39 protein-coding genes and 2 tRNA genes are annotated in these 44,345 nt (G+C 49.0%); 17 read left to right on the top strand and 24 right to left on the bottom strand.

What is annotated here, in order from left to right:
- From VNK96_04285 to VNK96_04270, 4 genes are all read right to left on the bottom strand, one after another.
- Positions 1 to 254 (bottom strand): hypothetical protein (locus VNK96_04285; protein ID HWP30932.1); only part of this gene is annotated, 254 nt, incomplete at its 3' end.
- 5 nt (positions 255 to 259) lie between these two features.
- Positions 260 to 706 carry a hypothetical protein gene (locus VNK96_04280; protein ID HWP30931.1) on the bottom strand — a complete coding sequence of 149 codons (447 nt, stop codon included), beginning with the start codon at positions 704 to 706 and terminating at the stop codon, positions 260 to 262.
- A gap of 59 nt (positions 707 to 765) precedes the next feature.
- Positions 766 to 1,020 carry a hypothetical protein gene (locus VNK96_04275; GenBank protein HWP30930.1) on the bottom strand — a complete coding sequence of 85 codons (255 nt, stop codon included), beginning with the start codon at positions 1,018 to 1,020 and terminating at the stop codon, positions 766 to 768.
- Positions 1,021 to 1,305: 285 nt separating this feature from the next.
- The gene (locus VNK96_04270) at positions 1,306 to 2,277 is read right to left on the bottom strand and encodes an RHS repeat-associated core domain-containing protein (GenBank protein ID HWP30929.1); all 972 of its coding nucleotides are present in this window, start codon (positions 2,275 to 2,277) and stop codon (positions 1,306 to 1,308) included.
- A 232-nt stretch (positions 2,278 to 2,509) separates the two neighbouring features.
- Between VNK96_04270 and VNK96_04265 the strand changes: the two genes are divergently transcribed.
- The 11 genes from VNK96_04265 to VNK96_04215 all read left to right on the top strand — a co-directional run bounded on the left by VNK96_04265 (position 2,510) and on the right by VNK96_04215 (position 13,900).
- On the top strand, positions 2,510 to 3,784 hold the full coding sequence (locus tag VNK96_04265) for a hypothetical protein (GenBank protein ID HWP30928.1): 1,275 nt from the start codon (positions 2,510 to 2,512) through the stop codon (positions 3,782 to 3,784).
- A 104-nt stretch (positions 3,785 to 3,888) separates the two neighbouring features.
- On the top strand, positions 3,889 to 5,256 hold the full coding sequence (gene glmU, locus VNK96_04260; GenBank protein HWP30927.1) for a bifunctional UDP-N-acetylglucosamine diphosphorylase/glucosamine-1-phosphate N-acetyltransferase GlmU: 1,368 nt from the start codon (positions 3,889 to 3,891) through the stop codon (positions 5,254 to 5,256).
- Positions 5,217 to 6,233, top strand: a complete 1,017-nt coding sequence (locus VNK96_04255; protein ID HWP30926.1) for a ribose-phosphate pyrophosphokinase — start codon at positions 5,217 to 5,219, stop codon at positions 6,231 to 6,233. Before glmU ends, VNK96_04255 begins: the two co-directional genes overlap by 40 nt.
- A gap of 28 nt (positions 6,234 to 6,261) precedes the next feature.
- Positions 6,262 to 6,705 (top strand): hypothetical protein, encoded by a 444-nt coding sequence (locus VNK96_04250; GenBank protein ID HWP30925.1) that lies wholly within the window; start codon positions 6,262 to 6,264, stop codon positions 6,703 to 6,705.
- Positions 6,686 to 6,991 carry a hypothetical protein gene (locus tag VNK96_04245; GenBank protein ID HWP30924.1) on the top strand — a complete coding sequence of 102 codons (306 nt, stop codon included), beginning with the start codon at positions 6,686 to 6,688 and terminating at the stop codon, positions 6,989 to 6,991. The genes VNK96_04250 and VNK96_04245 overlap by 20 nt, the downstream gene beginning before the upstream one ends.
- Complete coding sequence (locus VNK96_04240; protein ID HWP30923.1) at positions 6,991 to 8,652, top strand: DUF6754 domain-containing protein; 1,662 nt, start codon at positions 6,991 to 6,993, stop codon at positions 8,650 to 8,652. The genes VNK96_04245 and VNK96_04240 overlap by 1 nt, the downstream gene beginning before the upstream one ends.
- The gene (locus tag VNK96_04235) at positions 8,653 to 9,852 is read left to right on the top strand and encodes a hypothetical protein (protein ID HWP30922.1); all 1,200 of its coding nucleotides are present in this window, start codon (positions 8,653 to 8,655) and stop codon (positions 9,850 to 9,852) included. It abuts the gene before it with no gap.
- Positions 9,853 to 10,716: a hypothetical protein gene (locus VNK96_04230; protein HWP30921.1), complete on the top strand. Its 864-nt coding sequence runs from the start codon at positions 9,853 to 9,855 to the stop codon at positions 10,714 to 10,716.
- A complete protein-coding gene (locus VNK96_04225; GenBank protein HWP30920.1) occupies positions 10,713 to 11,495 on the top strand; it encodes a hypothetical protein in 783 nt (260 codons plus the stop codon). The genes VNK96_04230 and VNK96_04225 overlap by 4 nt, the downstream gene beginning before the upstream one ends.
- 3 nt (positions 11,496 to 11,498) lie before the next feature.
- Positions 11,499 to 12,242: a DNA repair protein RecO gene (gene recO / locus VNK96_04220; GenBank protein ID HWP30919.1), complete on the top strand. Its 744-nt coding sequence runs from the start codon at positions 11,499 to 11,501 to the stop codon at positions 12,240 to 12,242.
- Between the two features lie 329 nt (positions 12,243 to 12,571).
- The gene (locus VNK96_04215) at positions 12,572 to 13,900 is read left to right on the top strand and encodes a hypothetical protein (GenBank protein ID HWP30918.1); all 1,329 of its coding nucleotides are present in this window, start codon (positions 12,572 to 12,574) and stop codon (positions 13,898 to 13,900) included.
- Positions 13,901 to 14,069: 169 nt separating this feature from the next.
- Here VNK96_04215 and VNK96_04210 read toward each other — a convergent pair whose 3' ends face one another.
- The 4 genes from VNK96_04210 to VNK96_04195 all read right to left on the bottom strand — a co-directional run bounded on the left by VNK96_04210 (position 14,070) and on the right by VNK96_04195 (position 19,007).
- Positions 14,070 to 15,512 carry a DUF4139 domain-containing protein gene (locus VNK96_04210; GenBank protein HWP30917.1) on the bottom strand — a complete coding sequence of 481 codons (1,443 nt, stop codon included), beginning with the start codon at positions 15,510 to 15,512 and terminating at the stop codon, positions 14,070 to 14,072.
- Between the two features lie 67 nt (positions 15,513 to 15,579).
- Positions 15,580 to 16,719: a molybdopterin-synthase adenylyltransferase MoeB gene (moeB, locus tag VNK96_04205; GenBank protein ID HWP30916.1), complete on the bottom strand. Its 1,140-nt coding sequence runs from the start codon at positions 16,717 to 16,719 to the stop codon at positions 15,580 to 15,582.
- A gap of 157 nt (positions 16,720 to 16,876) precedes the next feature.
- Entirely contained in the window at positions 16,877 to 17,311 is a 435-nt protein-coding gene (locus VNK96_04200) for a M67 family metallopeptidase (protein HWP30915.1), read from the bottom strand.
- Positions 17,312 to 17,771: 460 nt separating this feature from the next.
- On the bottom strand, positions 17,772 to 19,007 hold the full coding sequence (locus VNK96_04195) for a 2-oxo acid dehydrogenase subunit E2 (GenBank protein HWP30914.1): 1,236 nt from the start codon (positions 19,005 to 19,007) through the stop codon (positions 17,772 to 17,774).
- Between the two features lie 174 nt (positions 19,008 to 19,181).
- Here VNK96_04195 and VNK96_04190 point away from each other — a divergent pair, with 174 nt between their 5' ends.
- Positions 19,182 to 19,817 carry a PEP-CTERM sorting domain-containing protein gene (locus VNK96_04190; protein ID HWP30913.1) on the top strand — a complete coding sequence of 212 codons (636 nt, stop codon included), beginning with the start codon at positions 19,182 to 19,184 and terminating at the stop codon, positions 19,815 to 19,817.
- Between the two features lie 132 nt (positions 19,818 to 19,949).
- Entirely contained in the window at positions 19,950 to 20,588 is a 639-nt protein-coding gene (locus tag VNK96_04185) for a PEP-CTERM sorting domain-containing protein (GenBank protein ID HWP30912.1), read from the top strand.
- A 113-nt stretch (positions 20,589 to 20,701) separates the two neighbouring features.
- On the opposite strand, the gene VNK96_04180 is transcribed toward VNK96_04185, so the two are convergent.
- The 3 genes from VNK96_04180 to VNK96_04170 form a co-directional block, all read right to left on the bottom strand.
- A complete protein-coding gene (locus tag VNK96_04180; protein ID HWP30911.1) occupies positions 20,702 to 22,669 on the bottom strand; it encodes a thiamine pyrophosphate-dependent enzyme in 1,968 nt (655 codons plus the stop codon).
- Between the two features lie 76 nt (positions 22,670 to 22,745).
- Positions 22,746 to 22,820 (bottom strand) — tRNA-Thr (locus VNK96_04175).
- Between the two features lie 87 nt (positions 22,821 to 22,907).
- Positions 22,908 to 22,993, bottom strand: a tRNA-Tyr gene (locus VNK96_04170).
- A 118-nt stretch (positions 22,994 to 23,111) separates the two neighbouring features.
- On the opposite strand from VNK96_04170, the gene VNK96_04165 reads away from it, so the two are divergent.
- The 4 genes from VNK96_04165 (at position 23,112) to VNK96_04150 (ending at position 26,911) form a co-directional block, all read left to right on the top strand.
- Positions 23,112 to 23,723, top strand: coding sequence for a helix-hairpin-helix domain-containing protein (locus tag VNK96_04165; protein ID HWP30910.1), 612 nt, complete (start codon positions 23,112 to 23,114; stop codon positions 23,721 to 23,723).
- 5 nt (positions 23,724 to 23,728) lie between these two features.
- Positions 23,729 to 24,481 (top strand): ABC transporter permease, encoded by a 753-nt coding sequence (locus VNK96_04160; protein ID HWP30909.1) that lies wholly within the window; start codon positions 23,729 to 23,731, stop codon positions 24,479 to 24,481.
- A gap of 435 nt (positions 24,482 to 24,916) precedes the next feature.
- Positions 24,917 to 25,984, top strand: coding sequence for a ribonuclease E inhibitor RraB (locus VNK96_04155; protein ID HWP30908.1), 1,068 nt, complete (start codon positions 24,917 to 24,919; stop codon positions 25,982 to 25,984).
- 201 nt (positions 25,985 to 26,185) lie between these two features.
- Positions 26,186 to 26,911 (top strand): DUF4304 domain-containing protein, encoded by a 726-nt coding sequence (locus VNK96_04150; GenBank protein ID HWP30907.1) that lies wholly within the window; start codon positions 26,186 to 26,188, stop codon positions 26,909 to 26,911.
- 139 nt (positions 26,912 to 27,050) lie between these two features.
- Here VNK96_04150 and VNK96_04145 read toward each other — a convergent pair whose 3' ends face one another.
- From VNK96_04145 to VNK96_04085, 13 genes are all read right to left on the bottom strand, one after another.
- Complete coding sequence (locus tag VNK96_04145) at positions 27,051 to 28,586, bottom strand: NADH-quinone oxidoreductase subunit N (GenBank protein ID HWP30906.1); 1,536 nt, start codon at positions 28,584 to 28,586, stop codon at positions 27,051 to 27,053.
- Positions 28,579 to 29,349 carry a hypothetical protein gene (locus VNK96_04140; protein ID HWP30905.1) on the bottom strand — a complete coding sequence of 257 codons (771 nt, stop codon included), beginning with the start codon at positions 29,347 to 29,349 and terminating at the stop codon, positions 28,579 to 28,581. Before VNK96_04140 ends, VNK96_04145 begins: the two co-directional genes overlap by 8 nt.
- The gene (locus tag VNK96_04135) at positions 29,346 to 31,076 is read right to left on the bottom strand and encodes an NADH-quinone oxidoreductase subunit M (protein HWP30904.1); all 1,731 of its coding nucleotides are present in this window, start codon (positions 31,074 to 31,076) and stop codon (positions 29,346 to 29,348) included. Before VNK96_04135 ends, VNK96_04140 begins: the two co-directional genes overlap by 4 nt.
- Positions 31,077 to 33,341: an NADH-quinone oxidoreductase subunit L gene (gene nuoL / locus VNK96_04130; GenBank protein ID HWP30903.1), complete on the bottom strand. Its 2,265-nt coding sequence runs from the start codon at positions 33,339 to 33,341 to the stop codon at positions 31,077 to 31,079.
- A 9-nt stretch (positions 33,342 to 33,350) separates the two neighbouring features.
- Positions 33,351 to 33,695, bottom strand: a complete 345-nt coding sequence (nuoK, locus tag VNK96_04125; GenBank protein HWP30902.1) for an NADH-quinone oxidoreductase subunit NuoK — start codon at positions 33,693 to 33,695, stop codon at positions 33,351 to 33,353.
- A 4-nt stretch (positions 33,696 to 33,699) separates the two neighbouring features.
- Positions 33,700 to 34,200, bottom strand: a complete 501-nt coding sequence (locus tag VNK96_04120) for an NADH-quinone oxidoreductase subunit J (GenBank protein ID HWP30901.1) — start codon at positions 34,198 to 34,200, stop codon at positions 33,700 to 33,702.
- A complete protein-coding gene (nuoH, locus tag VNK96_04115) occupies positions 34,197 to 35,444 on the bottom strand; it encodes an NADH-quinone oxidoreductase subunit NuoH (GenBank protein ID HWP30900.1) in 1,248 nt (415 codons plus the stop codon). Before nuoH ends, VNK96_04120 begins: the two co-directional genes overlap by 4 nt.
- Positions 35,441 to 37,624 carry an NADH-quinone oxidoreductase subunit NuoG gene (gene nuoG, locus VNK96_04110; GenBank protein HWP30899.1) on the bottom strand — a complete coding sequence of 728 codons (2,184 nt, stop codon included), beginning with the start codon at positions 37,622 to 37,624 and terminating at the stop codon, positions 35,441 to 35,443. The genes nuoH and nuoG overlap by 4 nt, the downstream gene beginning before the upstream one ends.
- A 361-nt stretch (positions 37,625 to 37,985) precedes the next feature.
- Positions 37,986 to 41,117 (bottom strand): type I restriction endonuclease subunit R, encoded by a 3,132-nt coding sequence (locus VNK96_04105; GenBank protein ID HWP30898.1) that lies wholly within the window; start codon positions 41,115 to 41,117, stop codon positions 37,986 to 37,988.
- Entirely contained in the window at positions 41,105 to 41,770 is a 666-nt protein-coding gene (locus tag VNK96_04100; GenBank protein ID HWP30897.1) for a transposase, read from the bottom strand. The genes VNK96_04105 and VNK96_04100 overlap by 13 nt, the downstream gene beginning before the upstream one ends.
- A 139-nt stretch (positions 41,771 to 41,909) precedes the next feature.
- Positions 41,910 to 42,770 (bottom strand): GIY-YIG nuclease family protein, encoded by an 861-nt coding sequence (locus VNK96_04095; protein ID HWP30896.1) that lies wholly within the window; start codon positions 42,768 to 42,770, stop codon positions 41,910 to 41,912.
- On the bottom strand, positions 42,767 to 44,032 hold the full coding sequence (locus VNK96_04090) for a restriction endonuclease subunit S (protein ID HWP30895.1): 1,266 nt from the start codon (positions 44,030 to 44,032) through the stop codon (positions 42,767 to 42,769). The genes VNK96_04095 and VNK96_04090 overlap by 4 nt, the downstream gene beginning before the upstream one ends.
- The coding region (locus VNK96_04085; GenBank protein ID HWP30894.1) for an N-6 DNA methylase at positions 44,022 to 44,345 on the bottom strand (324 nt) is incomplete at its 5' end. The genes VNK96_04085 and VNK96_04090, both read right to left, overlap by 11 nt.

The raw sequence follows: 44,345 nt of genomic DNA, 5'->3' as shown, positions 1-44,345 counted from the left end.
AATGTACTCATCAATGTAGTGCTTATAATTAGTGCACCACCTAGTGGAACTCCCAAAGGCGCATAAGGCATTCCCCACCAGAATAACGAACTCAAAACAAATAAAAATAAACTACAAACTACGAAGACTAAAAACCATTTCTTGAAACCAGCGGAACGTATTAGTTGAGTATGTGCACATAAAGCATATAAACCAACTGCGAAAAAAACAATGTTTATAGCCGCATGCAGCAAGATAACTATGACCTCTTTCACCTAATTCACCGCACTTCGAGTGGTGGCACTCGGGAATCTAATAGCTTTTTGAGTAGATTGAAATCCTTCTCGGGCAATTTTCTTTTTTCACTCGAATCCGATTTGATGATGCACCCCTTTTTATCCATTGCGATAAAACCATTACTATGGAATTTTATTAGGAATCTCACTCTTAATTCGTCAAATTTTTGTTTCGTTAATGTTGCCTTTTCGATTATTTGCATAATCGTTCGAATCTCTTTGCGGAGATAACGTGTAACATTATATTCTTGACGCTGTATTCCTTCTACCGTTACAGGAAGATAAGTTTCTACTTGAAAAGGTAAATAATATATCTCAACCTTCTCAATCTCACGATGTGAATTGCTTATATGATTGCTCACACAAGAGGGTATAACTGCTGAAAGAATTATTAGAAGAATGTAATGGAAATAGTCATTTTTTATACCCATGGTCTTCCTCAATATAGCTATTCCCTTGTATCATATTTTACGACATCACCCCACCTTTTCTATACATCCGCTCTTAAAAATCTGATGGATATTACGATGACGACTATACACAGTATAAGGCCAAATAAAGCCTTGAGACCTGTTATCACAGCCTCGCCACCTTTTGCAGGGCCAGCAAAAATAATAATACCATCTGTCAACAGTGGTACATCCCTAAGGACCAGTCCTCGGTAGGCGACCTCTGCGCACATAAGCCCTATAACTATAGCAACGAAAATGACAGCATAAACACTATTCTTTGCATTTTCATCCATCGGATTATGCATTCACTCCTTATTTTCGATGTCTTGCTCGCATACTCCATTGATTACCGAAGTTAGGGAAGAGGGTACCTCATTGCTGTAAACAGCAAATGCTAACTTAATTTTTTCCCATACGACGAATAATCAAATGATACGGAATGGGGATGACATGCGACCTAAAGAAATTGTTTTTGTTTTGTTTGTAACTTTCTTCCTTCCCACCACATCCTTTTAGCACAAGAAAATACAATAGTATTGGAAGTAATCTCATAGACGAGTTACATGATCGCAAAAAAATCATAAATAGATTTCTCCCTTACATGGATTAATCAAAGGTATCCAATAACGAATTTTCCATTGGTCTTCCCAAGATTTGCCTGCTTGCTCGAAATCTTCACGATAACCTGCTCGAACCCGTTTGACCCAACCACCGACTGCACCAATACCCTTCCCCAAAACAAGTCCTGCGTCCAGTAAAGTCATACCTGTGCCGAGAACTGCTGAAACCCCCTTCGGTAAAAGCTTAAGTGATTCTTTTAAGAATCTCTTTCCCATAAATTGTTGAGGAGTCGGGAAATAATCTTTTGATGGTTGACCATTTTCAATTCGAAGTTCAAAATCAAGAAAAGGAAACAAATCCAAGAGCCAACGAATAAAAGCGTATAGATCAGGATACGTTTCAGGATAAGGACGCGCAACAAGCAAACCAGCAGGATCAGCACTTACGATAGGATTATTCCGACAATACACATACCAATTTCTTCCATCTTTTGCGATGTCACGGCTTATAAAACGCCCGATGCTCGGGTCGTAATAGCGATGACCTAAAAGCAACAACCCGGAATCCGAATCCGTCTGATAACCAAAATGCCCCCCGTATCCAAAAGGCCCGCTCCAACTTCCAGTATATGCAATACAGTTGCCGAAAGCGTCGTAACGCTGGGTTGCCGCGATGAATTGAATGGAATCCGTCTGCATATTTGCGTTTTTGATTCCCGAATGCATGAACTTCGATACACCACCCCTGCTCTCGGAAATCCCAGGCAGATACTGCGCCGCGCTGTCGGAAAGAACAGGAGCCGTTACCCCGATGCCTGAGCGTTTGAAATTGTAAGTTCCTGTATTATCCTGTTTATAAATCCTTGCATTGACACCGTTATAAGCAAAGTTATTCGTCGCCCCCCCGTTGTAAACGATAGAATTGAGCCTGTCTTTTTTATTCCAGTTATACGTCCTCAATACCTGCCCATTCTGCTCTACCGTTTTCATCCTGCCCGCCAAGTCATACGTGAAGGTCTTCGCCGGCGTACCGTCCGAATACGTAATCTGCGTAAGTTATCTCCTCGCGGTAGTGCTTTCTGCTTACTTCTTACTTCTTCCCCTCCCGGAGACCTCTCCGGACGAGGCTTAATCTCCATTCTACATCGCTTTTACAGAAGTTAGAAAAGATTTTTTTGAAAAAAACCTTTTCCCACGATGCGCCTTCCCAAGTAGTTGACATTTGTCTACTATCTGCGGAATACTCCATGTGGACATGTCTTATAAGCCAGGGCAGAAGGCGCCGTTTCGGTACCTGTTCCTCGATCTGAATGCCTATTTCGCCTCAGTAGAACAGCAGGAGCGGAAGGAATTGCGCGGGCGTCCCGTAGGCGTGGTGCAGGTCCTCGCAGACGGAGCGTGCATCATCGCAGCCAGTTACGAGGCGAAGCGTTACGGGGTCGTGACGGGCACCCTCGTTCGAGAAGCGAAGGAAATCTGCCCTGAAATCGCACTGGTCGAAGCGAATCACCCCCTCTACGTGAAATATCACGAGCGAATCATCGAAGCGATTGAAACGGTCGTTCCCGTAGAAGCGGAATGCTCTATCGATGAGGTGCGCGTGCATTTGCTCAAGAGCGAGGCTACGAGAGAAGCCGCCCTCGAAATCGCCCTGCGCATCAAAAAAGCGATTCGAGAGAGGGTCGGAGAGTGCCTCACCTGTTCCATAGGTCTTGCTCCGAACGCATTCTTGGCGAAAGTAGGCACGAAACTCCAAAAACCGGATGGCTTGGTGATGCTTCTGCCAGAGGAACTGGAGGAGCGCCTGAAAGGGATGCTTTTGACGGATTTGCCCGGCGTCAATCGGCGAATGGTCGTTCGGCTTAATTTGGCAGGGATTTATACGACGACAGACTTACTGCGCGCCTCCCAGCAGGAGTTGCGCCGCGCTTTCGGCAGTGTGATCGGTGCGCGATGGTGGCATCTTCTCAAAGGGCACGACATCGGGGAATTGGAAACCAAGCGACAGTCGTTCGGTCATGAACACGTTTTGCCTCCGGAGTATCGTTCGCGTCAGCGAAGTTATGAAGTTCTTCTGCGATTAATCGAAAAAGGTTCAGCGCGTTTGCGCAAAGAGGGCTATTCGGCGCGCGCTGTATCGTTTCGGGTGCGAGGAAAAGACGGTCGTTGGGAAACGGAATCTCGTTTTCCGCCTTCGTGCGACACACTGCGATTTATCGAAGTTTTGCAAAAGGATTGGAAGAAAAATCCGGTGAATCAGCCGACGATGGTGTCGGTCGCATTTTATAATCTAACGCCATCGGGACAGTTGTCATTGTTCGAGTCAGAGAACCGTTACGAGAGTTTGGCGAGAGCGGCGGACAAGGTGAATCAAAAATTCGGCAAGCACAAAGTTTTTCCGGCTGCGATTATGGAGGCGAAAGAAACCGCACCCGAACGAATCGGTTTCCTCAAAACCTCGCTGTTCAGTGAAGGCTTCGGCGATAACGCGGCATAACAACCTTCAAAGGATCTTCTTTGCATTCATAAACATCTCTCTATGCGTCACAATCTTTAGCAATCTTTTTTTGAGGCTTTAAGTTGCCCAGTCTTGCTGGAATCGTGCTCGCCGCGGGTAAAGGCACCCGAATGAAGTCGGAAACGCCGAAAGCGCTTTTTCCGATTTGTGGGGTGCCGATGGCGGAATTGGTCGGGCGCGCTATGAGGGAAGCGGGAGTGAAAAAGCCGGTTATGGTCGTCGGGCAGTTCGTAGAACAAGCTCGCGAAGCCTTAGGGAAAAACTACATTTATGCCATTCAAAAAAAACAACTGGGCACAGCGGATGCATGCAGAACGGGTTTGGAGGCATTAGGCGATTACAATGGATATGTCTTAGTCGCATCCGCCGACACTCCGCTCGTCACGAAAGAGGTTTTCTCGACGCTTTTTTCTAAAGCGAAAGAATCGAAGGCAATCTGTGCGCTCGCCACATGTGAAATGAGCGACCCTACCGGCTATGGCCGCATCGTTCGCGACGATAGTGGGTATCTAAAACGAATCGTCGAGGAAGCAGACGCCGCACGCGAAGAAAAAAAGATTTCGGAAGTCTGCACCTCCGTGTATGTGTTCGATGCCAAAAGTCTTCGTAATGCTCTTTCGAAACTTCGCCCGAGTAAAAAAGGCGAATTTTATCTAACGGATGTCATCGAGCTTTTCTCAGAAAGAGGAAATTGTATCGTTGTGAAATTCGCAGACAGCAAAACTTTTCTCGGAGTGAACACGCGTTGGCACTTGGCAGAGGCGGAAAAAATCTTGAGAATGCAAATTTTGCAAAGACACGCTCAAGAAGGCGTAACGATTCGAGACCCGCATACTACTTATATACATTTCGACGTTCGAATCGGTAAAGACACGAACATCGAGCCGATGACTTTTCTCGAGGGAAAAACCAGAATCGGAGAGCGTTGCCAAATCGGACCATGCACGAAAATCAAAGATTGCTCCATTGCAGACGAATGCAGTGTGCTTTTAAGCCATTTGCAAGAGGCGGTTATCGGAAAGGGTACGAGGGTGGGTCCTTTTGCTAACGTCCGCACGGGTACGAAAATTGGCGAAAACGCGCGAATCGGAAACTTCGTGGAGGTGAAAAACTCGGAAATCGGGAAAAACGCGTCCATCGCTCATTTAAGTTATATCGGTGACAGCACGGTCGGGGAATCGGCGAACGTAGGGGCAGGTACTATCACGTGCAATTTCGATGGATTTCAAAAAAATCGAACCGTGATTGGCGCAGGAGCGTTCATCGGCTCCAACACGACGCTCATCGCACCAGTTACAATAGGAGACCGAGCGATTACCGGAGCGGGAAGCGTGATCAACGAAGACGTTCCACCTGACGCGCTGGCAATCGGAAGAGCAAAACAAATCAATAAGGAAAACTGGGCTAAAGAATGGAGACAAAAGCGTACCAAGCGAGCGAAGAAATCGTGACGAAAGAAATCACTCATCCTGAGGATTTATCTCTTTTGAAATTGTTCACGGGAAATGCGAACCCAGAATTAGCGAGAAAAATCGCAGAGTATCTGGGCATTCAAATGGGAAAGATATCCTGTTCTCGTTTCAGCGACGGGGAAATCAAGGTGCAGGTAAACGAAAGCGCGAGAGGATGCGATGTTTTTATCATTCAGCCCACTTGCGCTCCTGCGAACGATAACATCATGGAACTCCTGATCATGCTCGATGCTTTTCGAAGGGCATCGGCAAAAAGAGTTACCGTCGTTCTTTCCTATTACGGATATGCGCGACAGGATAAGAAAATCAAGCCGCGCGAGCCGGTCACTGCGCGATTGATTGCCGATTTGATTACACTCGCCGGTGCACATCGCGTATTGACTTGTGATTTGCATGCAGAACAAATTCAAGGATTCTTTTCCGTACCCGTAGACCACCTTTATATGGGTCCTACGATTGGGCGTTATTTGATAAGTCAAGGATTTGCGGAGCAAGACACCGTTGTGGTTTCACCGGACGTAGGGGGGGTTCCCCGCGCGAGGATGTTAGCGAACCAACTTGCGAAACCGCTCGCGATTATCGCAAAACGAAGACCCGAGCCCGGGAAAGTGGATGTCATGGAAATCATCGGCGAGGTCAAAGGCAAAATCGCAGTGATGATAGACGACATCATCGATACGGGGGGGTCGGTTATACGCGGCACAGAAGCGCTCTTAACGAGAGGAGCGAAAGAGGTAGTCGCTACGTGTACACACGCTGTATTCAGCGGAGAATGTCCGCATCTTTTAGAAAAGGCGCCTATCTCGCAAGTAATTTGCTCCGATACCGTGCCTATTCCCGAAGAGAAGCGATTTTCAAAACTCACGGTTCTCTCTGCTGCTCCGCTTTTGGCGGAGGCGATTCGCAGAATCCATCTCGACCAATCCGTGAGTAGCATGTTCGATGATTGGCGGTAGTCTTATTCGTCTTCTACAATAGAATCATATGAAAGTGCTTTCCGAAACATTAGGCAACGCACTTCAATGGAAAGTTCATCTTGCTCGGAAGAACCCGGGAAAAGCCATGATTGTTCTAATGGCAGCCATTACCGGAGGTCTTTTAGGGTTGTTCCTTTCGGGGACGATTTGGATGGCGATAATCGGCTTCGTCGTTATCGTCGCGAGTCTTGCGGATTTTCTCCTTCCTATTTACTATAGGTTAGATGAACAAAGCGCAAAAAGCCGCTGTGGGTTCATCGTCTCCGAAATACGTTGGGAAAACGTCAAACGAGTAATAGAGGGCGATGATGGGATAAAACTCTCCCCTCTCGAAAAACCGAGTCGCCTGTCGCCTTTTCGCGGAGTATTCCTGAGAACGAATGGCAATAAAGAGGAAATATTAGAACGCATAGCGTACTATAGGGAGAAACATGCTTCGACTATGGGATAAGCCTCTTTCGGAAGAGGAGCGAAAGGAAATCGCCGAAAAAATCGCAAAGGAAATCAAAAAACGCAAACTCGAAGCGGCGGCTATCCTTGCGCTGGAAATGCACAAGCCGCTCGCAAACGTCGCCGGGCATGCAGCACTCGCCTTTTCCCCATTCCTCATTCCTGTTTTAGGCTTCGAATTCGTAGACCGCTATTCACAATTTTTCTCGGAGCGTGAAAATATCGAGATGCTCATCCGTCTTTTAGAAGAGCCATCTCGCGAGGACGAAGGCGGAGAAAAAACGTAATGCGCTCCTTTTTCGGATTCACGGCACTCATAGCCATGTTTTTTATGCATGGCTGTGTTGCTAAAAGTTTCCCTGACGAATCCGCTTATCTCCAACAGCGTCCCATCGAACTCGTAGCAGACGCAGAAAAGGGGCATACAATCGAAGAGGTGGATGGGGCGAGGTGGGTGAAATGGACATTGGAATCCGGTCAAATCGTTCTCGATTTGCTCACGACTCGGGATGGGCGAGTTTTTATCGAACGAACCATTCCCTTCGACAGCGATGCGGAGGCGATGGACTTTATCAAAACGGAAAGGGATAAGACAAAGCCTTCGGAAAATCCCATTTCGGAATATCGAAAGAAACGTTCGGAAGAACTCAACGGAGCGCAAGGGACTTTCATCGCGCCGACACCGGGGGGGCATTTGTATGGCTGGACTCTTCCTGACGGTAGCGGAGTGCTCGACACCTTAGTCTCCGATGGACGGGGGGGCGTTACCATCGCACAAAGCCAAAGCTTCACTGACGCAAGGCAAATGATGCAACAACTGCCAGAGGAAAGTCCGAACTGGATCGATTGGAAGCAAAAACGCGCGCAAAGTTTGAATGCTCAATTAGATTGGGGAGAACTTATCGGACCCTGGAGCGTATTCGGTTGGAAATTGTCTTCGGGGGAATACGTTATGGATGTTACGGAATATCACATCGAAGGGATTCGCGTTCACTATTCCCGAAGATTTCCCGATTTACAGTCCATGGTGAATTATGTTCAACATGCCGCCAAAGAACCAAACACGAGTTGGAGACCCTTTCTGCAATATTCGAAATTAGGATGGTTGCTCGTGTTAACGATGATAGGTGTCGGAGCGGGGGTTCTCTTCAACATCGCACGTGCACAAAGAGCGAAAGGGCTTAGCATTCGTCGCATTGCAGGATTAGACCAAATTGACGAAGCGGTGGGGCGTGCAACAGAAACGGCTCGCCCTGTCTTGATGGTTCCAGGAATAGGTGCGTTAGACGGAATTTCTGTACAGGCTCTTACGATTTTCGCATCGGTAGTTCGTACTGCAGTGCGTTTTGCGACCCCGATTCGTTTGCTTACCGCTCATGCAGGTGTTTATGGTGTAGCACAGGAAATCGTTCGAGACGTTTATTTGAGCGAAGGCGCACCGGAAAGATTCGACCCGGATAGTGTGCGTTTCGTCAGCGACCGTCAGTTCGCATTCGCTTCGGGCGTTGCCGGAACAATTCAAAGAGAACGTGTCGCAGCAGCATTCTTGATGGGAGAGTTTTTCGCAGAATCACTCATCATCGCAGAAAATGCGAACATCGTCGGCGCAATTCAGGTTGCATCTTCGACGCAAACGACACAAACGCCTTTCTTCATCGCAGCGTGCGATTACGTTTTGTTGGGAGATGAATTTTATGCAGCAAGCGCATACTTGGGTCGTGTACCCGTTCTTTTAGGAAGTTTAGTGGGAGTGGATTGGGCGAAGATGGCTTTCATGGCATTCGTCGTGATTGCAGTGGTTTGGCATTCCATTCAAACGCTGACTCCGGTGAAGATAGAAAATCTATCCCCTGAAATGCGCACGCAATACGAACGTTTGAACCAAAAATACATAGACTGGAGAACAGAAGCGTTTTTCGTAAAAATCACAAGAGAGGAGAGGCAATAAATGGGAGGATTCACTCAATTTCTCGCGCAGAAAACTCCTCCCGAAACGAGTTTTTGGGTCATCGAAAGAACTGCAGGTCCGATTTGGACACAAAAGGCTTTTTGGTGGGTGCTCGGAACGATTATCGTAACTTCGATAATTCTCTTTTTCGTTGCGCGTGTTCCGAGCAATTTAAGGAAGTGGGTTGTCGTCGCAATCACGTTCGCATGTGGAATGTTTTACGTTTTGGAATGGCTGATTCCCAAAACGAAAACACCTGCAGGAGAAGTCATCGCTCCTGTCTTCGGATTCAATTGGTTGGATGGTATCCCTGTAGCCTCTTCCACAGCGCAAATTGTCGCCGCATTTCTTTTGGTGTTGGGCGTCATCAGCATTTTCCGCGTTCATTTCGGACGCTTGTTTAAACTACAGCGCGATTGGCCCTTTAGTGCGGTGCTTCTCATAAGCATGGCTGTAATCATCTTTCTGGGATACTCGCATTACTACACGAACGAAAAAGTCGTCGAGAGCGAAAACTATGTGATCGATAAGGCAGCGCGAGACAACACACTCACTCCGAGAATTGTCGAACTTGCCAGATTAGGAGTAAATGGCCAAGCCCATAACGCACGAAAAGCAAAACTCGAACAAATCAAAACCAAACTCCTAAGTGGAAGAATCTCTGCCGAAGAAGCGGAAGCGGCAAGAGCATTAGCGCAAAGTGAATACGACGAATTCATCCGAACCGAAAACGAAAAAATAGATGCTGCTGTTGCGCAGAACACCCTTACACCGGAAGTCGCCGCTCATGCGAAGGCCGGAATCTCGACGGAAAGAGACAGGACTACCATCGCGCAAGGATATCGGCTGGTTTTCACGGATATGCTGGTGGTTCTAGACGCAGCGATGTTCAGCCTCATCGCATTTTTCATTCTTTCTGCGGCCTATCGCGCATTTCGAATACGTTCCATCGAGGCGACTATCCTTATGCTCGTCGCTTTAGTTATCCTTTTGAGCTTCGTTCCATTAGGACTTGCATTGACGAATTGGCTCGACCCTAAAGGATTCGAAGGGAACTTTCGAATCGACACGATTAGCGATTGGATTTTAGCAACGCTAAACACACCAGCCATTCGCGCAATCAACTTAGGTTTGGGGCTCGGTGTCGTCGCTATGGCAACGCGCATCATGCTCGGATTGGAAAAAGGAGTATCCGACTAAATGCAAGAAAACCAAAAATTGACAATCTGGGAAAGTTTGCTCAGTTTGGATAGGAGAATCCTTTATTTGATTCTCATGCTTTTGGTCGGGTGGCAAGTGATTTCTCCTTTGGATGTCGGAAACGTAGTTTCTGTTCGCACGAAAGACCTTTTCGATTATCTCAATAGCCTGAAAGAAGGTGACGTCGTCGTCATCGAAAGCGACTGGACGTACAGCACGAAAGGCGAAAGCCTGCCTCAATTCCAAGCACTGATGCGTTTATTGATGCGAAAAAAAATCAAGTTCATTATCACTTCGATTGATCCGCAAGCCCCTCGCATCGCTAGTTATGAAATCGAACAACTCGCAGTGGAGCCTGGAAGCAACAACTATATGCCTGGCAAAGATTATTTCGTTGCAGGCTATTTCCCCGATGCATACAACCACGTAAAGGGAATGGTGAATAACATTCGAAAAGAACTCAGCACGCGTGGGGCATTACCGTTTTTAATAGAAAATAACATCAGCGACCTTTCGCAAATCAAGATTGTTCTCGTAGTAACGGGTTCTTCGAGCATCGACGTGTGGTACGAACGCATTCGGAATAAAACGAAACTCGGTCTGTTCTGTACAGCGGTTATGAGCGCCGAGAACATCTTGTTTTATGCGAGCGGGCAGTTGGTGGGAATCGTCATCGGCGCAAAAGGGGCATTCGATTTCGAATCGCTTTTAGCCGAAACCTTCAAAGAACCGGAGTACACGAATTTTCAATCCGGCCGTAGATATATGGGTCCTTTGGCGTTTGCGCTCATGCTTTTGGTCTTGGCTGTAATCATCGGCAACTTGGCATTATTCTTCTCACGTCGAAGAGGTGCGCGCTCATGATTCTTACACTTGCACAAAGTGTCTTCACGCCCGAATGGTGGCAAGAATTAGGGACCAAAGAAGACCCCTGGCTTTTGATGCCCCCCCTTATGGTAACGACTATCGGCGCCCTGCTAACTTTGGGAATTTTCAGCCTTCTCTATCGAGAAAATAAATTTTATCGTTTGGTCGAACACATTTTCGTGGGTTTAGCGGCAGGTTACGCTGTCGTCGTGGCATGGACAGAAGTCCTCGACGAACAATGGTTCAAACCGATGATGGGAAGACCTGCAAGCTTGACAGGCGAGCCGATGATTCTCGCTCACTGGGCATGGGCAGTTCTTTTACCGATAGGGGTTTTGGGTCTTTTCGTGTTCAGCCAAAAGATGGGTTGGCTCGGACGAATCCCATTCGGTGTGATCTTGGGTCTTTGGTCAGGTCAGCAGTTCGACGCTTTTCAAAACAAGTTTCTCCCCCAAATCGCGACGACTGCGCGACCGGTTATCCCGAACTCTTTCTCTTTAGTAGATCCGAGCGCCCCCCCTGGAACTCTCGCTGTTTCTCAAGCCATAAGCAACATCGTGCTCGTCGTAACCTTTTTAGTCGTGTTGAGTTACTTTTTATACTCTTTCGAACAGCAGAGCAAATTCGTACAGAAATCCGCTCAATGGGGTAGATGGCTTTTAATGGTGGGGCTCGGCGCAATTTTCGGAACGACGATGATGACGCGTTTCGTACTTTTTATAGACCGCGCGTATTTCTTACTGATTCAATGGTTGAGACTGGGCCCACCAGCATAAAACATGCCGACCGTCACCGTAACCGGTGTGGTCCTTCGCCGTTGGGATGTCGGTGAATTCGACCGCAGAGTTTCTATTTTAACTTCAGAACGAGGTCGCATCCTCGCAACTGCAAGAGGAGCGAGAAAAAGCGCTTCGAAATTAGCCGGAGTTACAGAACCTCTTTCCCTTTCCCGTTTCCAGATCGCAATCGGAAGAAAAAAGGAATACATCACGCAAGCCCAACCGATTCGCGCTTTCCCTAAAATACGAAAAGATTTCCGCTTTTTATCTGCTGCGCTTGCATGGTGCGAGATTCTCGACGCGATTCTTCCTGTAGAAGAACCGAATCAGGAAATTTTCGATTTGGCAGTGTTAGTTCTCGACGCAATCGAAGAATCGGAAGAACCGTTAGCCCCCCTCTCATGGGGAGATTTGCACCTCATGACGATATCGGGATACGCTCCGGAATTCCGAACATGCGTCGTTACAGGCCAAGAATGCCGAGGAGCAAAACGATATTTGAGCCCTCGTTCAGGGGGGGCTGTCGCCTCTCCCACATTGGCTGAAGACGCATTCGAAGTTCCGTACGAGGTTGCGATTACTCTTGCACAATTATTGGAACTCCCCAATCCGCCTCGTTATATGAAGCGCGCACGTGAAGTAGCAGCGGCGATACTTCCCTTTTGGTTGGAAATTGTAGGACATAGGCTTCCGGCAAGACAAAATTTGCTTTCGAATTCGATGACGAATTCTACGAAATTGTAAGATATTTACGAACTAAGTTTTACGGTATGAATTATGTGTTACTTCATTCCAAAGGATAGGCACGAGATGACGTTATTCCACCCTCGTTTTTCTAAATGTCACTCCATATGCGATGTCAATGAATGATTGGCAGTGGCACCGAATTTTAATCCGGCTCTCTTTTTATTTGCAGCGGGGAAATAGGCATTTTCTAAGCGTTAATTCCTCCTAAAATTTCCGGCTAAAGCGTCAACTTTTTAAGTACATTTTACGGGTTTTACATGAAAATGCGATCAGACGCGGAAGAAAAGTCTGTAAAATAAACATTCAAACCTTGAAAGGAGCGTTTTATGAAGTCTTACCTTTGGTTAAAGATTACTGCGTTGGGTATTTTCGCTTGTGCAAGCACGTTAGCAGTGCAACTCGCTACTACAGAACGAATTTCCGAATCCTCCACAGGGGAACAAGGGAACGAACATAGTTCAGAACCCTCTGTAAGCGCTGACGGAAGGTACATCGCTTTCAAATCCTACGCAACAAACTTCGATGAAAACGACACGAATGGCTCTTGCGACGTATTCGTCCGTGATCGTCTTACAGGAGAGACCAAGCGCGTCTCGATCACCTCTTCAGGAGAGCAGGGAAATAACAACAGCGCCTTCCCTTCTATCAACGCTGACGGAAGATATGTTGCATTCCAGTCTTTCGCAACGAATTTAGTTTCATTAGATACGAATAACGCTTTAGATGTATTCGTGCACGACCGTCAAATAGGGGAAACGACCCGTGTCTCCGTATCTTCAGCAGGAGTAGAGGGAAACGGTAATAGTGGAGACCCGTATATAAGCGGTGATGGTCGTTACGTCGTTTTCGAATCTGTCGCTAAAAACCTTGTCGCAGGAGACACGAACAACGCCACCGATGTGTTCGTGCACGACCGTTTAACCGGTGAGACCTTTAGAGCGTCTGTATCCTCTACAGGAACGGAAGGAAACGGCGGAAGCACGGACCCATGCATCAGCGCCGATGGTCGTTATGTCGCTTTCGAATCCACTGCAAAAAATCTCGTTTCCGGAGACACAAACAATGCAGCAGATGTGTTCGTACATGACATTCTAACAGGAGAAACAAAGCGAGTTTCTGTTTCTTCATTAGGAACGCAAGGCAATTTCGACAGCAACGACCCGTTCATCAGCGCAGATGGAAAATTCATTGCCTTTATAAGTAGGTCGAGCACTCTCGTGGCAGGAGACACGAACAGCAAAATTGATGTTTTCGTTCACGAAATCGACACCGGACGTACGACCAGAGTATCGGTCTCCTCATCTGGGGCTGAGGGAAATGGCGACTGCGCGAATCCATCTCTGAATGAAGATGGAAGATTCGTCGGTTTCGATTCTCTTGCTAATAACTTCGTCTCGAACGACACGAACGGATTTTCCGACGTCTTCGTGCACGACCGTCAAACCGGAAAGACGATTCGTATTTCGATATCCTCATCAGGAATGCAAGGAAATTTCAATAGTTTCTTCCCTTTTTTCAATGCGGATGGAAAACTTGTCGCTTTTTATTCTTATGCATCGAATCTCGTGTCGGAGGACACGAATGGTTACTACGATGTGTTCCTGCATCGTCCGGCTTACGCAGTATCACCCATCGTAAAGCCCCCAAGAGAATAAATTATAGGCAATTAGCCTCACCCAAAGCCCGTTTCGATGTTGTGGAATTTACGAACAAATACAGCATTGGCTTCCGTCCGCTTGGTTGGTTAGGAACTCTCTTCTGGAAATCAGCGACGTTACGATTCTCGCTTGGTTCGTTTAGATTCTGTTTCACAAGAATCGACAATTACCAGCGAGTCTGTATCGTATAGCGAATCACAGCCTCTACATCGGGTTTCAAAGTCACCAAATATTCGAACGTATTCGAATCGATCTTTTTGCTCGGCATAGATTCGTTTAGAATCTGCCAGTCCCCCCATCCATGTTCGACTACGCGAACCGTTTCTTGAGTTTTTTTGCGGTTTCGCAATTTGATTTCGAATGTCTCCTGAACGACTCTGTCACTGATTCTCTGAAAGTTCGTTCTCGTTCTCGAACCAACGATATCGAACGCATCTCCGATGTACAAGCGAAACTTCTCTTCGCGTGGAGTGTGCGCAATTTCGTCTTCTCCCAACATCTGCACTCGACCCTCGCTATCACGTTTGTAAACGCGTACAATGCCTTTCGGCAAGGGCATACCCAATTTGTTCTTTTCCGAATTGTGAACCTCTACGACGATATTGACTTTCGCACTGGTGTCCGTCGCCCAACCTTCTCCGGGGCGATAATTCCGTCCGTACGAAATCCAAATACTCTTTTGACCTTCGAAAACTAAATCTTTTTTAACAGGCACTTCTGTTGCAGAGAGCAAAGCAATTTGCTTCGTTTCTTTATCTCTCACCGTAGCCGGTCTCTGCAAAGTGTAAAGATGATATTCGAAAAGTTGCTCCTCTGCGAATCCCAATTCGGCTTTCGCCATGCGCTCCTCGGCGGCTCGAGCCCCACCTATGCCAAAACCGTATTGTCGTAGTCGTCGAACGTCTCCCGCAACTAATTTTAGATTCGCGTCTTTATACGTTTTTCCGCTTTGATTATTAATAGTCACCCAACCGTTCAAATCTGCTTTCGTATCGTCTGCATTTAAAGTCAAAACGTAATTCGCATACCAGTTGATTTGGTTCGTCAGATAAGCCAACTCGATTTTATGTGCGCCTGAGCGCCCTGCTATCAAGTCCCACATTAACGTGGGTTTGCTGATTAGCCCTTCGGGAAGTTCGAGGACTTCGAAAGTGCCCACAGGATTCAAAATGATTCTTCCGTCGTCAGTCTGCATCACCAAACCCGAATACATCTGATACGGCGAGCCTTCTGCCGTTACGATCTGACCCGGCGCGCTTAAAAGCACACCTTCTGTAACACGCTCTTGACCGTTTTCGAGCACTTGACGAACGCGAATTCTCTTTCCGATGGATTTGAGCAAAATCACCTGCGGAGAAATTAAATCGTATTGATAGTTCTGCTCCAGAATTTCTATCTCGTCTTTGGTCAAACTTTTTAGGCTCACGCTCGTGGGGTCAATATATGCAGCGACATCTTCTATGCGAACCGTCTGTCTTCCACTCGATAGATTGATCTCTCGAACTTCCTTGACCAAGCCGAAGTTCGCGTTGTAAACCGTGAGTTCCGTTCCCTGGTTCTGCAAAGGAACGAAAGGCAAAGCGCTAAAGAAAACGGACGTCCAAATCATTTTTTTTCCTCCATTTATTCTTTCAACTACCCGACAGTTGTTTGACGTTCGAACACTATTCTGAGTATCAGTACGCCTGAATGCTCGGATTAATTTCCCTCGCATAGGCATTGATGCCGCCTGCGAGGTTGCTCACTTTTCGAAAGCCGCTTCGCAACAAGTCCTCGGTAACTTTCTTGCTTCTATTCCCGGAGCGGCAAAGAACCACGATTTCCCTGTCTCGAGGAAGTTCCGACATTCGTTTCGCTACTTCCCCCATCGGGATATGGACACAAGGGTCGAGGCGTGAAATTTTCAGTTCGAAATCTTCACGAACATCCAACAGCAAAAATGGAATCCCTTCCGAGCGCATTTTTTCGAGTTCGTGTACGGTGATTTCTGGAACGCTCCTTCCTTTCAATCTTCTTTCACGCAATCCGCAGAAATCTTCGTAATCTATTAATTGCGTTATCGTAGGATTTTTGCCGCAGATGGGACATTCCGGGTCTTTTGTTACGCGATAGGCGCTAAACTCCATCCGCAACGCATCGAAAGACAAAAGAGTTCCTACAAGCGGCTCCCCGATTCCCAAAAGAAGTTTCAAAACTTCGGTCGCTTGTAAAGAACCGATCACCCCTGGCAAAACCCCCAACACTCCCGCATCGGCACAACTCGGAATGAGTCCAGGGGGGGGAGGCTCAGGATACAGACAGCGATAACAAGCGCCTTCCTTTGCGAAAAACACGCTCACCTGCCCTTCGAAACGAAAAATAGAACCGTATACATTCGGCTTTCCGTAAAGAACGCACGCATCGTTTACTAAATACCGAGTAGGAAAATTGTCTGTGCCATCCACGATGACGTCATACGTCTCGAAAATGCTCAATGCGTTATCTCTCGTAAGTTTCGTTTCATGAAGTTCTATTTCGATATCGGGATTGAGGGAGAGAAGTTTTTGCTTCGCACTTTGCAATTTCGCCTTTCCTACATCCGTATCGAAATGCAAAATCTGCCGCTGTAAATTCGTTCGGTCAACGATATCGTAATCTACCAACCCCAATCTTCCCACTCCAGCAGCGGCGAGATAATAGGCGACAGGAGAACCGAGCCCCCCCACGCCCACCAATAAAACCGAGGAATTTTTCAGCCGTTCCTGACCTTCGATTCCCACTTCGGGAATAACCATATGCCTCGAATAACGTTGAAGTTCCTCTTCAGTCAGTTTCATCCTTTCTTTTCGGCTCGATTCTAATGGATTCATGGTGAGATTATCCTGTTTCTATAATTTCGATTATCTCCTCGTTCCTAATCCCGCTTATCTCCTCGTTCCCAAGCTCTGCTTGGGAACGCATTGTTCCCTTCTGTTTAAAAAGTCTCATAGCGACTTATTCGATTTCTACAATTTCCACTGGCTCGAAACCTTCTCCTTCGTCTCGAAGCCTCCAACATTCGATTTCCCGAACCAAGCCATGTACTACCGAAAGTATAGGATAAACATACAAAGGAAACGCACATTGCAAATCTTCTCGGCTTGGCATAGCGCGCGTATCCGGGTGACTATGATACCACCCTACCACCTGACAGCCATTCGATAACGCAAGTTTTTCCAATTCGAGTACCTTTTCCGGAGGGACGAAGAAAGCGCGTTCGGGATGCATTTCCTCCCGATTCTCCAAAGGAACGATTTCCTTTACGAAATAACAACCATCCTCGATTCTCCCCAAAAGCGCACCTACCGTTTCTTCGGGATAATCTCTTTCCGCACAAAAAGACATCCTGCGCATATCGAGCGAAGAAATTTTTAGTTGCCAAGTTTTCATGTTTCAGAAAAGTATGGTTCCACAATATCACAGATTTTTTTTAACATGCGATGGCAATGACTGATTGACATTGTTCAGTAAATGTTTGTCTAGTAAAGATATCCACATCAGTCCGGTTCCCCTTCGAGCGAAAGCGAAGAGGGGGAACCTTTAAGGAGGGGGTGAAAATCTTTTCTTTTCAATGATAGATACGCTTTGTTTGAACACCCCCTCCGTAGGTTTCCCTCTGCTCCGCAAGGGGAACCGATTTTTTTTGAATATCGTTTCAAACACTCTACTAAGAGCGCTCTCCCGAACTTCGTCTCTGTAACTAAGAAAACGAATGCTCAATGGGAAAGAAGTGTCGAGAATGCTTTGCATAATCCTGGCTACAGGAAAGCCCCCCGTTCAGTTTAATAGTTACTCCGGAAGCCGGTTTATACCAACGAAACTAACATGCAAAGGCGCAAAAGACCATTTGTCAGAACGAAAAGTTCTCGATTTTCGCCTTCACATCGTTCAAAAAATTCGCTGCGCCGACACCATTAATCACACGATGGTCGAAGGTGAGAGAAAGCATCACTACACGCGAAAAATCGAATCCGCCCATCTTTGGCACAGCCTTCCAATACGGCTCTCCTAAAAAGAGCGTAGCAACAGCAGGAGAAACGACTACAGGCACAGCATTCAAAAGTCCGAAGGCACTCATGTTCGTGATGCTCAAAGTCGTTGCTTCTGTCGCTTGGTCTTGACCATTGCGCGCTAATTCTATTTGCTGTCTTGCGGCTTGTGCGAATTCCCGCCAACTCATCGTATCCGCGTTCGGAACGACAGCAGTAACCAATTCGTCCCCGGGCAAAGCGACTGCGATTCCCAAATGCACGTGTTTATACGTTCTCAAAGTATTTTCGTTCGGCATAATGCTTCGGAATTTCGGATGATCTTTCATCGCTTGGACGACACACCATGCCATCATCGTAAACGCGCTCGGTTGGAATTCCCCCCCCTGTCTTTTCAATTCTTCTCGTGCTTCCTCGATTTTTTCCCAACCGCATTCCGTCATAATGGTTCCAGGAACACATACCTGAGCCCCTCTGGCAAGGCGGTAAGAAAGCGTCCTTTGCCTTTGACTCAATGCGAACTCTTCGTATTCCGCAGTGGATTTCAAAGCAACTGCGGCAGACGGGGGGGCTGTCGGTGCAGCAGCCGATTGCGCAGCCAAATACGCATCCACGTCTTCGGGCATCAACTTTTGCGTTTTCGAGGGAATCAAATGCGCCACTTCCAAAAGTCCCTTCTCTTTCAAATACCTTCTGGTCTTGGGAGGGATATCTCGGTTCCGCGCGGTTTCCGCTCTCCTTGCCTCGACTGCAAGTGCTTCCTCTCCATCTTCGATTGTTGCAACTTGTGAAGATACTGAAACTGGGGCTTCTTTTTTTGGCATTTCGTGCCCGACCGGCATCTCGCGAACCCCTTCAGCGACCTCCATTTTCGCGATCTCCGTACCAATCGGCAGTACGACATCCTCTTTCGTCAACCACTCGAGAAGCACCCCTTCATAAGGCGATTCGACGTCCATAACCGCCTTGTCGGTCTCCATCTGATAAAGAGGTTCGTCGCGTTTGACTTTGTCTCCAGGCTTCTTTAAAAAGGCAACCAACCTTGCCTCTTGAAGCCCTTCTCCCATTTGCGGAATCCTTATAGAAACTACTGGCATATTCTTTCTTTCGCAAAGAGATTCTATCCCAATGGACAAGCCAATTGACATAGAAAGCAAGTAAGATTGCGAGTTTTGAAAAATCACACGGGCATTTATATCAAACCTATGTTATAATCCTAAAATACTCGAAGGTTACTTCGAGCATTCTTTTTCGCAAAAGGAGCCTTGGAGATGAAGAACCGAACGAAGCGCATTACCTTACTTGGATTTTTACTCCTCGTAACCCCCGCAATATCTCAAAGTTTTAATTACAACGTTTTAGAATCCCATGTCTCTTTCATCCCCCAAGCCGACGCTGACATCTCCTGGACTATCGGAGGAGACTGTGATAACACGATCACCTTCCATGCGGAAGATGTCCCCGTTACTGTAGGAGATGACACGAAATTCTCTGCCGCAACAGTGACGATTCTTTACGAAGTGGACTCCAGTGAGTGCTATCCCGTCGAAATGATTCAGATGTCGCTCACGGGGACTGTGGCAGACCAAGGTCGGATCCTTTGGGCAGAAGTCGTAGAGGATTTGAATGGAAACGTCCTCGGCACGGGAACAGGTTCGATACTCGGCTCTTTTTATTCCGGCGGTAGTGATGGAGATTTTTCAATTAACACCTCTATCGCCCTTTCGAGTCCAGTCTCGCATTATAAGGTCAAAAAGAGCTTTTTCCTCGACATCGCGGGTGACCCACCCCCTTCGGACAGCGTCGCCGCGCTCTATCACATTGAGCAAACCGGTGTCCCAGAGCCTGCTACAATCGCCTCCTTCGGTATAGGAATCGCTCTTCTTTTCAAACGTCGAAAGAAATAGCCCCAAAAAATACCAGGTTTTTAATATTTTTCGAGATTTTTAATAACTTCGGTATTGCATTTGCGAAAAACTATGATATAGTATTTTCGTCCGAAACTAAGTTTCGCCCTCTGGGAAAAGGAGAAAAAAAATATGGTGAGAACAGGAGCGAAAATCTGGACTGTTATTACAGTCTTCTCGCTTGCGGCTGCTGCCTTAGCCGATGGATTCGTTTATGACGTTCTCGAATCTCATGCTTCATTCATACCGCAGTACGATGAGGATATTCCTTGGGAGGTTGATGGCTTCTGCGATAGCCAAATCAACTTTTATGCCGGAAAAGTTCCGGTCACCGTAGGAGACAACACGGGATTTTCTGCCGCAACGGTGACGATTCTTTATGAGGTGGATTCCAGTGCGTGCTACCCGGTTTCCGACCTCATAATGGTACTTACTGGTGGGGTTTGGGATAAAGGTCGAATCTTCTGGAACGAGGTCGTCGAAGATTTGAGCGGAAATGTGCTTGCGTCCGCCGACGGTCAGATTCTCGGCGGAGGATACGATGGAGGTCAAGACGGTCCTTTTACTCTCGTAGAAACCCTGCATTTCGACCATCCTGTCGAGGCATACAAAGTCAAGAAATCTTTCTTCCTCGATATAGATGGAGACACTTTGCCAACCCCGAGCATAGCCTCCCTTGGGCACATAGAGCAGAATGCGGTTCCGGAACCCGCAACAATCACCGCACTATCTTGCGGAATAATCGCACTCTTGAGAAGGCGAAAAAAATAACAGTCTAAAATCTAAAATCTCCTTCTAAATAAAACCCTCCGATTGTTCGGAGGGTTTTCCCTTTCAGATAACTCGATTAGCCTGCAAACAAAGTGCGATACTACACTTTTTGTTTACTCCATCACTCTCCGAATCGCCGCGATAACTCGTTCTGTATCCGGCAACGCCGCGTATTCCCATATCGGGTTGTAGCCTATATGCACATGCGCTTTCGAAACCAACTGCGGTTGGCTGATGAAATAACCCCACGTTTCAGGATTCGATGTCATTTCCGAAATAATCATCTGTCCAACGCTACACGCTTCGCTATCTTCTTGAATTACGACGAGCCTCCCCGTCTTTTCCAGAGACTTTGCTACCGTTTCTTTGTCCCATGGATAAACAGACCTTAAATCAATGATTTCAACAGAGACTTCGCCTTCTAATTTCTGCGCCGCCTCTTCTGCTTGTTCGATGCAATTTCCCCAAGTGACCACTGTAACATCGGTACCTTCTTTCCAAACTCGGGCTTTTCCGATAGGAACAGCTTCCAGCTCTTCAGGAACGTCGATTTGCTGTCGGAAACGATGCTTCGGTACGAGCACAATAGTCGGGTCTTCTGCATGCATTGCTGTCCACATCAAGCCTGCAGCATCTTGCGGAGTCGTTGGAATCACTACACGCAAACCAGGGTAGTGCGCAATCGCGGATTCGTTCGCTTGACTATGCCAGATCGAACCGCCTGGTAAATACGCGCCGTAAGGAGCATAAATCACTGCTGGACATTTCCATTCTCCGTAACTTCTCCATCGAATCGTCGCCAAGTTATTCACAAGTTGATTCCATCCCGTTCCGACGAAATCAATGAACTGCAATTCGAAAACCGGACGCATTCCATAACATGCTAGTCCGCACGCGACTCCGATAATCGTTGCCTCTGCAAGTGGTGAATTGAAAACCCTATCTGGATGAGCGGTCGAAAGCCCATCCGTGAGTTTGAAAACACCACCTTTCGGATCTTCGATGTCTTGTCCGAAGAAAACGACTCTTCTATCTCTATCCAAAACGACCTTGAACACCTGATTCAATGCATCTACCATTCGCCATTTCCTGCCACCTTCGATAGGCGGAGGCTCAGGGGTCGGCAAATCGCCATAAAGTTCGTCTAAAAGTTTTGTCGGGTCTGGGTCAGGGGCGTTTTCTGCTTCGATGTAGTCCCGGTCTACTTGCTCGCGAATTTCTTCTTGAATCCCAGCCCAATCGTCTTCTGTAAGTTCACCCGCTTCGATGAGTTCTCTAGCAACGACCGTAATGGGGTCACGCTTCATCATCTCTGAAATTTCCTCTTCCGAACGATACACGCGTTGGTCGTCGCTGCTCGTGTGACTTCCGAGACGGTCCAACTCGCACCACATAATCGTCGGTCCTCCACCCTTTCGTGCCTTTTCAATTGCTTCGCCTCCCGCTGCGAACACGTTATCTGGATGTCTTGCATTTACATGCACGAGGTCTTTCTCACTGAAAACTCCTAAACGATAAGGATTGAACTTCTCTGTGGGTGTGCTGATTCCGTAATGGTTGTCTTCGAGCATGATGATAATAGGAAGTCGCTCCTGAATCGCGAATGCGACGGCTTCGTAATATTCACCCTGCCTGCTTGCTGCATCTCCCACCGTGGCAAGGACAACTCCGTCGCTTCCCTCCAGTTTCATGCCCCAGGCTGCCCCGCATGCGGGCAGAAGATTGCTTCCCGTAGGTGTTGGAGTGCTCCAAATGTTGAGTTTTCGACTGCTGTAATGCCCTGGCATTTGACGTCCAGCGCTGCTCGAATTCATCTTTGCAAAATACGCATAAGCGAGTTGCTGGTTCGTCATTCCACGCGCGAGCATAATTGCGCGGTCCCGGTAATAAGGGAAAATGTAATCCATTTCGCGCATATGCAAAACGATCGCAGCGAGAGGCTCGTGCCCCATTCCATGAACTTGAAACCATCCTTTGCTTTGCCTGAGTAATACAGCCTCTCTTCTATCGCCCTCACGGCTCAAGAACATCAGTTTGAGAAAGTCGAGTTTGTTGTACGTTTTCGTAGTCGAAATCGCCATAAGGTGTTACACCTCTTCGTGTTCGGATAAGTAGGTTGTTTATACCCCCGAGTAAGGAAGTCTCGATATGATTAACTGGAGCCTTCGACGAGATTCGAACTCGTGACCTTCCCCTTACCAAGGGGATGCTCTACCCCTGAGCTACGAAGGCTCATTTTTTTATTATTACCTTCTTGTCCACATTGTTATTCGGTTATAAACACGCAAAAATATCGTGGATTCCAGATGGAGAATTGTATGGTGGGGAGAGTAGGATTCGAACCTACGAAGGCATCCGCCGGCAGATTTACAGTCTGCTCCCTTTGGCCACTCGGGCATCTCCCCGTTCGTGAAATGGAAGTTTACCTATTAAAACAATTTTTATAACAAACATGTACCCGTAGAAACGAGTTTCATCGAAATTTTGCAAGGAAAAGGTAGGTTTTCGTCGAAAAGAAGTATTATGCTTTATGGATTGGACCGCACTACTCGAATAGGGCTATTAGCAATAGGAGGAGTTGCAATAGGGGCGGCTGGTTGGCTCGGTTACCAACAACTCCACCGTCCTGATACTCCCCAAGAGGCTTTAGCACAAGGAAAATTTCCCATTCATGTTGCAGGAGCGGTAAAAAATCCGAGCGTTATCTACGTAACGGACGAAACCCTCGTCATCGAAGCGATAGAAGAAGTCGGAGGAGCAACGAAGAACGCAGACACCAATCAAATCAACCTGGCTGCGAAATTAGTTCCCAACACGCAACTCTATATTCCTGAAAAAGGCGAGGAAATCAGTCCCGATGAATTAGGAATTTATGCTGCGAAGGCTTCACCTCCTTCCTCTTCTCGAGCAATAACTCGAAGCGAAAGTGCGCACTCGGGGGGGCTTATCAACATCAATACTGCCACGGAACAAGAATTAGAGGAACTCCCGGGAATCGGTCCTGTCACGGCGAAAAGAATCGTAGAGTATAGACTGCAAACCGGAGGATTCAAGAACGTAGAACAACTTTTAGAAGTGAAAGGAATCGGACCGAAAAAACTCGCTGCAATCCGTCCGTTCGTCACGGTACAGTAAACACGATGAAAGTCATGCCATTCGTCATGGCTCCGCTCGTATTCATCGGAGAGTCCGTGATTTTGCTCTACGAGGGGGTTCGACGCATTTTTAGTCGTCCCTTCGAAGGTGCAGAAACTTTGCAACAAATGAGTTTTATCGGTGTCGCCTCTGTTCCTATCGTTGGGGTTACGACATTCGCTTCCGGAGCTGTTATGTCGCTGTACGTCGCACCTCTTTTCCGTCAATCAGGAGCATCCGAGCTGGTGGGGGGGACAATCGGACTGGTCGTCACGCGCGAACTCGCTCCAGTGATTGCGGGAATTATGGTAGCGGCACGATGTGGAAGTGCAATGGCGGCGCAAATCGGCTCGATGGCTGTAACGGAACAACTCGATGCCCTCCGCGCTCTCGCTGTTCACCCGTATAACTATCTTTTAGTTCCGAGACTGATTGCGGCGACGCTGATGCTACCCATTTTAGGATTAATTGGCGATTTTATGGGAATGTTTGGGGCTATGACGATTGCACAACTCGAAGGGGTTCCTTATACCCAGTTCACCCGTTCTGTAAAGATTTTTCTCGAATCATGGGATTTCATGGGGGGGGTAACGAAAACGCTCTTCTTCGGGCTTATCATTGCGCTCGTAAGTTGCCAGCAAGGGCTTAGAACGACGGGCGGTGCCGTCGGAGTGGGGCGCTCGACGACCAATGCCGTCGTCTTAAGCATGGTTTTGATTTATATCGTAAATTATTTCTTAGCCGCATGGTTCTATTGAGAATGATCGAATATCATATATGTTTAGGACAATTACGGACTTGGCTGGTTGAGAATTAGTACTGGCAGAAATTGTAAAAGTGATAGAAAGAGAAATTGGCGAGTTCTTAAAGGTATACTTATTAGGGGTAGGCTGAAGCATTAGAAACGTTCGAATTATGAAAATATGACTGAAGAAACAATAAAATCTGGCAATCTATATCGGGTTAAACTGCCAAGCAACCGTCAAGTTTATTTTATTGTTTTCTTGCCAATAGATGAAGATGAAGTATACGGCGGATTCACAATAGAACAACTTCATATAAGTGATTTTTTTGCCCCTGATTTTTTGGAAAAATTACTTTATTATGGATACATTGGGTCACAACGAATACGTGATGGGAAATGGGAGTTTATACAGCAGATTTCAATACCTGAAGAGTTCATTCCCCCTCCGATGAGAGTTGTTCGATATAGTGAAGATGGATTATCCCTTCAATATTATAAACAATACCCAAAAGATAGACGACTCCTACCTGCAACGCGTGAAGAGGTTGCTAATTTAGAAAGTGGTCACGTCTGGTACAGCGGGGCTTATGCAGCAGAAATAGAAGTAGATGATCGTATTTCTGGTAAACATCTGCGCATTCCCATAACGGAGTATCAAGTGGGTCGTGATATTGGTTCTATTCACCGTGCTTGGGAGGAAGGTATACCGTACGAAGAGTACATCACGAAAGTAAGAAATCGGCTAAAAGCCATAGATTTTTACAAACCTATTTGGAACCATTTCGTTGTTCCACTCGAAGGTGGCGAAGTAGAGCATTTATATGAAGATGTAGGTTTTCCCGAGTGGTTGTATGGCGAACGATATCCGTGGTTCGTTGCTATTCGTTTCACAGCAAAAGGAGAAATAAAAGAAAGAAAACCCAGGCAATTGTCCGCTCGTAGTGCGAAGCAACTTCATGCGCAAGTCACCTCGTTCCTAACCGGTAAGAAGGCAGCGGTTGCCAAATGGAAGTGGTCTAAGGATAAGGCTAACTTTTATATTTATGCGGCAGATAAAGAGATATTCTCTGAGCAACCCCCCTTTAATTTGCAGGATTTTGTGAACTGGGATATGGAAACGAGCATCCGAGAAGACTGGAATTTCGAAGAACTCGAAAAAGTGCGCCCCCCTAAAGAAGTTGCATTGGCATGGTTAGAAAAACTGCTCAAAAAACTCGAGCTCCGCGCTGAAAAATCCAAGCAGCGGTCGAAAGGGAAAAGGACGAGAAAGGTAGACTTCTATTTGTATTTCAAAGATAGAAAATCTGCAAAGGCGTTTTACGAGAAAGTACGCGAAAAGGGATTCGTGCTTAAGAGCATGAGACGTGTCGAGTTTAGTAAAGGATTTCCGATCAGCGTTATTTTGGAGAAGGCATACACACGTTCGGCCGGAGAGGAGTCCTTAGACATCAACTCTCTGGATGAGTTAGCGTCTGAGTTCGACGGCGAGTTTGATGGAACAGGGAGAGAGATTTAAAGAGGACCGATTGGTGCAGATTGCGTATCCGAACTCGACGAAGAATGCTTTCGGTTATAATGGATTCGAGACTCGGGTGGCTAAAGAAATAATTGCTGCTGCTATAGGTAAAGCATAATCAATCACGGTTTGAAGTAAGCAATTACTTAAAGATATTATGAATGTCTTAATAGTAGTTATCCAGGTATGGAGGGTCTTTGAATGAAAAAAGAGCTTCAAGATGGGATTCTATATATTTTCAACCAATTAGGGAAAAATTGTTTGAAGCCTCGTGGCTTCAAGCGTAAAGGAAATTCTTACAAGCGTGAAAAACGCGATGTTATCGAAATTGTTTCCCTTCAAACACACCGTTCTATACAACCAAACGAAATTCTGTTTACGATTAATCTGAGCATCCGGATAAAACTTCTCGGCGAATGCGATACATATTACCCTGGAATTTTTCATGGGGGGCATTGGACGGAACGTCTGGGGGCTCTTTTAGATAAAGACACGATTGAAAGGCTGTGGGTAACAAATTCTTTAGAGCGTTGGGATATTCTCGCTGAGAGGCTTGTCGGAAAAGATAACTGGTGGGCTTTGCGAACAGATTCTGATGTAGAATTTCTTACGAAGGAAGTGGCGAAAGTCCTTTGCGAAAAAGGAATTCCCTTGTTAGAGGAAAATGCATCGGAAGAAAAGATTCTTGAAAAGTGGGTTTCCGGTCAAGGAAGCGGTATCCTGGAACATCCATATATATCCGCGGCAGTCTTTTTGAAACTCCGCGGCGATGACGAAGGCTCTGAAAGAATGATTCAGAAAGTATTAGACAATGAGGGAGAACCGGGCGTGAATTTTTTGAGGAGCAGAATCGAGGTTGCGATGCAGAATCTTCGAGCCAAAAGGCTTATTGAAAAAATATCCAGGCAGAGGGAATCATCTAAGTGATAACTGGGCAATAATATGGCAAATAATTATTGTAGTAGCAATTGCTACGTATATTATTTTGTTCATACGATGCAGTACTTGAATGGTGCGGGTATTCTTTTGGACGAACGTTTCGGACCTACGCGTGGTGGGGATGAGGTTACAGAATCTTCGCTGAGACGATGCTGATTTCTCTTAGAATCGGGCTCGTGAAAACCAATATCGCCAGCAGCAACACTGCGGTAATTCCACAGGTAAGCAAAAGCCCGAGATTCATCGGAGCAAAACGAGTGGGCTTCCATTCCGGCTCTTGAACGAACACTGCGAAGGCGACTCTCAAATAATAATAAGCGCTAATCACGGAATTGACTGCCAAAACGAGTGCCAGCCATAAAAGACCGGTTTCCAAAGCGTCGCTGAAAATAAAAACTTTCGCAAAAAATCCCGCAAAGGGGGGGATGCCGGCTAAATTCACCATGAAGACCACCATTGCAAGCGCTGCGAAAGGTCTTCTTCTGTACATTCCATAATAATCATCCACGAGCGTCCCTTCTTTCCCCCCCCTGGCGCTCAAAGTCAAAACGGCGAAAGCACCGATAGTCATAAGACTATAGGTGAGAAGATAGTACAAGACGGTTTCGTAACCGATTTGCAAATCCGGTCTATCATACGCTTTCGCCCATGCGACTACTGCAACTAAAATGTATCCTGCGTGAGCGATACTCGAATACCCCAAAATACGTTTCGCATCGCGTTGTACGATGGCGACTAAATTTCCCAAGGTCATGCTCAAAACTGCAAATGCCATGAGGATGGGTATCCAAACGTCTTTCATCGCCATCGCCCCCTCCAAAAACCGAATCAAAGCCGCGTAGGCTGCGACTTTCGAACCCGCGGCCATGAAACCCGTCACGCAAGTCGGTGCACCTTGATACACATCGGGAGTCCACATATGAAACGGCACCAAAGCGGCTTTGAATCCGAACCCGACAAGAATCATTCCCAACCCAGCGTAAACGAGACGATACGGATTCGCATCAGCCAGATTCGCTTGAAAAAGTTCCGTGATTCCCGAAAGATGCGTCGTTCCCGTCCCGCCGTACATCAACGCAATCCCATACAACATAAAACTCGAGGCAAATGCGCCTAATAAAAAATATTTCAATGCAGATTCTTGTGAACGTTTCTCCTTCGAGGATAATCCTGCTAAAATGTACAAAGAAATCGAAAGCGTTTCCAATCCCAAAAACAAGATGATCAAATCTCTCGTCGTAACCATTACCATCCCCCCCACTGTCGTCCAAAGCACCAAAGGATAATACTCTCCGAAAGGAATTAGTTTTTCACGCAGATATCCTTCGCTGAACATCACCGTAAAGAAGCAAACGCCGATGAGCAGTAATTGAACGAGTTGACTAAAGCGGTCGTGGATGAAAAGCCCGAAGTTTTTTTCGTGACCGCTTGCATCCGCATAAACCGCTCCGAAAGACTCTCGGGGCGGAACATTCCAGAAAGCGAGCACGAGAGCCGCGGCGAAAGCAAGACCGATTAACGAAATCGAAACGATAAGATTGTTCGTCTTTCGTGGACGCATCATTTCGAGAATCATGGCGACGACGCCGGTCGTTCCCACGGCAATCATCGGCGCTAAGGCAATCCAATCTATTGGGGCGGGGGTGAGTTTCGTATCAATCATGGACAACGGGGCTCCTCAATTGAGATGTCGCCTCTTTGACTTTAGAGAAGTCGTAAGAATCCAAATTTTCAACGCGACCGAAAAATACGATTCCGGTATATCCGAATTCTTCCCAAAGACGTGCGTAATCCGCTTCCAATCCACATGCCAAAGCGCCAGAGTGAATTTCTCGCACTCTTTGCGGAGTAATCTTGCTTGCTTTTTCGTCCCAAGCCAAGGCGGAACAGGGGAGGTCATGAACGAAATCCAGATAAACGCCTTCCCCCCCCTCCACGGAGAGAACATTGAAACGCGCTTCGACGATACTTTCCAGCAACTCTCTATCTTTTTCGAGAAAAAAGCCTCCGTATTCCATCGGAGTCGTTTCGAAAGGAGTCGCGCCGAATAATCGATAGAAAATGCCATCGCATCCTACATCGAGCGCTTCGTAGGTCTTGGCGCAAGTCATGGAAAAGAATCTTTCGAGAAGTTCTTCGCCCCCCCTCGGATCGTTGCGAAACGCTTCGCTCAAATCCTCCCCCGCTTCCTTCGCATAACCGAATGGATTCCATACTTCCACGAGCACTGCAGGACCGTCTGCCCCGAATTCAGCCAACAATTCTCGCGCGTCGGCACTATTCCTCGCGACGAGAACATCCGGAGCCCACTTCCTCGCGAATCGCGACAAGGTTTCTTTCTCTGCATTTTCGCAATAGCCGAACCACGGCGCATGATCTACACTCCCCCCCCTCGATGCCGCTACGAGTCGTTCTCGAGAATTCATTTTCCCCTCGCCAATGTTTGCGAATCTTCGCCCTTCACCCACCCCATACTACGCTGGGCGTGGTGATTCGCGGGTACGAGAACGCGCCCCTCTGTCCATTCCCCTTGCTGAGTTCTTCGCAGTACTTCCACAACATCTCCGCGCGAATTGATGTCCACATTCATATCCGACCATACGGGTCTCTTCCCAGCTGGTAAAAGAGTTTGATGACGCAATGCGTTAACACTCGCCTCCATTTTCGAAGTAAATGTCGTCGGATAAAGTCCAACCCAGAACACGAAAAGAACCAATGACCACCCGAGAAACTGCTCCCAAGGTTTGATGTCTCGCAATCTTCGATTTTCAGCGTTCTCACATTTTCCGTAAAATGCCTTCTGGAACATCCAAAGCAAATAAACCGCAGCCAAGACCACCCCCCCAGCAGCGAGAACGGGAATCACCATAGAGATTCCGACCGTTCCCTCCATCCCTGCTTCGAAAGCACCGAGCAAACACAAAAATTCGCCGATAAATCCGTTCATCGAAGGAAGCCCCACCGAACTCAACATGATAATCAAAAACAATGTTGCGAACATCGGCATTTGTCGTTTCAGTCCCCCGTATTCGCTAAATAATCTCGTATGACGCCGTTCGTAAATCATCCCCACCAACAAAAACAACGCTCCGGTCGAAACCCCGTGATTCAAACTTTGCAAAATGCTTCCCGTAAGACCGTTGTGATTCAAAGCGAACGCTCCGAGCATCACGAATCCGAGGTGGCTCACGGAAGAATACGCAACGAGACGCTTCCAATCGGGTTGAACGGCAGCCATCACCGCGCCGTATAAAATTCCGACGAGCGCCAGCCCCATCATAAACGGAGCCGCTTGCAAACTCGCTTCGGGAAATAGAGGGAAGCAAAATCTCAAAAACCCGTACGTTCCCATTTTCAACATAATCGCCGCCAAGATAATAGAACCCGCTGTGGGCGCTTCGGTATGCGCATCAGGCAACCAAGTGTGCAATGGAAAGAAAGGCACTTTTACGGCGAACGAAACTGCGAACGCTGCAAAAACCCACATCGCAACTGTACCGGAAACCAATTCCCCTCGAGATGCGAGCGCTTGCAATTCTAATAAATCGAAACTATAGCGACCGAATTCTGCAGATGCGACGACAAAACACAAATAAATAATCGCAACGAGCATGAAAATCGAACCCAAAAAAGTGAACAAGAAAAATTTGATTGCCGCGTATGCGCGCTTTTGCTCACTTCCCCAAATTGCGATGAGAAAATACATGGGAATCAGCGTCGCTTCGAAGAAAATATAAAAAAGCGCCAAATCGAGAGCAGAAAACACACCTAATAACGCTGTCTCTAATATCAGCATGAACATCATGAACTCTTTCGCTCGTTCACCGACATAAAAACTGAACCAAACCGCAATCACGGTAATAAACGTCGTTAAGAGAACGAGCCAAAGGCTGATTCCATCGATGCCGAGTTTATATTGAATCCCTAACTGAGGAATCCAAGGAATGCTCTCGACGAATTGGAAATGGAAGGTATTAGCGCTGAAAAGAAAATATAAACTCAACGAAACTGCGAACGTTGCAAGTGTGAAAATGAGCGCGATATAACGATGCCAATGCACATAAGACCTCGGAATGAACCCCAAAAGTAAAGCGCCTAAAGTGGGTAACCATATCGTAAGGCTCAAGATTCCGAAAGTGTGTTTTTCTGGCATTTATTTCCCCTTAGAAAACACCTCGGTGAGATACCACCAAATATACGTGAGCAAAATGACCCCCCCCACGAGCATAGCCATAGCGTAAGCGCGCGCATACCCGGTTTGAAGTCGCCGCAACACCCTTCCGAAAATCCCTACGACCCAAGCCGAACCATTCACGAAAACCGTGTCGATAACTCCCACATCGAACCAACGATAAAACCCCTCGGCGAATCTGCCGAGATGATGAACGAAAAACTTCATCATGATTGGGTCGTAAAGCCATTGTTTCTGAGCGAGATACCGCCATCCGCGCAACTCTCTTTCGTCGGAAGGAAGCCCATTTCGGTATCGCCGCCAGTGATAAGCGATTCCCAATAGTGCTGCGAGAACCGATGCGAGAATCAACAAAATTTCGGTCGTATGTGCTGTACGAAACATTTCTTCGCTCGGTAAAACGGATGCCTCCGCAATGGGAGCAAGCCACTCCTCGAAATAATTCGGAATATGCAACCCGATTACCTCGCTAAGCGGGTGTAGACCCGAAAGCACCGCCCCCCCTAATAGAGAGAGCGCTGCTAAAACGATGAGCGGAATCGTCATAGAAGAACCTACTTCTTTCGGTGTATGGTTCGGGGAAAGGATAGGATGCTCTTCGTGCTCTTCCCTTTCCCGTCGAAGAATCTCCTCGTCCGAAAGATAAAAGTCGGACTCTTTCTCGGGGTGTCCCATCGCCGATCCCACGTGATGCCTCCCCGATTGAACAGACTCGTGGTGTTCCGCGACTTCGGCATGCTCACTTTCCGGTTTAAGTTTCCTCCAGCGCTCCTCCCCTCCCAAAAAGGTCAGCATAAATAAACGAGTCATGTACCCAGCAGTGAGAACCGCGGTAATCAAACCAATCCAATAGCAAATCTGCACGAGCGGCAACTCCACGATTCCCCCCCACCAAGTGCTGCTCGCATAAACCTTTCCTAAAATCTCGTCTTTGCTGAAGAACCCTGCCCAAATTGGAACTCCTGAGATCGCAAGCCATCCCATCATCATCGTAAAAAACGTAATCGGAAGATATTTCCAAAGATTTCCGTAATTACGCATGTCTTGGTTATGCGCCATCGCGAGAATGACTGCGCCTGAGCCTAAAAACAGCAGCGCTTTAAAAAACGCATGGGTTGTCAGATGAAACATTCCAGCCGAAAAAGCCCCCACCCCGGTTCCTAAAAACATATATCCTAATTGGGAAACGGTGGAAAATGCGAGAACACGCTTGATATCCGTCTGACCGAATGCTATCGTAGCGGCAAAAATCGCAGTAAATGCACCGACGCAAGCCACCACCATCATGGAATAAGGAGCCAATTCGAAAAAGACATGACATCGCGCCACGAGATACACACCCGCAGTCACCATCGTCGCCGCATGAATCAAGGCGGAAACAGGTGTCGGACCCGCCATCGCATCCGGCAACCATAAATACAAAGGAAATTGCGCGGATTTCCCCATCGCCCCTACGAACAACAAAATCGGAATCCCGAACGCAATCCAAGAACTGTAACCGAACAAAACCTCCTGCGCTTTCGGCAGAATTACATCGAAACTGAGGTAGCGCGTTTCATTAGGACCTAAAACTCCTTGATTCGATGCAAAAACTACCGCAATGAGAAATATTCCGAGCGTCATCCCCCAATCTCCGATGCGATTAACGATAAATGCTTTATTCGCCGCCTTAGCGTTTTCGATATCTTCGTACCAATATCCGATCAACAAATAAGAACAAAGCCCGACACCCTCCCATCCGATAAACAACAAAAGAAGGTTGTTCGCCAGCACTAAAGTGAGCATGAAAACGATGAACAAATTAAAATAAGTGAAAAAGCGAGGATAATCGCGGTCTTCCCCCATGTATCCCGTTGCATACCAGTGTATTAAAAATCCCACACCGGTAACGATAAGCGCCATCGTCAAAGAAAGAACATCTATACGAAGTTCGTAAGGAATTCTCAAACTTTGAAGGTTCAACCAATCGAACCACGTACTGATAACAAGTCGCTCCTCTTCTGGCAGTGAACGCAATAAGAAAAACAGATAAACGCTTACGATAAATGCTAACGCAACGGGCAAAACGCCTATCCATCCCAATACCATCCGCCCTTTTTCTTTTCCCCACGCTCGTTCGATTGCCTTTCCGAACAAAGCCTGAAACAAAAACCCAGCCAAAGGAAGCAAAACGACTACCCATACCAAATGGAATTCACTCGGCATACCAGGATTATTCAAAGTCATGAACTTCTCTTATCCTCTCAAAATGTTCATCTGGTCTATATCCACATCTTCACGGATTCGGAAAATTGCCATGATGATTCCCAAACCGATTGCAACTTCTGCTGCTGCCACTGCCATCACAAAGATCACTGCCATCTGTCCATTCATAAAAGTGTGCATCGTTGGAATGGTCGAACTCAACGGAGTCGAATGGTATCGAGCGAAAGCCAAAAAAACGAGGTTCGCCGCATTGAGCATAAGCTCGATACACATGAAGATCACGATAGGATTGCGCTTCAATAAAACTCCCAAAACACCCATTGCGAACATCACCGCACTGAGACCGAGAAATCCTGCAAGCGGTACACCTAACATCCTTTTATCTCCTTTTCGCTAAGAGAATAGAACCTACGATTCCGATCAAAAGCAAAATACTGCAAATTTCGAAACCGTAAACCCAATGATTGAAGAGATATGTGCCGACGACTTTCGCCTTACCGAAATCGTCGGGAGCGGTCGGCTGTTCAGCGAGTGCAAGCGGTGCGATTGCCTGCGATGTCACCACTGCCACTAATCCCGCTGCGAACACGACTGCAAAAAACCATTTGATCCCGCTTTTTTCTTGAAGCATTTCAGGAGCGCTCAAATTCAAAAGCAAAATACAAAATAAAAACAGCATCATAATCAAGCCCGTATATACGAGCACTTGACTGATGCCCAAAATATCGAGACTCATCAGAAAATACAATCCCGCCAATGCCAAAAAATTAAGAACGAGCGCAAGCGCGGCACGAACGACATGCTGCGTCGCAATAACCGCAACAGACGAAACTACACCTATCACAGCAAACACCAAAAATAAACCCAAACCCCAATTCATTGCCTGCTCCTTTCGATTTCGATTACACGCGAAGTATTCGCAGGAATCTTCATGAGTTCGATCGTCGGCTTCTTAGCGCGCGGAAGATAATACACAACAACGAAAATCAAATACATCACCAAGAGTATCGCGAGGAAAAACGCATAAACGAGCCATCCGTAAAGCATGCCGATAGCGACCAAAACGAAATTCGCCGCTGCTGCAGGAAGCAAATACTTCCAACAAAAATTCATCAGTTGGTCATAACGCAACCTGGGTAGAGTCGCTCGAAGCCAAATATAAAAAGTGAGTCCACCGAAAATCTTTCCTACAAACCAAACAGGCGCCATCCATGGACCGTTGATGAAAGTCAGTACCCCACCTAACCATCCCAACCCCGCATCCCGCGAAACTGCCGCAAGGTGCTCCCAGTTGAAAGGAGCCAAACTCCACCCCCCCAAATACAAAACGGCAAAAAGCCCACTGAATGCAACCATCGCTGCGTATTCACCCATGAAAAACACAGCGAACTTCATGGAACTGTATTCCGTGTGATAACCCGCAATCAACTCCGATTCCGCTTCTGGCAAATCGAAAGGCGCGCGGTTCGTCTCGGCAACCATGCAGATGAGAAAAATCGCCGCAGAAATCAACCCGAAAGGAGTCAAAATAAACCAATTCTGAAACCACTCGAATCGCCCCCAAAGAGCCTCATGCTGTTTGGAAACTACTTCTGTAAGCCTAAGAGTCCCGCTCGGTAATAAAACACTGTACAGAGCGACACCCATCGGCAATTCGTAACTCACGAGTTGTGCAGCACTTCTGAGCCCCCCCAACAGAGAATATTTATTGTTCGACGCCCACCCCCCCAAAACAATACCGTAAACCCCCAAAGAAGAAACTGCCAAAACCCATAAAACCCCCACATCCACATCGGCAATCGGAGTCAAACGAGGATTCGGGCTCCAAGGAATCGTCGCTCCAATCACAAACGCAGGCAAAAGAGCAATCGCAGGGGAAAGAAAATACATCAACCGGTCTACATCGCGAGGAGTGAAATCCTCTTTGAACAAAAGTTTCACACCGTCCGCTATCGGTTGCAAAAAACCGAATGGTCCTACACGGTTCGGCCCGATTCGGTCTTGCATCCATCCCAATAATCTCCTCTCCCACCAAATGATGGGGGGGACTGAGATGAGAACGAAGCCCACCACAATCAAAACTCTCAAAATAGCCCAAAACAATTCGCTTTCGATGTTGATCACGCTCGCACGTCCTCCAACACTCGATACGAAGGAATAAAGACTCGAGGAGTTCCCAGACCCTCTTGCGGCAAGCGCACGCCTTCGCCTTCCAATTGCGAATATCGAGACGCACGAAATACAGCGATCTCTTCACCCATCTTGCTCATCACTTCCGCGGATTGAAATGGTGGAACGTGCGGCTGAATTCGCAAAGATATCTCGCTGAAGATTTTCCAATGCGGCTTGGCATGCCCCTTCGGCTCCATGATTTGCCGTACACGCTGTACGCGCCTTTCCATATTCGTATAACTTCCGTCGCGCTCACAAAATGCGCACGCTGGCAACACGACACTCGCAAAATAAAACGCCTCTGTTTGCTCGATATCTTGAACGACTAAAAACGGAACATTCTCTAATGCCTTTTGCACCAATTCCGTGTCTTTCCATAATTTGAATGGGTCGCACTGTACGAGCCAAAGCGCTCGAATTCTCCCCTCCGCACACGCTTCTAAAATTTCACGTGTATTCATCCCGTTCTCACGAGGAAAGATTCCGATTTCCAGTGCTCCTTGTTCATTCCCTTCCGTTGCATAAAGATTGAACTTTTCTGCACTCTTTCCAGCAATCGCTAAGTTTGCTAATGCTGAAACTATATCCTCGCCATTCACCAAATCATAAAGCGAGCGACTGGCAACCATTGCGAAACCACTGCGCAGGATCTCTGCCGCGCGCAAAATTTCTCTTTGCGGAATCCCCGTGATTCGCTCCGTTTCCTCTAACGTGAAGGGACTCACGACGTTTTTCAATTCCGTATGTGCCCCCCCGTCCAAAAGCAAATTCGTCAACCCAGCCAACAATGCCATCTCCGTCCCGGGGCGAAAATGCAAAACTACATCGGCGAATCGGTCAGCGTATGTTCTTTCATGACTCGCAACGATGATCTTCGCCCCCCTCCTTAACCACGCCTTCCGCACCCGCAAATAAAGAATCGGCTGTTCGTCCGCCAAATCCTTCCCGAAAATAAAGATGACCGGCTCTCGTTCGTATACCTCGATGGACATTTGCGAAGTCAGCAAATTGTGCCTTCTTTCCGGTGTGTTTTCGTATTTCGGCAAATAACGATGCCAACGGTGGTCGAAATTTTCGGATCGAAAATGCTCTCTAAAAATCTTCCGGAATAAGTAATAATCTTCGTTGCTCAATCTGCCCGAAGTAAGCCCCGCTACCTTTTCCCCCCCCTTCTCGAAATACGGGATCAACGCCTCGTACGCTTTTCCCCAACTCACCTCTCGAAGATTTCCGTCTTCTCGCACGAGTGGGGACGTCAAACGAGTAGGTGTATTCAAATAATCATGACCGAACTTTCCTTTGTCGCATGTCCACTCTTCGTTCACCGCCTCGTTCGTTCGTCCATTGATGCGCGCCACCTTACCGATTCGATAATCGAACCACGTATTGCATCCGTTCGAGCATTCGAGACAAATCGCTGGCTTCGTCTCTAAATCCCAAGGTCTGGCGCGAAAACGATATTGCGACGAAGTCAATGCTCCCACCGGGCATATCTCGATGGTGTTTCCGCTGAATTTCGATTCGAATTCTGTCAGTTCGTAAGTCAAAGGCTGCATCTCAGCACCGCGGAAGAAAAACGCCAATTCTGAATCACCCGAAATCTCCTCCGTGAACCGAACGCACCTTCCGCATTGAATGCACCTCTCTAAATCCAAAGTAACGTAACGACTCAAAGGAAAAGCCTTCGGTAAATGGCGCTTCTCTTCGATGAAACGGCTCGTTGAAGGTCCGTAAAACAGCGTGTTGTTTTGCAAGGGACATTCTCCGCCCCTATCGCATATCGGGCAATCCAAAGGGTGATTGATGAGCAAAAACTCCAGAACCCCTTTTCTATCCTCTCGAACCCGCTCCGTGTCTGTATAAACCACTAAGTTCTCTTGTGCTCGGAGGGTGCAACCAGTTTGCGGCTTGGGAAGAATACGTGTCGAGCCATCCTGCTGTCGAAACCCCGCCTCGACCAGACACATCCTGCACATTCCGACCGGTTCGAGCCTCTTGTGATAACAAAAAATCGGAATCTGCAGCCCCAACCTCTTCACCGCCTCTACGATCAACTCCCCCTTAGGTACTTCTAAAGGGATATCGTTTATCCAAATCTTGACGAGTTGCTGTTGAGTGTCGGCTTCTGCCATCTAAACTTCAAAGATTCTATCTTTAAAGTCCCTCCGATTGTGAAGGATTTCACGAATTAACCCCCGGCGCTACTTTTTCGAAAAACCTTCGCAGCGCTTTCGCCGCACGATTTTTTTCCCGGGCTTTCTGCTCATTATTTCCCCCGTGCGCAAAATTCTCGCACGACTTCCCGAATTCAACCCTTTCCGAAAATTCAACCCATTCGAATTGAACAAACCCAATCGCCCCTCAAACCTTCCCCTTACGAACCTTATTCATCGCAACGCAATATATGGCAACGCAGATGATGTGCAACCACAAAAGTTACATCCCCCCCCAATCACGAAGGCATCTCTTGTAAAACAGCTCCCGCTGTATTTCTTAGCCTGTAGCCCACTCCTCGGACAGAACCTCCGCCTGCTCTAACACAGTCTGGGTCGCCTTCTCCTGCTTGTCGGGTGGGTACCCATACTTCCGTAATATGCGCTTAATTAGCACTCTCAGTTGCGCTCGCACGTTTTCGCGTAGAGTCCAGTCGATCGTGACGTTGTTGCGGACGGCAGTAACCAGCTCGCGTGCGATGGTCCGGAGCGTCTCGTCGCCGAGTACTTTTACTGCGCTGTCGTTTGTCTCCAGCGCATCGTAGAACGCCAGCTCCTCTTCGCTCAGATTCAGTTTCTCGCCGCGAGCGTTGGCCTCCCGCATGTCGCGTGCCAGGGCAATGAGTTCCTCGATCACCTGCGCTGCCTCAATCGCACGATTCTGATAGCGGCGGATGGTCTGTTCCAGCATCTCAGCGAACGAGCGCGCCTGGACGACGTTTTTGCGACGCCGGGTTCTAATCTCTCCCTTGAGGAGCTTCTGGAGAAGCTCCACGGCGAGGTTCTTTTGCGGCATCTTGCGAACTTCTGCCAAGAACTCATCGGAGAGGATCGAGATGTCGGGCTTCTTCAGGCCCGCGGCAGCGAAGATGTCTAAGACGCCCTCCGGCGCCACGGCTCGCGAGATGATTTGCCGAACCGCGTGGTCTAACTCTTCTTCAGGCCTTGGCTCTCCAGGTGCCCGCTTGGCGAGGCTCGTCCCCACGGCCTGAAAGAAGGCTACGTCATCGCGGATTCGCAACGCTTCTTCATGCGGCACGGCAAGCGCGAAAGCCTGTGACAACTCGCGTACCGCGCGGATATAGCGATCCTTGCCATTTTCCTGGGCGAGGACGTGCTCTTGCGCGGCCGGAAGCAGCGCGAGGCGTTCCTGCGGTGTGCCTGTCGTCCATTTCGAGTGGTCGAAGCCATGGAAGAGGGCGCAACACACCTCGTACTTTTCTTGCATGAGGGTAACCGCTTCGTTCTGATTTATCGCCGTTTCCCCCGTGCCTCCGCTTTCGGTGTAGGTGGCAAGTGCCGCTTTCAGCTCGTGGGCGAGCCCTAAGTAGTCCACCACGAGTCCGCCAGGTTTGTCACGGAAGACGCGGTTGACGCGCGCAATCGCCTGCATCAAGCCGTGGCCGCGCATTGGCTTGTCGATGTACATGGTGTGCAGGCTCGGTGCATCGAAACCGGTGAGCCACATGTCTCGCACGATAACGATGCGGAATGGATCGTTGGGGTCGCGGAATCGGTTGGCCAGTTGCTCGCGACGGCGCTTGTCGCGAATGTGGGCCTGCCACTCAACAGGATCGTCGGCCGAGCCGGTCATCACGACCTTGATCTCGCCCTGCTCATCGGTGTCGCCGTGCCATTTGGGCCGCAGCTTCACGATCTCGCGATAAAGCTCAACGCAGATGCGCCGACTCATGCAGACGATCATTGCCTTACCGTCCATGGCTTCCAGCCGCCGCTCGAAGTGCTCGACGATGTCCTGGGCGATGAGTCTCAGGCGCTTCTCGGCACCGACGATGGCTTCGAGTTGCGCCCACTTGGTCTTGAGCTTTTCTTTGCGCTCGACCTCTTCACCTTCCGTAACCTCCTCGAACTCCTCATCAATCTTCGGCTTGAGTTCTTCCGGCAAATCGAGCTTGGCCAATCGGCTTTCGTAATAGATGGGCACAGTTGCGCCATCCTCGACGGCGCGCTGGATGTCATAGATCGAGATGTAGTCGCCAAAGACCGCACGCGTGTTCGCATCGGCCCTCTCGATGGGCGTGCCCGTGAAGCCGATGAACGAGGCATGGGGCAATGCGTCGCGCATGTGGCGCGCGAAGCCGTCGATGAAGTCGTACTGGCTGCGATGGGCTTCGTCGGCGATGACGACAATGTTCCGTCGCTGCGAAAGCACGGGATGCCGGTCGCCTTTCTCTTCGGGAAAAAACTTCTGGATGGTGGTGAACACTACCCCGCCCGCCTGCACCAAGAGCAGTTCACGCAGGTGCGCGCGGCTCTGGGCCTGTACGGGTGGCTGGCGTAGGAGGTCCTGGCAGCGCGAGAACGTGCCAAAGAGCTGGTCGTCGAGGTCATTGCGGTCGGTGAGGACGACCAGCGTCGGGTTCTCCATCGCCGGCTCCCGGATGATGCGTCCCGCGTAGAAAGCCATCGTGAGGCTCTTGCCCGAGCCTTGGGTATGCCAGACAACCCCGATGCGCCGGTCGCCCCGATCTCCGCCCGGTTTGCGGCTCGCTTCGTAACCTTTCGGCTCCTGTACAACGCAGTGTAGCTCCGCCGCGCGCAGCGTCTCGGCCACGGCCACGCGCACGGCGTGAAACTGGTGGTAGCCGGCCATTTTCTTGATGAGGCGCCCGCTGCCGTCGTCCTCGAAGACGATGAAGTCGCGCACCAGATCGAGAAGCCGCCGCTTGTCGAACAATCCTTCGATCACCACCTGCAACTGCGGCATCGTGTCGGGAGCGAGCGCATCGCCGGCGATCGTGCGCCAGGGTTTGAACCATTCCCTGCCGGCGCCGATGACGCCGACGCGTGCCTCGACTCCGTCGGAGATGACCAGCACTTCGTTGGTTGCGAACAGCGAGGGGATCTCGGTCTGGTAGGTCTGAAGCTGCTGGAACGCCGTCCAGATCGTGGCGTTCTCATCGGCCGCGTTCTTGAGTTCTACGACCGCAAGCGGGAGGCCGTTGACGAACAGCACCACGTCGGGTCGGCGACTGTGCTTGTTTTCCACCACGGCGAACTGATTGACCGCCAGCCAGTCGTTGTTGTCGGGGTTCTCGAAGTCGATAACGCGCGCCTGCGCCCCGCGAATGGCGCCGTCGGCGGTGCGGTACTCGACGGTGACGCCATCCACGAGCAAGCGGTGCATGGCCCGGTTGCGTTGAATCAGGTCAGCCCCTTCGGGTCGCGTGAGCTTGCGGAAAGCATCCTCCAGTGCCTCGGCGGGCAGATCAGGGTTCAGGCGTGTGAGCGCATCGCGCAGCCTTGCACCAAGCACCACCTCGCCGTAGTCGCGCCGTTCGGCCAGGAGCGTGTCCGGCGCGATGTCAGGCCCATGTGCGATTTGCCAGCCGGTGGCTTCCAGCCACGCGAGGGCGGCCTGTTCAACGACGGATTCGGTCAGATGCGCCATGGTTCATTTCCTGTTGGGGCGACCCCACGTGGTCGCCCTATGTCCGGTGCCTCCATGGTTTCCCGTACATTTGGATTTTCCCGGTCCAATTCCCATTGCAAGGGATTGTTGATGATGTATTCCCGGATGCGATTCAAGGATTTTTCGTTGCGGATGATGTGTTCGTAATAATTGCGTTGCCACAACCGTCCGCGATACGTCGGCCAACCATCGTTTTTGACATGACGGATGTATTCATTGGTCGTCATGGTTTTGAACCATTGAACAATTTTCGGTAGGGGCGCACCTATGTGTGCGCCCAATTGATCATGATGTGCGCCCAATTGGCCACGATGTGCGCCCGTTTCATTGGGGCGGACACGTAGGTCCGCCCCTACGGGTTCGTTCACAATCGCGATAATTCCATGGAAATGGTTGGGCATAACAATGTATTCATCCGTTTGAACGACCGGAAATTTACGATTCAATTCTGCCCACCATTTTTGCACCATACGCCCTGCGTCATTCATCCGCATTTCGCCATCCACCACATCCCCAAACAAACATTCCCGATCTTGTGAAACGATGGTGACAAAATATGCCCCCGGCTGGGAATAATCGTATCCCTTCAGGCGGATACTGCGGCGGTGGTGTTTTTGCGGATCGTATCTCATAACCACCGTTGTTTCTGGGGAAAGGTTTCTGTGAATGTAACGCCGCCAGACGAGGTGCCCGATCCTTGGGCGATCAGCCAGCCAGTGGCCTTCAGGCAGGCGAGGGCGTCGGATTCGACGGTGGATTCGGTAAAGGTGCTCATGGCCCGCTGACCTCTGCCTCTTGGATCTCTTTGAGCGTGTGACCTTTGGAATCTTTCCACTCTACCCTGCCATTCGCCGACCGCCCGAGGATTACGCCCGCAGCCGTAGACGGCGAATCGAAGGTGTAATCCTGGGTAAACACGTAGCAAGCGTCCGCCTCTTTCAGGACTCCCTGCACAAGCAAGGACTTCCTCAGTTCAGTGAGGTAGGCATGGATGGATGGCACTTCGTCCTTGACTGCCTGCGATCCAGCGCGGACGACGAAGCCTTCGGGACTATCCACGCCGCGCGCGTCAATCCCCTTGGCCTTCAGGAACAGATCCCCCGCCTTTGTCGTGCCGGCTTTGGCCTTCTCGAACAGACTCACGCCCACAACCGGCAGACACAGTAACAGGTCGTTGAGGAATGCCTCCGCATCGGCTGCGTCGGCCTCCGACAACGCGGGCAACTGCGGAACGGTGGCGTTGTCCAGCTCCGCGCGCTTGGCTTCGCTGGCGAGAGAGATTAACCGTGCTTCGAGGTATTGGACATGCGCCTTGTTCAGGTTATGGTCCTTGCTCGTGAACACGGCCGCGTGCGTCCAAAAGTCCTTCTGCTTGAAATGCTGTTCCAACCGTGGCAGCACAACATCCCCTTCCCCCACATAAACCAGCGGCAGCCCGCCCGATTCGGCCGGACCCCACAGCACATAGACGCCAGTGCGCTTGAGCTCCGGCCGCGTCCGCGCCTCGGTGAAGAGTGAGCGGGGAAAGACGATTCCCTGCCCAGTCCAATTCGACTTTTCAACAATGCGCAGTCCTTCCGGATCTCCTGAGGGCATAAAGATGCGTACCGAGAAACCTTGTGACTTCGTCATATGTCCGTCCTTTCCAAAAACCCTTCCGCATCCTTCACCCGTATCTCCCCGCGGATGAGCTTGGGCAAGAGCGCATCGCGCAGGGCGGCGAGTGTGCGGGATTCGCGCACAGCGGCGGATGACCGCACGAACAGGGGTTTGATCGCACGGCCAAACGCTTCTGCGAGCGGCGCCGGGACTCGCGGCAACCGAAAGTGCTCAAGCGAATCGGCCTGCACGCGTTGCCGACCGCTGGTTCCTGTCATGCTCTGGATAGCGAATTCACGGAACGCATCGCTTCGAGCCAGACAGTAGGCGAACTCCTCAGGCAACGGAGGTTTTGGGCACAACACAATGTACTCGGTCGAGCCCCAGCCAACCTGTCCGTCCCGGAGGAAGTCGACAAATGCCGTCTTGCCGTTTTCCAGACATGGCGTGATCCGCGCCACGAGAGTGTCGCCATTGATGAATCGCATTCCGGAGCCGAAAGAGCGGTCCACAACTTCATCAGGCGCATGTCCGCGAGTTGGCATGTTAGCCATGTCCAAGTAAGGCGCAATCTCGCCTTTGCGTAACGGACGCGGTGGGTTGATCTCGATTAGATCGGGAAGGGATGCCACCCTCCACCCCTCCGGAATCTCGCCGAGTTCGGAATCCACGAGCTGGTCCGGGAAGAGGTCGTAGAGGTGGGCGGGGAGGCCGGGGAGGGACTCGCCCTTGCGCCAGCGGCCCTCCATCTTGGCGCGGACGGGGTCGAAGTCAACGAACCACGACTTGAAGAGCGCCCGCGCCATCGCCTCCAGCGTCTCGCTCATCCGCCGGTTCAGCTCGATCTTGTCGTCCAGCGTGCCGAGGATGTGGGCGATGGCGCGCTGTTCGGGGAGGGGAGGGTATGCGATTTCAACTGCCCTCGCATCCCCCTGAGATATGAATGGCTGTGCCGAACCACGTTTCGGCCAGAATGACGGGTCGCGCGTGAGCCAGTAAAGAAACTCAGTGTCAACATCGGGATCGGTAGCCCAAAAACGAATCGTGTTCTTGATGCATGACCATTTACCTTTGGCGAGCCAGGTCTTGCCACAGTCAGCACCGATCGCGCTTAGTACGATGCCGGTTCGATTGAAGTTTGCATAAGGAAGGTATCCGTCGGGACCTGAGGCGCTAAACGCGGGGAAGCCAACCTCTGTGTAACTGGCCTTCGTGGTGGTGGTGTCACCCCAGTTGACATCGGCGACTTCGCCGAGTCGTCGTCTGCGCCAATCCTTCGGCCACTCACCCCCCATACCCCAACTCCTTCAGGTTCCTGGCGATCGCTGCATCGAGCTTCGCGGCCTCGGCCTGCTGTTCGCGCAGTTGCGCCACCAGCCGCTGCATCTTCTCCTCGAACGGCTCGCCGTCGTCCTCCTGCGGCGCGGCGCCGACGTAACGGCCGGGGGTGAGCACGTGGCCTTGCTTGCGGATCTCCTCCAGCGTCGCGCTCTTGCAAAAGCCGGGCACGTCGGCGTACTCGCCCGCGTCCTTCTCTCCGCGCCAGGCGTGATAGGTGTTGGCGATCTTCTTGATGTCCTCGTCGGTGAGTTCCCTGTGGGTGCGGTC

It is taken from the genome of Fimbriimonadales bacterium (assembly GCA_035559795.1).
Lineage (GTDB): Bacteria > Armatimonadota > Fimbriimonadia > Fimbriimonadales > ATM1 > DATMAR01.
Note: the sequence above shows the minus strand (reverse complement) of the source record. Positions and strands in the feature narration are given on the sequence as shown.

Bases quoted from the DNA above. Each gene is read 5' to 3' on its own strand.
- VNK96_04255 (HWP30926.1), top strand. From the start codon at position 5,217: ATGGAGACAAAAGCGTACCAAGCGAGCGAAGAAATCGTGACGAAAGAA.
- VNK96_04165 (HWP30910.1), top strand. From the start codon at position 23,112: ATGCTTTATGGATTGGACCGCACTACTCGAATAGGGCTATTAGCAATA.
- VNK96_04250 (HWP30925.1), top strand. From the start codon at position 6,262: ATGAAAGTGCTTTCCGAAACATTAGGCAACGCACTTCAATGGAAAGTT.
- nuoG (HWP30899.1), bottom strand. From the start codon at position 37,624: ATGGCAGAAGCCGACACTCAACAGCAACTCGTCAAGATTTGGATAAAC.
- VNK96_04120 (HWP30901.1), bottom strand. From the start codon at position 34,200: ATGAATTGGGGTTTGGGTTTATTTTTGGTGTTTGCTGTGATAGGTGTA.
- VNK96_04095 (HWP30896.1), bottom strand. From the start codon at position 42,770: ATGACGAAGTCACAAGGTTTCTCGGTACGCATCTTTATGCCCTCAGGA.
- VNK96_04135 (HWP30904.1), bottom strand. From the start codon at position 31,076: ATGCCAGAAAAACACACTTTCGGAATCTTGAGCCTTACGATATGGTTA.
- nuoL (HWP30903.1), bottom strand. From the start codon at position 33,341: ATGACTTTGAATAATCCTGGTATGCCGAGTGAATTCCATTTGGTATGG.
- VNK96_04210 (HWP30917.1), bottom strand. From the start codon at position 15,512: ATGATTTGGACGTCCGTTTTCTTTAGCGCTTTGCCTTTCGTTCCTTTG.
- VNK96_04195 (HWP30914.1), bottom strand. From the start codon at position 19,007: ATGCCAGTAGTTTCTATAAGGATTCCGCAAATGGGAGAAGGGCTTCAA.
- VNK96_04225 (HWP30920.1), top strand. From the start codon at position 10,713: ATGATTCTTACACTTGCACAAAGTGTCTTCACGCCCGAATGGTGGCAA.
- VNK96_04245 (HWP30924.1), top strand. From the start codon at position 6,686: ATGCTTCGACTATGGGATAAGCCTCTTTCGGAAGAGGAGCGAAAGGAA.
- VNK96_04235 (HWP30922.1), top strand. From the start codon at position 8,653: ATGGGAGGATTCACTCAATTTCTCGCGCAGAAAACTCCTCCCGAAACG.
- VNK96_04185 (HWP30912.1), top strand. From the start codon at position 19,950: ATGGTGAGAACAGGAGCGAAAATCTGGACTGTTATTACAGTCTTCTCG.
- VNK96_04140 (HWP30905.1), bottom strand. From the start codon at position 29,349: ATGAATTCTCGAGAACGACTCGTAGCGGCATCGAGGGGGGGGAGTGTA.
- VNK96_04105 (HWP30898.1), bottom strand. From the start codon at position 41,117: ATGGCGCATCTGACCGAATCCGTCGTTGAACAGGCCGCCCTCGCGTGG.
- VNK96_04215 (HWP30918.1), top strand. From the start codon at position 12,572: ATGAAGTCTTACCTTTGGTTAAAGATTACTGCGTTGGGTATTTTCGCT.
- VNK96_04145 (HWP30906.1), bottom strand. From the start codon at position 28,586: ATGATTGATACGAAACTCACCCCCGCCCCAATAGATTGGATTGCCTTA.
- VNK96_04090 (HWP30895.1), bottom strand. From the start codon at position 44,032: ATGGGGGGTGAGTGGCCGAAGGATTGGCGCAGACGACGACTCGGCGAA.
- VNK96_04270 (HWP30929.1), bottom strand. From the start codon at position 2,277: ATGAAAACGGTAGAGCAGAATGGGCAGGTATTGAGGACGTATAACTGG.
- VNK96_04155 (HWP30908.1), top strand. From the start codon at position 24,917: ATGAGAGTTGTTCGATATAGTGAAGATGGATTATCCCTTCAATATTAT.
- VNK96_04230 (HWP30921.1), top strand. From the start codon at position 9,853: ATGCAAGAAAACCAAAAATTGACAATCTGGGAAAGTTTGCTCAGTTTG.
- VNK96_04275 (HWP30930.1), bottom strand. From the start codon at position 1,020: ATGGATGAAAATGCAAAGAATAGTGTTTATGCTGTCATTTTCGTTGCT.
- VNK96_04180 (HWP30911.1), bottom strand. From the start codon at position 22,669: ATGGCGATTTCGACTACGAAAACGTACAACAAACTCGACTTTCTCAAA.
- VNK96_04200 (HWP30915.1), bottom strand. From the start codon at position 17,311: ATGAAAACTTGGCAACTAAAAATTTCTTCGCTCGATATGCGCAGGATG.
- VNK96_04240 (HWP30923.1), top strand. From the start codon at position 6,991: ATGCGCTCCTTTTTCGGATTCACGGCACTCATAGCCATGTTTTTTATG.
- VNK96_04280 (HWP30931.1), bottom strand. From the start codon at position 706: ATGGGTATAAAAAATGACTATTTCCATTACATTCTTCTAATAATTCTT.
- VNK96_04190 (HWP30913.1), top strand. From the start codon at position 19,182: ATGAAGAACCGAACGAAGCGCATTACCTTACTTGGATTTTTACTCCTC.
- VNK96_04100 (HWP30897.1), bottom strand. From the start codon at position 41,770: ATGAGATACGATCCGCAAAAACACCACCGCCGCAGTATCCGCCTGAAG.
- recO (HWP30919.1), top strand. From the start codon at position 11,499: ATGCCGACCGTCACCGTAACCGGTGTGGTCCTTCGCCGTTGGGATGTC.
- VNK96_04160 (HWP30909.1), top strand. From the start codon at position 23,729: ATGAAAGTCATGCCATTCGTCATGGCTCCGCTCGTATTCATCGGAGAG.
- nuoK (HWP30902.1), bottom strand. From the start codon at position 33,695: ATGTTAGGTGTACCGCTTGCAGGATTTCTCGGTCTCAGTGCGGTGATG.
- VNK96_04150 (HWP30907.1), top strand. From the start codon at position 26,186: ATGAAAAAAGAGCTTCAAGATGGGATTCTATATATTTTCAACCAATTA.
- moeB (HWP30916.1), bottom strand. From the start codon at position 16,719: ATGAAACTGACTGAAGAGGAACTTCAACGTTATTCGAGGCATATGGTT.